This is a genomic window from Streptomyces sp. NPDC045287, assembly GCF_056432325.1.
In genome coordinates, this window is record NZ_JBWKJG010000004.1 from 341845 (window position 1) to 399024 (window position 57180).

Genomic DNA, 57180 nt, shown 5'->3' on the forward strand with positions numbered 1-57180 from the left:
CGATGTACGCGTACGCCTGGAAGCAGGGCCTGAAGACCACGTACTACCTGCGCTCCCGCCCGGCGACGCGGATCGCCCGCGCCGCGTCCGCGACCCCCGTGCCCGTCCAGCAGGCGTCCGAGCCCGACGCCGTCGCCTGCTCCCTTGAGAACCCCGAGTCCTGCGAGGCCTGTCAGTGATGAGCTCCACCCGCGACACCCACCCGTCACCCGGCCACCGCCCCTCATCGGCGGCGCTTCGCACCGGCACCCCCAGGCTGCTCGACCCGGGCTTCGAGCTGACGCTGCGTCCGATGCGCTACCCGGACTTCTACGAGCGCTACCGGGACGCCATCAAGAACACCTGGACCGTCGAGGAGGTCGACCTCCACTCGGACGTCGCGGACCTGGTGAAGCTGACCCCCGGCGAGCAGCACCTGATCGGCCGGCTCGTGGCGTTCTTCGCGACGGGCGACTCGATCGTCGCGAACAACCTGGTCCTGACGCTCTACAAGCACATCAACTCGCCCGAGGCCCGGCTCTACCTCTCCCGCCAGTTGTTCGAGGAGGCCGTGCACGTCCAGTTCTACCTGACGCTGCTCGACACGTACCTCCCCGACCCGGACGACCGCGCCGCCGCGTTCGACGCCGTCGAGAACATCCCGTCCATCCGCGAGAAGGCCGCGTTCTGCTTCCGGTGGATGGACTCGGTGGAGAAGCTGGACCGGCTGGAGACCAAGGCCGACCGGCGCCGCTTCCTGCTGAACCTGATCTGCTTCGCCGCGTGCATCGAGGGCCTGTTCTTCTACGGCGCCTTCGCGTACGTCTACTGGTTCCGCTCGCGCGGTCTGCTGCACGGCCTGGCGACCGGCACCAACTGGGTGTTCCGCGACGAGACGATGCACATGAGCTTCGCCTTCGACGTCGTGGACACGGTCCGCAAGGAGGATCCGGACCTGTTCGACGACCGGCTGGAGCAGCAGGTCGTAGACATGCTGAAGGAGGCCGTGGAGGCCGAGCTGCAGTTCGCCCGCGACCTGTGCGGCGACGGCCTGCCGGGCATGAACACCGAGTCGATGCGCGCCTACCTGGAGTGCGTCGCCGACCAGCGCCTGACCCGGCTGGGCTTCGCCCCGGTGTACGGCTCGGAGAACCCGTTCGCGTTCATGGAGCTGCAGGGCGTCCAGGAGCTGACGAACTTCTTCGAGCGGCGCCCCTCCGCGTACCAGGTCGCCGTCGAGGGTTCGGTGGACCTGGACGAGGACTTCTGACCGGTCCGCCCCCGGCGTACGGCGGCCCGCGCCCCTCCCCCGCGGGAAGGGGCGCGGGCCGCCGCGCCGTCGGTCAGATGCCGCAGCTGGGCGCCGACCAGTACCGGCTGGGCCGGTGGTCGAGGTGCGTGTGGTCGTTGTGGCCCGGGTAGCCGGGGCCGAGGATCCCGTTGAAGCCGTGGTTGCGGGCCTGCTGCGCCAGCTTGCACAGCGAGTGCGGGCCGGCGCCGAGGTCGGCGGCGTCACCGTACAGGTGGCGGCTGTCGGACGCCCCGCCGACCGCGTTGTTGCAGCTCACCGAGCGGAAGCCGCTGGTCACCGTGATCGGCTGGTCGCCCAGGGCGTGCCGCAGGGCCTCCAGCTTCCACATGGTGCGCAGCGCGTTGGCCTTGGCGGTGGCCGCGCTCACGGCGCCGCCGGACCAGGTGGAGTTGCAGCGGTTGAGTTCGGCGTAGCTGAAGTGGACCGGGGTGCAGTCGCTGTCCTGGAGGGCGTAGATCTTGCTGAAGGTCGCGGGGCCGGCGACCCCGTCGGCGGTGAGCCCGTAGGCGGCCTGGAAGCGCTTGACGGCGGCGGTGGTCGCCGGGCCGTACGAGCCGTCGACGGCGAGGACCGCGCCGTAGCCGGGGTATCCGGAGACCCGGATCTGGAGCTGGGTGACGTCGGATCCGGTCGCGCCCTGCGACAGGGTGCGGGACCAGGTGTAGCAGTCGTCGGCCTGGGCGGGACCGGCGGTGGCCACGACTCCGGCGAGGCCGGCGACGGCGACCATGACCAGGGACAACAGAAGGCGTGCCGTACGTCTCAGCATTGCGTCTCCCTGTTGTGAGGACGGTGTACGGGAGAGACTGGCGTGACGGTCAACGCGCGTCAACAGCCCCCGCGCCACCGCTGTCCGTCCGCCCGGTGACGGAACGGTGAAGCGCGGGGCGGCGGGGACGGCAGGGGCGGCGGGGACGGCAGGGGGCGACGGGACACGCCCGTGCCGGACGCGGCCGTTCGCCGGCACGGGCTTGTCGCGTCCCGGAGCAGGTGGGGGCCCGGGGCTCAGTCGTTGGGGACCACGGGGTAGCGCGGCGTGCCCTCGGCCATCTGGCGCAGGGCGTCCTTGCGGTCCCGCTTCGACAGGCGGTCGATGTACAGGTAGCCGTACAGGTGGTCCGTCTCGTGCTGGAGGCAGCGGGCGAAGTAGCCCGTGCCGCGGACCTTGATGGGGTTGCCCTTCACGTCCTGGCCGCGCACGACCGCGTAGTCGGGGCGGGCCAGCGAGGCGTACGCGGTGGGGACGGACAGGCAGCCCTCGTTGGAGTCGTCCAGGACGCGCCGCTCGGGCGGCAGTTCCTCCAGGACCGGGTTGCAGACGACGCCGACGTGGCGCACGCCCTCGTCGTCGGGGCAGTCGTAGACGAAGACCTTCAGGTCGACGCCGATCTGGTTGGCGGCGAGGCCCACGCCCTCGGCGGTGCGCTGGCTGGCGAACATGTCGTCGACCAGCCGGGCCAGTTCGTCGTCGAACGCGGTGACGTCCTTGCACTCCTTGTGCAGCACCGGGTTGCCGACGACCGTGATCGGACGCGACGTGCCGCGCGCGCGGTACGCCTGCTCGCGCTCCTCGCAGTTCTCCGTGTCGACGACGAAGCCCTCGTCGTCCACGGGGAGGGCTTCGAAGCCCTGCTGGTCCGTCTCCTGCTGCGCCATGACCGGTTTCGCGCCTTCCCTTAAATACCCGTTGCGATGTGCCCGTACAGCCTACGGGCCCGGGGGGACGGGCATCAGCAGACTTCCTCCAGATCCCGCCACTCCCGGCTGTCCGGGCTGTCCGCGACCCAGCCGTCCAGCAGCCCCCGCACCAGCCCGGCCGGCGCGGCGATGCCGCACTCCCGCTCCGGCACCCACAGGTCGCCGGCGGTGCGGTGGCCGAGGGGGCCCGGGTGGCCGGGCTCGCTGTGGTCGTGCGGGTCGAGGTGCTCGCCGTCGCCCTCGGCGCTCGGCATCCGCGACTCGGAGCAGGTGCGGCACAGCAGCCGCACGGACGACGACCAGTCCTCGGCGGCGAACCCGGCGTCGGCGGCGAGGCGCTCCAGGGCGTCCCTGTCGGCCTCGGTCGCGGCCTCCAGCAGCACCACCCAGGTCGGCACGGGCGACGGCGCCCACAGCTCGATCTCGTCGAACACGGGGAAGCTGTGCCCGGACGCGGTGGTCCGCTCGCCGTTGGGCACCCCGTCGTGGAGGACGACCTCGCCCCAGCGGCGCCCGGACGACGGCAGCGGGATCGACAGCACCTCGATCCGGGCCGGGTCGAGCCTGCGGCCCCACACCACCTCGGCCTCGCCCTCCGGCGACAGCCGTACGGCGGCGCTGCCCAGCTCCATGCCGGTCGGCTCCCCACCGGGCGCGTCCCCCGCGGGCACCTTCAGGCCGTACGCCTGCCAGGCCCGCCGGGCGAGCGGCCAGTCCTGGAGGGCCGTGGCGGCGATGCCGACGTTCCACCAGTCGGGCGCCCCGGTCTCCTTGTCGAGCAGGGCGACCGCCCGGAGCCCGGCGGCGCGGGCCTGTTCCCAGTCGTGGCGGAACTTGTGCAGCAGCGCCAGGTTGAACCAGGACTCGGAGAGCCAGGGCTCCAGATCGGCGGCGCGCGTCAGCAGCGCGCCCGCGTCCTCGTACCGCCCGTCCCCGATCAGCGTGAACGCGCGGTCGGTGGCCTGCCGCCACGAGGCGGAGGGCCGATGCCGTACCTTCCCGAAGATCCTCACGATTCCCGCCTGCCGGTCGCTGAAGGTCACTGCCCCCGGACACCCTCTCGTTGGCATCCAACCATGCCCGGTCGCACGCCCGCTCATTACCCATGGGTTACCCCGGTGCCGGCCCCTCGACGCCGCCGCGGGCGACGACCCTGACGAGGGATTCCACCACGGCGGGGTGGTAGTCCCGCGCGGTCCCCAGGCGGAGGTGCTCCAGCGCCCGGAGCGCCCCCTGGGCGGTTTCCCCGGACAGGTCGTCGTACGCGTTGACGGCGCGGACGATCCGCGCGGCGACGGGTTGCTCCCGGTACGGGTCGGCCTGCCGCTCCACGACGGCGGCGACGGCCGCGGGGACGCCGGTCTGGCGGACCACGGCGCCGCCGAGGAGGGCGATGCGGCGCTGCTCGGCGGGGGGCAGCAGGGCGGTGGCGCCCTCGGGGACCGGGTCGACGAGGGAGAGCTGGCCGATGTCGTGCATGAGCGCCGCGTACTCCAGGACGGTCAGGTCCTCCCCCGACAGGCCCAGTTCCCGCCCGACGGCCCGGCTGAGCGCGGCGACCCGGTGGGCGTGGCCGGTCGGCGTGTAGCCGGCGACCTCGGTGGCCCGGGCCAGGGAGGCGATGGTCTGCCGGTACGTGCGGCGGACGGCGGCGTAGCGGCGGAAGGCGAGCTGGGTGAGGAGCAGCGGCACGCACAGCACGGGGAGCGCCCACAGCCCGGCGACGGCCACCGCGAGGGCCATCACGGCGCCGGTCGCGCAGATGGCGGACCCGACGCCCGGCAGGGCCCGCAGCTCGTCGCGGAGGAGGGGCGCGTACGGGTAGCGGGTGCGGGCGTGCAGGAGGAGGGCCGCCAGTACGGCGTCGCACAACGCGGTCAGGACGAGGACGAGCACCAGGGCCGGCACGTGGCGCGGGTCCGGGGCGGTGTGCAGGGGCCCGGCGCAGACGGCGGCGAAGACGAGGGTGAGCACCCTGCGGGCCAGGTAGTCCGGGTGGGGGCCCCGCCCGCGCGCGATGTGCGGGAAGACCCCGGCCAGCGCGCCCACCACGGCGACGGCGACGGTCTGCGGTACGCCGTGCCCGGCGGGCACGAGGGCGTAGGCGAGCGCCCCGGCGGCGCCGAGCGGCGCGGGTTCCCGCTCGTCGGGCCCGGCGTACCACCGGGCGAGCCCCCCGACGGCGATCAGCACGCCGAAGGCGAGGGCGGCCCCGGGCTGGTGGACGCCGGCCCAGAGGGTCCACGCCACTCCCCCGGCCACCGTCCCGACGGCGCACCCGCGCACCCCCGCCACCACGCCCGGCACGCTCAAGGCTCCCCCCGTCGGGACGCCCCCCGCGCCGGCCCGTGCCCCACCGCCCCGCCCCCGGTGGCGCCGGGGTCCGTCGGCCCTTCGCGGACGGCCCGGAGGGCGGGGGGCCCCGCCGGGGGCGGCAGGGGTTCGTCGGAGGTCACCGTCGCCTCCCAGCCGTGCCGGGCGAGGGCCCTGGTCAGGGCGTCGACCATGGCCGGGTCGAACTGGGTGCCGGCGCAACGGGCCAGTTCGGCCAGGGCCGCGGGGACGGGGCGGGCGCGGCTGTAGGAGCGGGTGGAGGTCATCGCGTCGAACGCGTCGGCGACCGCGACCACCCGCGCCGGCTCCGGGATCTCGGCGCCCTGGAGCCCGTACGGGTAGCCCTTGCCGTCGAGGCGCTCGTGGTGGTGGAGGATCGCGGAGCGCGCCTCGCCGAGGAAGCCGATGCCGCGCACCACCTCGTGCCCGTACTCCGGGTGCAGCTCGATGATCCGCCGCTCCTCCCGGGTCAGCGGGCCGTCCTTGCGCAGCACGCGCGTGGGGACGCCGATCTTGCCCACGTCGTGGAGCGTGCCGGCGAAGCGGAGGACCTCCAGCCGGTCCTCGTCCATGCCGAGCTCGCGGCCGATCATGACGGAGGCGCGGCCGACGCGTTCGCTGTGCCCGCGCGTGTACGTGTCCTTGAGGTCGACGGCCTGGACGAGGGCCCGGATCGTCGCCTGGTGCGCGGCGCGTTCTCGGTGGTACTGGGTGTACGCCCAGCACGTGACGTACATCGGCAGCAGGGTGAACAGCGCGGCGGGCCAGCCGTACGGGCTGCGCCACAGCACGGCCGTCATCAGCCCGACCAGCCCGTGCGCGGCGTGCGCGGCGAGGGACCGGCCGAGGATGCCCCGCCAGGCGGCGCGCGGCGGCACGCGCTCGGCGGTGGCGAGGATGCCGCCGTCGAGGGCGGTCAGGACCGCGCAGAACACGAGGACGGCCGCGCCCGCCGGGAGGAGCGCGTACGGCAGGTCGGGAGTCCGGTCGACGGCGGCGGGCCCGCCGAGGAGGGCGGCGGTCCGGGCGGCGGCCCAGACGGCGAGGGCGAGCCGCGCGGCCCGCCAGACGCGTCGGGGCCGGGCGGGGCGCCGGTCCCCGACGGGGGAGAGCAGCGCCCCGGGCACGGCGGCGAGCGCGGCGGCGGCGGGCGGCAGCAGGAGCGCGGCGGCGAGGAGGACGGGGAAGTAGCACCCGGCGGGGGCGGGCGGGGCGCCGCCGGCGGCCCGGGCCCCGGCGGGGCGGCCGGTCACGCGGTTCGCCGTACCGGCCAGGAGCCGGGAGCGGGCCGGGGACTCGCAGAACGCGTACAGCCCCGCCAGGAGCGCCACGGAGCCCCACGGGGTCGCGGAGGCGGGGGCGAGCGCGGGGAGCGCGCACGCGGCGGCGGCCAGCGCCGCACCGGCGATGTACGCGCGCGCGGCTCCCGGAATGCCCGCCACGACCCCTCCGCTTCCGTTCGCCGCCCGGTCCGCTCGGACCGGGCGCCTGGCTGGCAGGCTAACGAGCGGGTGCGCCGGGGGCGGCGGGACGGAACCGATTAGCACCTTCGGGTGAAAAGCACACGGAACGGGGCGCCGCCGCGGTGTGTCCCGCGACGGCGCCCCGTCCTTCCGTGTCGTGCCGCTACTCCTGGGCGGCGGCGGAGACGTCCTGGTCGGGGACGGCCTCCCCGGCCCGGATCATCTCGATCCGCCCCATGACCTTCGCGCGCAGGTCGCTCGGTACGTCGTCGTGCCCGCAGCACCGCTTGACGAGCTTCTTCACGGCCTGTTCGAGCCCGTACTTCTCCAGGCACGGGGAGCACTCCTCGAAGTGCGTCTCGAACTTGGTGCAGTCGCTGTCGGGCATCTCGCGGTCGAGGAACTCGTAGAGGTGGTCCAGGACCTCCGAGCAGTCCGTCTCGTGCGGCTCTCCGCAGCTCATGAGCCCGAGCCTTTCCGGTCGTTCGTGGACTCTCCGGCGCCCGCGGGAACCAGCCCGCGTTCACGGGCGTAGTCCTCGAGCATGCCGCGCAGCTGGCGGCGCCCACGGTGGAGTCGGGACATCACCGTGCCGATGGGTGTACCCATGATGTCCGCGATCTCCTTGTAGGCAAACCCCTCGACATCGGCCAGGTACACGGCGATGCGGAACTCCTCCGGGATCGCCTGGAGGGCCGCCTTCACGTCGGAGTCCGGAAGGTGGTCCAGCGCCTGGGACTCGGCCGAGCGCAGGCCGGTCGACATGTGCGACTCGGCGCGGGCGAGCTGCCAGTCCTCGATCTCCTCGGCCGCGCTGCGCTGGGGCTCGCGCTGCTTCTTGCGGTACGAGTTGATGAAGGTGTTGGTGAGGATGCGGTACAGCCACGCCTTCAGGTTGGTGCCCTCGCGGAACTGGTGGAACGAGCCGTACGCCTTGGCGAACGTCTCCTGCACCAGGTCCTCGGCGTCCGCCGGGTTCCGCGTCATCCGCAGGGCGGCCGAGTACATCTGGTCGAGGTAGCCGAGGGCGTCCCGCTCGAAGCGCGCGTTGCGCTCGCCGTCCGTCTCCTCGGGGCCCTCGACGGACCCCCTGTCGGTCCCAGTGACCGGACCCACCTCCTCCAGCGCCGCGGCGAGACCGAGTGCGGACCCGCTCGAATCGGAGAATAGTCGACCGGCCGCCGACCTTCCCTGTCGATTCTTCTCGCCCGTCACCCGCACAGAGCCGGTCGTCGGCCCGGACAGCACCGTCCAGTCCAGCTCAGTGGCGCGCGACCGGTTCGGGCAGATGGTCGAACCCATGCGACGGACTCCCTCTCCTGGCCTGATGTCGTTCACCGACGGTCAGGACAACAGCGGGGGCCCACCCGCCATTCCCGACTGCCCCGAAAGGCCCGGAGCCACTGCGCGACCCCGTCCACGACCGTCCTGAGCGCGTCCTCCTGGGTGGTGGCGGCCCGCTTCGGCACGGCGAAGGAGTGGTCGGCCCACGGGACCTCCACGATCCGGTGGCCGCCGCGGGGGAACTCGGCGGGCTTCCCGAAGGAGTCGTTGCCGCCCTGGACGACGAGCGTGGGCAGGTCGCCCGGCAGCTCGTCGGCGCGGGACCGCTCGGGCCTGCCCGGCGGGTGCAGCGGGAACGCCAGGGCGAGGACGGCGTGGGCGCCCAGGTCGCGGGCGGTGCGGCAGGCGACGCGGGCCCCGGCGCTGCGCCCTCCGGCGACGACGGGCAGGCCGGGAGCGCGCAGGGCGGGCCACAGGTCGCGCCAGGCGGCGTCCAGGGTCTTCGGGGCGGGCGCGAGCTTCCTGCCGGCAACCCGCCAGGGCTGTTCGACGAGGGCGACGGTGGCCGCGGCGGCGCGCGGCAGGTGCGCGGCGAGGGCCTGGAGGTCGCGGGCCTCGATCCCGCCCCCGGCGCCGTGGCCGAGGGCGACGACGAACCGGGCGCCGGGCCCGGCCGCGTACCAGGTGATCCGGGCGTCGCCGGCGCCCGTGGGGATGGTCTCGGTCTGTGTCACGGGGCCATCCTCGCGCGGGGACCGGCGCCGGTCAGAAGAGGGTGCTCTCCTCGGGTGCGTCGAGTTCCGTCAGGAGCTCGGGCCCGTTGTTGCGGACGTTGCTGACGGCGGTGGTGACCGGGTACGCCCGCATCAGTCCCTCGGGCGGCGGGGCGAGGAGGGCTCGCAGCTCCTCGACGTCGGTGCGGGCCGGGTCGAGCCAGGCGTCCCAGCGGTCCTCGGTGAGCATGAGCGGCATCCGCGGGTGGATGTCGGCGAGGGAGCGGGGGCCTTCGGCGGGGGCGACGCCGAGGGGGCCCTTCTCGGCCTCGGTGGTGATCACCGAGCAGGTCGCCCGCCAGGCGCCCGGGTGGTCGGGGGGCAGCGTGGGGTCGCGCCAGAACTCGTACAGCCCGGCCATCGCGAAGACGGAGCCGTCGACGGGCGTGACGAAGTAGGGCTGCTTGCGGGGCCGCTTCTTCTTGCCCTCGACCTCCAGCCGCCGCTCGTCGGTGCCGGTGACCCACTCGTAGTAGCCGTCGGCGGGGAGGATGCAGCGGCGCGCGGCGAAGGCGCGGCGGTAGGCGGGCTTCTCGTGGACGGTCTCGGCCCGGGCGTTGATCATCCGGGCCGCGCCCTCGGGGGTCTTCGCCCAGGACGGCACGAGTCCCCACCGCAGGGGGCGGAGCTGGCGAACCGGACGGGGCGTGGCGGCGTCCTTCAGGGGGCGGTCGAGGACCGCGTACACCTCTTTGGTCGGGGCGACGTTCCAGTCCGGTGCCAGGGCCTCCTCGGGCTCCCACTTCTCCACTCCGAAGATCCCGGCGAGGTCCTCGGGCCTTCGGCTGGCCGCGTAACGTCCGCACATACCGCCAAGCCTGCCATGTCCCCGCGTCCCCCGAGGAGTCGTCCGCCCCATGCCCACCACGAAGATCCTCGACGTCGTCCTGGGCCCCCAGCCCGCCCCCGGCCTGTGGCTGGTGGTCGCGACCGCCGCGGCCGCGCTGCTGGTGACGACGGTCAGAGCGCCGTGGCGGCTGGCGCGGGGCGCGGTGACGATCGCCCACGAGGGCGGCCACGGCCTGGTGGCGCTGCTCACGGGGCGGCGGCTGGAGGCGGTCCGGCTGCACTCGGACACCAGCGGGCTGACCGTGAGCCGGGGCAGGCCGACCGGTCTCGGCATGATCCTGACGGCGGCCGCCGGGTACACGGCGCCGTCGCTGCTGGGGTTGGGCGGGGCGTGGCTGCTGGCGGCGCACCGGATCACGCTGCTGCTGTGGGTGGCGACGGCGCTGCTGATCGCGTTGCTGGTGATGGTCCGCAACGCGTACGGGGTGCTGTCCGTCGTGGTGACGGGCGGGACGTTCCTGCTCGTGTCGTGGCTGACGGAGCCGCGGGTGCAGGCGGCGTTCGCGTACGGCGTGGTGTGGTTCCTGCTGCTGGGCGGGGTGCGGCCGGTGTTCGAGCTCCAGGCGAAGCGGCGGCGGGGGGAGGCGCGGGACTCCGACGCCGACCAGCTCGCCCGGCTCACGCACGCCCCGGCGGCGGTGTGGATGTTCCTCTTCCACACCGTGTCGCTGTCCTCGCTGATCGGCGGGGGCCGCTGGCTGCTGGGTCTGTGATCTGCCCGGCCCACTAAAGTGAGGGGCATGACCGATGCCTCCGCGCCCCTTGACCTCTGGCCCGCCCCGCACGCGAGCGGCGCGGTCGACGCGACCGTCTCCGTGCCCGGCTCCAAGTCGGTCACGAACCGCGCCCTGGTGCTGGCCGCCCTCGCCTCCGAGCCGGGCTGGCTGCGCCGCCCGCTGCGGTCGCGGGACACGCTGCTGATGGCGGAGGCGCTTCGCGCGATGGGCGTCGGCATCGAGGAGACGGTGTCGTCCAGCTCGACCTCCGCGGGCGGCCCGGACGACCGCGGGGAGGCGTGGCGCGTCATCCCGGCGGGGCTGCACGGCCCGGCCGCGGTCGACGTGGGCAACGCGGGCACGGTCATGCGGTTCCTGCCCCCGGTGGCGGCGCTGGCGGACGGCCCGGTCCGCTTCGACGGCGACGCCCGTTCGTACGAGCGTCCGCTGCACGGCGTGATCGACGCCCTGCGCGCGCTGGGCGCCCGGATCGACGACGGCGGGCGGGGCGCGCTGCCGATGACGGTGCACGGCGGGGGCGCCCTGGACGGCGGGAAGGTCGACATCGACGCCTCGTCGTCGTCGCAGTTCGTCAGCGCGCTGCTGCTGTCGGGGCCCCGCTTCAACCAGGGCGTGGAGGTGCGGCACACGGGGCCGCGGCTGCCGTCGATGCCGCACATCCGGATGACCGTCGACATGCTGCGCGCGGTGGGCGCGCAGGTCGACGAGCCGGAGACGGGCGGCGAGCCGAACGTGTGGCGGGTCTCCCCGTCGGCGCTCCTCGGCCGCGACCTGGTGATCGAGCCGGACCTGTCGAACGCGCAGCCGTTCCTGGCGGCCGCGCTGGTGACGGGCGGCCGGGTCACGATCCCCGACTGGCCCGCGCGGACGACGCAGCCCGGCGACGCGCTGCGGGAGATCTTCACCGAGATGGGTGGTTCCTGCGAGCTGACGGACGCCGGCCTCACCTTCACCGGTTCGGGTCGGATCCACGGCATCGACGTGGACCTCGGCGAGGTGGGCGAGCTGACCCCCGGCATCGCGGCCGTCGCGGCGCTGGCGGACTCCCCGTCGACGCTGCGCGGCGTGGCGCACCTGCGGCTCCACGAGACGGACCGGCTGGCGGCGCTCACCCGGGAGATCAACGCGCTGGGCGGCGACGTCACGGAGACCGAGGACGGTCTGCGCATCCGGCCCCGCCCGCTGCGCGGCGGCGTGTTCCACACGTACGACGACCACCGGATGGCGACGGCCGGCGCGCTGATCGGCCTCGCGGTCGAGGGGGTACGCGTGGAGAACGTGGCGACGACCGCCAAGACCCTGCCCGACTTTCCCCGGATGTGGACCGAAATGCTCGCGATCGAGGCCTGAACGACATGCGCCGCTACGGCAAGAACGCCGACGAGGACGACGTCCGCGTCCGTCCCAACCGCAAGGGGAACCGCCCCCGCACCAGCATCCGCCCCAAGCACGAGGACGCCGCGGAGGGCATGGTCCTCACCGTGGACCGCGGCCGGATCACCTGCCTCGTGGAGGACCGCACGATCACGGCCATGAAGGCGCGGGAGCTGGGCCGCAAGGCGGCGGTGGTCGGCGACCGGGTCTCGATCGTCGGCGACCTGTCGGGGAACAAGGACACGCTGGCCCGGATCGTACGGATCGGGGAGCGCGCGTCGGTGCTGCGCCGCACGGCGGACGACGACGACCCGTACGAGCGGGTGGTGGTGGCCAACGCCGACCAGTTGGCCATCGTGACGGCCCTCGCGGACCCGGAGCCCCGGCCGCGGCTGATCGACCGGTGCCTGGTCGCGGCGTTCGACGGCGGCCTGGAGCCGCTGCTGGTGCTGACCAAGTCGGACCTGGCCCCGCCCGAGAAGCTGCTGGAGCTGTACGGCGCGCTGGACATCCCGTACGTCGTGACGAACCGCGAGGAGCTGTCCGACGGGGGCGCCGCCGACCGGGTGCGGGAGCAGCTGGCGGGCCGCACCACGGCGTTCGTGGGGCACTCGGGCGTGGGCAAGACGACGCTGGTGAACGCGCTGGTGCCGGAGGACCGGCGGCGGTCGACGGGCCACGTCAACGCGGTGACGGGGCGCGGCCGGCACACGACGACGTCGGCGCTGGCGCTGCCGCTGGCGGGCGCCGGGGGCTGGGTGATCGACACGCCGGGGGTGCGGTCGTTCGGGCTGAACCACGTCGACCCGTCGCGCGTGATCCACGCGTTCCCGGACCTGGAGCCGGGCACGGCGGGCTGCCCGCGCGCGTGCAGCCACGACGAGCCGGACTGCGCGCTGGACGCGTGGGTCGAGGAGGGGCACGCGGACAGGGCGCGGCTCTACTCGCTGCGGCGCCTGCTGTCGACGCGGGAGCGACGCGAGGGCGACTGATTCGCCCGTTTTCGCCAGCATTGAGGTGGACAAAGGCATAATCGTACCGAGCACGGCGCGAACGGGACGGCACCCTCACCTCCCGGCGGCGAGGGCGTGGGAGGCACGGACGATGGCGTGGCTGCTGGTGGTGGTCGCCGGCCTTCTGGAGACGGGCTTCGCGGTCTGCCTGAAACTGTCGCACGGCTTCACGCGGCTGTGGCCGACGGTCGCGTTCGCGGCGTTCGCGCTGGGCAGCTTCGGGCTGCTGACCCTGTCGCTGCGGAAGCTGGACATCGGGCCGGCGTACGCGGTGTGGACGGGGATCGGCGCGGCGGGCACGGCGGTCTACGGGATGGTGTTCCTCGGGGACCTCGTGTCGACGCTGAAGATCGTCTCGATCACGCTGGTGATCGTCGGCGTCATCGGACTCCAGTTGTCGGGGTCGTCGCACTGAGCCCGCCGTCGTCGCGCACCGCCCCCGGGGGCGCGGGATAGAGTCGGGCGCATGGCCGACTACCACGATGACCTGCGCCTCGCCCACGTACTGGCGGACGCCGCGGACGCCGCCACGATGGACCGGTTCAAGGCCCTGGACCTCAAGGTGGAGACGAAGCCGGACATGACGCCGGTCAGCGAGGCGGACCGGGCCGCCGAGGAGCTGATCCGCGGCCTCCTCCAGCGGGAGCGTCCGCACGACGCGATCCTCGGCGAGGAGTACGGCGTGGAGGGCACCGGTCCGCGCCGCTGGGTCGTCGACCCGATCGACGGCACCAAGAACTACGTGCGCGGAGTGCCCGTCTGGGCCACGCTGATCGCGCTGATGGAGGACGACGGCGACGGAGGCCACCGGCCGGTGGTCGGCGTCGTGTCGGCCCCGGCGCTGGGGCGCCGCTGGTGGGCGGCGAAGGGCCGGGGCGCGTACACGGGCCGCGACCTGGAGTCGGCGACGCGCATCCGGGTGTCGAGGGTGGCAAAGCTGGCGGACGCCTCGTTCGCGTACTCGTCGCTGACCGGCTGGGAGGAACTGGGCCGTCTGGAAGGCTTCCTGGACCTGTCGCGGGCGTGCTGGCGCACGCGCGCGTACGGCGACTTCTGGCCGTACATGATGGTCGCGGAGGGCGCGGTGGACCTCTGCGCCGAGCCGGAGCTGTCGCTGTGGGACATGGCGGCGAACGCGATCGTGGTCCAGGAGGCCGGCGGCACGTTCACCGGGCTGGACGGCCGGGAGGGCCCGTACAGCGGCAACGCGGCGGCCTCCAACGGCCTGCTCCACGGCGAGCTGCTGGGGTACTTGGGCCCACGGGGCTGAGCGGGCCCGGGCGGGGCGCCACCGGCTCCCGGCGAGCCCTTGTCGAGGTCTCGCCAGTGGCCTTGTCGTGCCCGTGCCGCGCTGCCACGCTGAGAGCCGCCCATCTTGTGCGCTTGTGAACCCCTTCTCGCGGAGGGGTTCCCCAAGGAGGTGGCTCCCCCATGCTCGTCCGCGACGCCATGAGCTCCCTGGTCCTCACCATCGGCCCCAACCACACCCTGCGCCAGGCGGCGACGTTGATGTCGTTGCGCCGCGTCGGCTCGGCCGTCGTCCTCGACCACGACACCCACCGCCCCGGCATCCTGACCGAGCGCGACATCCTCGACTCCCTGGGCGCCGGGCAGGACCCCGACCTGGAGACCGCCGGGGCGCACACCGCCGCCGACGTCGTGTTCGCGGCGCCGGGCTGGGCGCTGGAGGAGGCGGCCGAGGCGATGGCCCACGGCGGCTTCCGGCACCTGGTCGTCCTCGACGGGCACGGCCCGGTCGGGGTCGTCTCCGTCCGTGACGTCCTCCGCTGCTGGACCTCGGGGCGCCGGGGCGCGACGGTGCTGCCGGCGGCGGGCTGACCGCGGACCCGCACGCGGCCGGACACGCGGGAGGGCCGGCTCCCCCACGGGGAACCGGCCCTCCGCCCACGACAAGCGGTCCAGTGCTGTCAGCCGCGCAGGGCCTGGACCGCGGCCTCCAGCCGCTTGCCGAAGTCTCCGTCGGCCTGACGGAAGTTGTTGATGGCGCGGTCGACGATGTCCTCGCGCGACACCTGGGAGATCGAGCCGGCCAGGTTCTCGATCAGGCGGCTCTTCTCCTCCTCCGTCATCAGCCGGTAGAGGTTGCCGGCCTGGACGAAGTCGTTGTCCTCGGCGTGGACGGGCGCCGGGTGGTCGCCGGTCACGCCGGTCACCGGGACCGGCTGCCACAGCGGGCGGTCGATCTGGTGCGGGCCGCCGAAGCTGTTCGGCTCGTAGTTCTTGGCGCCCTTGTGGCGGCCGTCGTACAGGTAGCCGTCCCGGCTGTTGGTGCGCGCCTCGGTGGCGTGCGGGCGGTTCACCGGCAGGTGGTCGGCGTTGATGCCGACGCGGTAGCGGTGGGCGTCGCCGTACGCGAAGAGGCGGCCCTGGAGCATCTTGTCGGGCGACGGGCCGATGCCGGGCACGAAGTGCGCCGGGGAGAAGATCGACTGCTCGACCTCGGCGAAGATGTTCTCCGGGTTGCGGTTCAGCTCCAGCTTGCCGAACTCGATGACCGGGTAGTCGGCGTGCGGCCACACCTTGGTCAGGTCGAACGGGTTGAAGCGGTACGTCGCGGCGTCGGCGGCCGGCATGATCTGCACGCCCACGGTCCACGTCGGGTACTCGCCGCGCTCGATCGCCTGGCGCAGGTCGCGCTGGTGGGAGTCGGGGTCCTCACCGGCGAGCTTGTTGGCCTCGGCCTGCGTGAGGTTCTTGATGCCCTGGTCGGTCTTGAAGTGGTACTTGACCCAGAAGACCTCGCCGGCCTCGTTGTTCCACTGGTACGTGTGCGAGCCGAAGCCGTCCATGTGGCGGTAGCTGGCCGGGATGCCGCGGTCGCCGAACAGCCACGTCACCTGGTGCGTGGACTCGGGCGACAGGCTCCAGAAGTCCCAGACGTTGTCCGCCTCCTGCGAGCCCGTGTACGGGTCGCGCTTCTGGGTGTGGATGAAGTCGGGGAACTTGATGGCGTCCTTGATGAAGAACACCGGGGTGTTGTTGCCGACGAGGTCGTAGTTGCCCTCCTCGGTGTAGAACTTCAGCGCGAAGCCGCGCGGGTCGCGCACCGCGTCCGCCGCGCCGAGGTTGCCCGCGACGGTCGAGAAGCGCAGGAAGACCTCGGTCTCCTTGCCTATCTCGGAGAGGAACTTCGCCCGGGTGTAGGGCGTCACGTCGGCGGTCACGGTGAACGTGCCGTAGGCGCCCGCACCGCGCGCGTGGACCACGCGCTCCGGGATGCGCTCGCGGTTGAAGTGCGCGAGCTTCTCCAGCAGGAGCTGGTCCTGGACCAGAACCGGGCCGCCGATGCCCGCGGTCTCGCTGTTCTGGTTGTCGGCGACCGGCGCGCCGGCCTCCGTGGTGAGCGGTCCCTGCGTCACGTGCGCCTCCTGCGTGTCAGCAACAAATCCTGTCCCTTGGCCAAAGCCGTTCCCGATCCTACAATGGACATTGTCTAAGTCAAGCCCGCTTCCAAACCAACACCCGTTCGGGACTGAGTCCCCCGCCTGTTAGGCTGAACTGCATGAGTGACCTGTTGGAACGCCTGCGCGGCCGCGGCTGGCGGATGACCGCGCAGCGCCGCGTCGTGGCCGAGGTCCTCGACGGAGATCACGTCCACCTGACCGCCGACGAGGTCCACGCCCGCGCGGCCGAGCGACTGCCCGAGATCTCCCGCGCGACCGTGTACAACACGTTGGGCGAGCTGGTCAGCCTGGGCGAGATCCTCGAGGTGTCCACGGACCGCCGCGCCAAGCGGTACGACCCGAACGCGCACCGCCCCCACCACCACCTGGTCTGCGCGCGCTGCGGCGCCATCCGCGACGTCCACCCGACGGGCAACCCCCTGTCGGACCTCCCGGACTCGGAGCGCTTCGGCTTCACGATCTCCGACGTGGAGGTCACCTACCGCGGCCTGTGCCCGCCCTGCGCGGGCGCCTGACCAGCGAAGACGGCCCGAGGGCCCCCGGCGCGCGCCGCGCCGGGGGCCCTTTGCCGTCCCGGGACCCCACGGGCCCCTCTTCACGTACGGGAACGCGAAAACGCCGAAGGCCGGATCTGAGAGATCCGGCCTTCGGTTTCAGTAGCGGGGACAGGATTTGAACCTGCGACCTCTGGGTTATGAGCCCAGCGAGCTACCGAGCTGCTCCACCCCGCGTCGGTGAACACCACCTTACGGGACGCCGTGGACCAGCGCAAATCCATCACTACGCCGTCAGCTCCTGGTGCAGGGCCTCGCTCAGCCGGGCCGCCCGCTCGGCGACCTCGGCGGGTCCGAGGTCCACGGCGCGGGCGCACCACCGCCGCCCCTCGGCCAGCTCGCCGCGCCGGGCGGCGAGCAGCGCCAGGCGCAGCGCGGCCCGCCCGTGGCCGGCCCGGGCGGCGCGGCTCCACCACAGGGCGGCCTCCCGCTCGTTGCCGTCGCGGGCGAGCAGGAGCCCCAGGTTGAACGCGCCGTTGCGGCTGCCGGCCTCGGCGGCCTCCCGGTACCAGCGGGCCGCCTCCACCACGTCGCCGCGCGCGGCGGCGAGCATCCCGACCCGCACCTGGGCGCGGCGGTGGCCCTGCTCGGCGGCCCGCTCGTACCACTCCTCGCACTCGGTCTTCGGCGCCCGGGGCTGGCCGAGCGTGTGCGGCTCGGGCGGCGGCTGCCGCGCGTCGAGGACGGTGGCCAGCCGGAACGCCGCCTCGGCGCTGCCGCCGCCGGCGGCGCACCGCAGGTGCCGCTCGGCCTCCCGCTCGTCGCCGTCGCGGAGCCGGGCCATGCCGACCTGGAGGGCGGCCTCCGTGTGCCCGGCCGCCGCGGCCCGCTCGTACCAGCTCAGCGCCGTACGGTCGTCGTCGCGGCCGGCGTAGAGGATGCCGAGGTTGAACGCGGCGTCGACGCTGCCCGCCTCGGCGGCCTTGGAGAACCACGGCTCCGCCCCGTGCGGGTCGCCCGCCTGGAGCAGGAGGATCGCCAGGGCGTTCGCCGCCTCGCGGTGGCCGGCGTACGCGGCGCGCCGGTACCACTGCTCGGCCTGGGCCGTGCGGCCCTGGGCGGCGAACAGCAGCCCGAGGTTGTAGGCGCCGTTCACGTCTCCCGCGTCCGTGGCGGCGCGGTACCAGCGCTCGGCGGTCTGGTACTCGCCGCGGGCGGCGTGCAGGGCGCCCAGCGCGTTGGCGGCGTTGCCGTCGCCGTCCTGGGCGGCGCGCAGCCACCACACGGCGGCGCTCTCCTCGTCGCCCGCGTCGCGCAGCAGGAACCCGAGGGCGCAGGCGGCGCGCGGCTCGCCGTCCTTCGCGGCCGTCAGGTACCAGCGGCCGGCCTCCTTTACCTCGCCGCGCTTCTCCAGGATCGCGCCGAGGTGCAGCGCGGCCCTGCGGTGGCCGCGCGCGGCGGCCTGCCGGTACCACTGCTCGACGCTGTCGACGGTGTCGCCGGCCGCCCCGGCCTCACCCGTACGGGGGTCGGTCCCGCGCCGGTCGGCCTGCCGCTCCAGGGCGCGGGCGAGCCGGTACGCGGCCTCGCGGTGGCCCTGCTCGGCGGCGACGCGCAGCCAGCGCTCGGAGCCGGCGTCGCCGCGGTGCTCCATGAGGTCGGCCAGGGCGTACGCGCCGAGGGCGTGGCCCTGCTCGGCGGACTGGCGCAGCCAGTACTCGGCGGCGGGCTCGTCGCCGCGCTCCCGGTGGTGGCGGCCGAGGGCGTGGGCCGCGGCGGCGGAGCCGGCGACGGCGGCGACGCGCCACCAGCCGGCGGCCTCGTCGGGGTAGCCGCGCTGGTGGAGGAGGACACCCAGGTTGTTGGCGGCGGCGCGGTCGCCGGCCGCGGTGGCGGCGCGCAGGTAGGGCTCGGCGCCGTCCAGGTCGCCGCGGCGCAGCAGCATGGCGCCGAGGACGCTCATCGACGCGGTGTCCCCGCCGTCGGCGGCACGGCGGTGCCGCGCCTCGGACTCGACGGTGTCGGCGGTGGCCTCCGCGAAGTCCATCGCGGCGTCCATCGCGGCGGCGCTCCATCCCCCCGCGGCCTCCGGTGCGGCGTCGGCGTGGTCGATCGCCTCCCCGGTCCCTCCGGCGTGCCGTCGCTCGAACCGCCCAGTCTCCAATAGCGCCGCCCTGTCCCCCATACGTACCATCGTCGCACCACCCGCAACCCGCCTACACCTGGTATATCGCACCCAGTGAGGTCACTTCAGCGTTTTGTCGACATGCCCACAGAGAGATAAGTCAAACACGTCACACGCCAACTCCCCCGCCGGACACGACTTTCGGGCCGCACACATGACCAGGGCCCGGATCCTCGAAGGATCCGGGCCCTGGCTTTCAGTAGCGGGGACAGGATTTGAACCTGCGACCTCTGGGTTATGAGCCCAGCGAGCTACCGAGCTGCTCCACCCCGCGCCGTTGTGTGTTCCACCGTATCACGGCGCGGGAGGGGCGTTGCGCGGCCCCCTCGGCGGGGGCCGCGGCCGGTCAGCCGGTACTGCCGGTACTGCCGGTGGTGCCGCTCCGGGCGGCGCCCTGGGCGGTGCCGCCGCGGGCGGTCGAGCCCTGGGACGGCTTCTGGTCGGTGCCCTTGCGCTGGGCGTCGGCGTCGGCGGCGCGCCGAAGCGCCTCCGCGAGCTCCTGCTGGGCCTTGCCGTACGCCTCCCAGTCGCCCCTCTTGAGTGCCGCCTCGCCGTCCGTGAACGCCTTCTGGGCGTCCTCGATGGCCTGCTTGAGCGCGGCCTCGCCGGTGGCCGGCGGGCGCGGCTGCTGCGGGTTCGTCGACGGCGGCGGTGTGGTGGGCGTCTCGCCCTCCACGCCGAACACCGCGTTGAGCGCGGCCCCGAGGCTGTCCTCGAACCTCGTGGTGTCCTTCGTGGCGTCGCCCTCCGGCTTGCTCGCGTCGATGTACGACACCGCTACCTTCTTCAGCAGCGGGTAGAGCGCGCTGCGGCCCTGGGCGTAGACCGGCTCGACGTACAGGAACCCGCCGTCCAGCGGCACGGTGAGCAGGTTGCCGTACTCGATCTCCGAGTCGGCGCCCTTCATGTCGCGGACGAACGTCGCCACGTCGGGGAGGCTGTTGAGCTTGCTCTGCACCTGGGCGGGGCCCGGCACTTCGGACGTGACCCTCAGCAGCCTTATGCGGCCGTAGTCCTTGCTGTTCGCATCGGCGTCGACGGCCATGAACGCGCCCAGGTTGGGTCGCCCGTTCGGCGTGAACGTCGTCGTCAGCGAGAACCGCTGCTGCGTGTCCCCGGGCATCTTCAGGCTCAGGTAGTACGGCGGGACCGCGTTGCCGTCCTTCTTCGTCGGGTCGGCCGGCACCTGCCAGGCGTCGGAGCCGCTGTAGAACTGGGCGGCGTCGCGCACGTGGTACCGGGTCAGCAGTTCGCGCTGGACCTTGAACATGTCCTGCGGGTACCGCAGGTGGGACTTCAGGTCGTCCTTGATGGCGCTCTTGGGCAGCACCGTGCCGGGGAACGCCTTCATCCAGGTCTTCAGGACCGGGTCCTTGGTGTCCCACTGGTACAGCTTCACCGAGCCGTCGTACGCGTCGACGGTGGCCTTCACCGAGTTGCGGATGTAGTTGACCTGGTTCTGCTGGGCGACGACCGTGCGGGTCTGGTTCCCGGCGGTCAGCGAGTCCGCGGTGGTGTCACCGAGGGTCGTGCGCGACGCGTACGGGTAGCCGTTGGTCGTCGTGTAGGCGTCGACGATCCACTGGATGCGGCCGTCGACGACCGCCGGGTAGGCGTCGCCGTCGATGGTCAGCCACGGGGCGACCGCCTCCACGCGCTGCTTGGGCGTGCGGTTGTACAGGATGTGCGAGCCCTCGCCGATGGCGCCCGAGTACAGGATCTGCGGCTCGCTGAAGGCCACGGCGTACGCGGCGCGGTTGAAGGCGTTGGACAGGCTGACGCCGCTGTCGCCGCGGTAGCTGGTGGTCCGCTCGCCGTTCGCCTCGTAGTCGAGCTCCTTCTGCGGGCCGCCGACGATCGAGTACTGCTCGGTCTTCTCGCCGTAGTAGATCCGCTGCTCGTACTTGGGCATCTGGCCGGAGGTCGGCAGGCCGCTCTCGGTGAAGATCGGGGAGCCCGTGGTGTCCACCGACGTGCCCGTGGCCATGATCGCGCCGTAGCCGTGGGTGTAGGTGAAATGGTCGTTGATCCAGTTCCGCTTCGGGATGCCCTTGATGTTGAGCTCGCGCAGACCGACGACGGTGTCCTTGCCCTCGTACCGGTCGACGTCGAGCGTGACGGGGAACTGGTAGTACTTCCGCTTCTGCTCCAGTTGCTGGAACGTCGGCGAGACGATGTTCGGGTCGACGAGCCGATAGCTGGCCGCGGCGTCCGAGTCCTTGCGCAGTTGCTCCTTCGACTTGACGGTCGCCTTGCCCGTGTAGTTCTCGGGGACCGTCGTGTCGATCGCGTACGCCTTGCGCGTCGCCTCGATGTTCTTCTTGATGTACGGCGCTTCCTTGGCCTGCTCGTTCGGCTGGACCTGGAACTTCTGCACGATCGCCGGGTAGAGGCCGCCGATCAGGATCGCCGACAGGACCATCAGGCCGAAGCCGATGACCGGCAACTGCCACGTGCGGCGCCACAGCGTCGCGAAGAAGAGCAGGGCGCAGATGACCGCGATGCAGAAGAGGATCGTCTTCGCCGGCAGGTAGGCGTTGGCGTCGACGTACCGCAGGCCCGTCCAGTTGCCCGCCGCCTTGAAGTCGCTGGACTTCACCGCCAGGCCGTACCGGTCGAGCCAGTACGCGACGGCCTTCAGCGACACGAAGACGCCGAGCAGCACCGACAGGTGGCCCGTGGCCGCGGCCGTGGCGCGCGCGCCCGGGCTGGTGACGCGCAGCCCGCCGTACAGGTAGTGCGTGAGGGTGGCGGCGATCAGGGACAGCACCGTGGCCGCGAAGCCGAAGCCGAGCAGGAACCGGTACCAGGGCAGGTCGAACGCGTAGAACGCGACGTCCATGCCGAACTGCGGGTCCTTCTCGCCGAAGCGCACGCCGTTCACCCACATGAGCCAGGTGCGCCACTGGCCGGAGGCGGACGCGCCGGCGATCAGGCCGACGAGCGCCGTGATCCCGAGGAGCACCCACTTCTTGTAGGGGGCCACGCCCATGCGGTACCGGTCGAGGCTCTGCTGCTCCAGCGACATCGCGCTCAGCGGCGGCCGCAGCCGGTGCGCGAGCCAGACGTTCAGCCCGACGGCGAGGCCCATCAGCAGACCGAAGACGGCGAACATGCCGACCTTGGTCCACAGCGTGGTGGTGAAGACGGACGAGTACGCGACGGACCTGTACCAGAGCCAGTCCGTCCAGAACCCGGCGAACATGACGAAGAGCATGGCCAGGACGGCCAGCACCCCCAGCGTCATGAGCAGGGTGCGGGCCCGCCGGGACGGCCGGCCGACTCTGATCCGTGGCCCGGTCGGGCCTCCGCCGCGGTCCGGCATCTGGAAAGCCAACGTGCGCCCCTCGAGTTCGCGGTCGTGTGTTGCCTGTGTGGTGCTGTGGCCCCGGTTTTCCGCGGGCTCCACTGATGCAACTTACTGAAGCTTTACCTGGTTCCCGTCTTCGGGTCGAGAAGAGGCAGGATATTGACCATGTCCAATGTTTCTCCCTCCGGCCCTCCGATGGCCGCCGGTCCGCTCACACGCGCGGTCCTCGAAATCGACGAGTACGCCTCGGGGCTCGGCTGGGACCAGCCGGCCCGCCTGTTCGCCCTCGTCGACACGGCGCGGCTGCGCGCCGACGAGCCGGAGCTGGCCGCCCAGCTGGGGCTCGACGCCGACGAGGCCGCCGCGCCGCTCACCCCGATCGAGCAGGACGAGCTGCCGACCGGGGCCCCGCTCGACGAGTTCCTCGCGACGGTCGCCTGGCCCGATGCGGTCGCCGGGTGCGCGCTGACCGTGGAGCGGCTGATGCTCCCGCCGTCCGCCGAGGGGTCCGTGCCGGACGGGCTCGACGAGGCGGCGCTGGCGAAGTGGGTCGCGGCCCACCCGGACCGGCAGGAGGTGCGGATGACCGTGGCCGTCCTGCGCAGCGGCGCGCGCGAGTCGGCGATCCGGCTCCGCGAGAAGGACTCCCCCACGGAGGTCCTGACCGGCTCGGACCTGGTGCCGGGACTGGCGGAGGCGCTGTCCGCCACGTTCGAGGGCTGACCGCCCGGCCCGGCCCGCTTCCGGTGCGGACCGCTCCCGGCCCGCTTCCGGCGTGGGCAGCTCCCGGCGTGGGCCGGTCAGGCCCGCTTCCGGCGCGGGCCGGGAGCGGTGGCCGGGGTACGGCCGCGGGCCGGGGAAGGGGGCCGTGGGGAGGGCTTCGCCCGGTCGGTCAGCTCCGTGAGCAGCCGGGGAGGCCCGCGGTGTCGCCCTCGCGCACCTTCTCCAGCGACTTCACCGCGTCCGCGATCGTGTCGACCTTGATCAGCGTCAGCCCGTCCGGGACGTCCGACGCGGCGGCCGGGCAGTTGGCGGCGGGGGTCAGGAAGTACGTCGCCCCGGCGTCGCGCGCGCCCACCAGCTTCATCTGGATGCCGCCGATCGGGCCGACCTTGCCGGTCTCGTCGATGGTTCCCGTCCCGGCGACGAAGCGGCCGCCCGTCAGGGCGCCGGGGGTCAGCTTGTCGACGATGCCGAGGGCGAACATCAGGCCGGCGCTCGGCCCGCCCACGTCCTCGAGCTTGATGTCGATCTGGAACGGGAACGTGTGGTCCGTGCCGGCCTGGATGCCGACGACGGCCCGGTCCGCGTCGTCCGCCCGCCTGGTGGTGACGGTGATCTCCTCGGTGGTGGTCGGCTCGCGGCGGGCCTTCTCCGCCGCGGCGGCGTCCTTGGCCGGGACGATGGTGAAGTCGACCGGCTTGCCGGGCCGCCGCTTGGTGACGATCGCCGCCACGTCCTTGGGCTCCCGTACGGGCGTGCCGTCGACCTCCTTGATCACGTCGCCGGCGTGCAGCCTGCCCTCGGCGGGGCTGTCCTTCTGGACGGACGAGACGACCACGCGGGACGCCACGGGGAGGCCCAGTTGCCGGAGCGCGGCGACACGGGCGCTCTCCTGGGACTGGCTGAACTCCTCGGCGTTCTCCTGCGTCGACTGCTCCTCGGTCTTGCCGTCCGGGTAGAGCGTGTCGTGCGGGACGACGACGCTGTCGTGGGCGAGCCACCCGGCGACGGCCTCCACGAGGTTCATCCGGTACTCCGCTCCGGTGACCCTGACGGTCGTCATGTTGAGGTGGCCGGAAGTGGGGTACGTCTCGTGGCCGGAGACCTGGAGCACCGGTTCGCCGCCGGAGTCGCCCAGGGTGTTGACCGTCGGCCCCGGGCTCATTTCGGAGTAGGGCACCGGGATGAGCACTCCCGCGCAGAGCAGCGCGATGAGGGCGAGGGTGGCGGCGAGCATCGTCACGGTGCGGCGTGGCATGGAACGACAGTACGGGACCCGTCCGCCCGTGCACCCTCGGGGCCGCCGTCCGGGGTGATCGTCGGATGGATCAGCCGCGGGAGCGGGCCCTGTCCATCGCGTCGCGGAAACGCGCGTAGCCGTCCAGCTCGGCTATGTCCTCGGTGGTACGGCTCCGCGCGGCCCAGCCTCCCCATATCGCGGCGCCGACGGCAGCCGACAGCGGAATCAGCAACCAGGCGAGTGCTGCCATCGCGACCTCCCCAAAGTGAAAGCGACTGGATGATCAGCAGATTAACCAGCTTTCCTTTCAACGCTGCTGCCGGGGAGGGGGTTACGCAAATCGGGCGGTGGGGCGGCGTCGGGGGGCCGGTCAGCAGGAGCCGACCCACTCCTCGGTGCCGTCGGAGAAGCGCTGGTGCTTCCAGATCGGGACCTCGTGCTTGAGGTCGTCGATCAGCTTCCGGCACGCCGCGAACGCCTCCGCGCGGTGCGGGCACGCCACGGCGACGACCACCGCGAGGTCGCCGACCACCAGGTCACCCACCCGGTGGACGGCGGCGAGGGCGCGTACGGGGAAGTCCGCGACCACCTTCTCCGCCACCCGCCGCAGCTCGGCCTCGGCCGTGGGGTGGCTGGAGTAGCCGAGCGCGTCCACGTCGGCGCCGCCGTCGTGGTCGCGCACGGTCCCGACGAAGAGGGCGGTGCCGCCGGCGGCGTCGTCGCCGACGGCCCGGAACACCTCGTCGAGGGAGAGCGGCGTGTCACGGATCGCCAGCAGCCGGATCGGTTCTTCGGCGGCGCGCTCACCGGGGTGGTCGTGGAGGGAAGCCATGCCCCCATCGTGCCGCACGCCCCCGCTCCGCGGAATTGCCCGTTCGCCCGGCGGACACCCCCGCCGCTTTGGAGCCTCCTACAGGCCCCTGCCCGGGGTCGCGGGCCCCGGCGGCGGGCCCGGGGTCACAGGCCCCGGCGGCGGCGGGCCCGGCGGACGAGGGCGGCCGTGCCGAGGAGGGCCACCGTGGCGCCCGCCGCACCCGCGGCCGTGGCGTCCTTGCGGCCGAGGCGGCGGCCGGCGACGGTGCGGCGACCGGCGACCTCCTCCAGGAGCGCGGCCAGCACCTCCTCGTTGGTCCAGGCGGGCCGCCAGCCGGCGTCGTGGAGCCGGCCGACGCTCACCACCCACGGGTGCATCGTGTACGCCAGGTCGCCGGCCGGTGACGGGGTGAGGCCGATGCGGTGCAGCCGGGCCGCCGCGCCCAGCGCGACGGCGGACGGCAGCTCCATCCGCCGGATGCCGCTGAGCTCCTCGACCTCCTCCTGCTCCAGCCACCCGTCGCAGCCGACCGCGAACTCCCCGTCGGCCTTCTCCAGCGCCGCGTACTCCAGCGCGCTCACCAGGTCCTCGACGTGGCAGAACTGCCAGGCCGGCCGCGACCCGGCGACGACCAGCAGCCGCGGCGACTCGAAGTAGCGCGTCAGGGCGGTGTCGGTGCCCCCGACGAGGGTGGCGGGGCGTACGACGGTGACGTTGAGCCCCGGGTGGGCGCGGGGCGCCCGGCGCGCGAGGCGCTCGATCTCCAGCAGGTCGCCCACCCCGGTCGCCTCCGCGGTGGCCCGCAGCTCGGCGTCCTCGGAGAGCGGGATGTCGTTGTCGGGCAGGGCGCCGTACACCATGGCGGAAGTGCACAGGACGACGCGGCGGACCCCCGCCGCCGCGGCGGCCGTGAGCACCGTCTGCGTACCGCGTACGTTGTACGCCGTTCGGGCGGCGGGGTCGGTCTCCAGGTCGAGGTCGAGCGCCAGGTGCACCACGACGTCCGCGCCGCGCAGCTTCTCGGCGATGGCCGGGTCCCGTACGTCCAGGACGTGCCACAGCGCCTCGGACACCTCGCCGCGGCGCTCGTCGATCGCGACGACCTGCTTGATCTCCTCGGACGCGGCGAGGCGCCGGGTCAGCAGGGCCCCGACACCGGACGCGGCGCCGGTGACCGCGACGACGGGGCCCCGGGCGGCGGAGGGGGTTGAACGGTTTCGCGCTGCGCGAACCTGCGGATCTGGGGAACTCACCAGGCGTCTCCAGCGGTTGTCTTCAGTACGTACGCGGACAAGGCGTGCGCACCAGGTGGCGTCCATCCTGCCGCAGCCGGTGCGCGGGCGGAGCACCGAGCCCCGTACCCGGCCGGGATGTCTACGCTGGGTGTGATGTCGGGCAACCGCCGTCGGCGCGAGGCCGGCGGCCCAACGAGCCGAGGAAACCCGTGAGCGACACCCCATTCGGATTCGGCCTTCCGCCGGAGGAGCCGGACGACGGCGACGAGGGCAAGAAGAAGCCCGAGGGTGGTGCCAACCCGTTCGGGTTCGGCGGGCTGCCCGGCGGCCAGGGCGGCGCGGACAACCCGTTCGCCGCGATGTTCGGGTCCTTCAACCCGGCCGACCTGGGCGCGGCCTTCCAGCAGCTCGGCCAGATGCTGAGCTACGAGGGCGGTCCCGTGAACTGGGACATGGCCAAGCAGATCGCCCGCCAGACCGTCTCCCAGGGCACCCCGGACGGCACGAAGGACGCCAGCGTGGGCCCCGCCGAGCGGAAGGCCGTCGAGGACGCCGTGCGCCTCGCCGACCTGTGGCTGGACGACGTGACGTCCCTGCCGTCCGGGTCGACCACCGCGGTCGCCTGGTCGCGCGCGGAGTGGGTCGAGGCGACGCTGCCCGCGTGGCAGCAGCTCGTCGACCCGGTCGCGGAGCGCGTCGGCACGGCCATGGGCGACGTGCTGCCGCAGGAGATGCAGGCCATGGCGGGCCCGCTGATCGGCATGATGCGCTCCATGGGCGGCGCCATGTTCGGCCAGCAGATCGGCCACGCCGTGGGCACGCTGGCCGGAGAGGTGGTCGGCTCGACGGACATCGGGCTGCCGCTCGGTCCTTCGGGGAAGGCCGCGCTGCTGCCGCTGAACGTGACGGCGTTCGGCCGTGACCTGAGCGTCCCGCTGGACGAGGTGCGGCTGTACCTGGCGCTGCGCGAGGCGGCCCACCAGCGTCTCTTCGCCCACGTGCCGTGGCTGCGCTCGCACCTGTTCGGCGCGGTCGAGGGCTACGCGCGCGGGATCAAGGTCGACACGTCCAAGCTGGAGGACGCGGTCGCGCAGCTCGACCCGGCCAACCCCGAGCAGCTCCAGGAGGCGCTGCAGCAGGGCATGTTCCAGCCGGAGGAGACGGCCGAGCAGAAGGCGGCCCTGGCCCGGCTGGAGACGGCGCTCGCGCTGGTCGAGGGCTGGGTGGACGCGGTGGTGCACGCGGCGGCCGGCTCCCGGCTGACCTCGGCCGGCGCGCTGCGGGAGACGCTGCGCCGGCGCCGCGCCTCGGGCGGCCCCGCCGAGCAGACCTTCGCGACGCTGATCGGTCTGCAGCTGCGGCCCCGCCGCCTGCGGGACGCCTCGCGGCTGTGGGCCTCGCTCACCGACGCGCGCGGCGTCGACGGCCGGGACGCCCTGTGGGCGCACCCGGACATGCTGCCCACGGCCACGGACCTGGACGATCCGGACGGTTTCGTCCACCGCGAGCAGATGGACTTCTCCGACTGGGACAAGATGCTCGGTGAGGCCGCCGACCGTTCCGACGAGGACGGCAAGGACGACACCGACAAGTGAGCCTGCACGCTGACGCCGTCCTCGTACTGAAGGAGTACGGGGACCAGGAAGAACTGCGCCGCACGTATCTGGACCACCTCTCGGCGTACGAGGACGCGATGTGGAGGTCCTGCGCGGCCGGGCACCTCACGGCCAGCGCGCTGGTGGTGGACCCGGAGCGCGGCCGGGTGCTGCTGACCCTGCACAGGAAGCTGCGCATGTGGCTCCAGATGGGCGGCCACTGCGAGCCCGGCGACCGCACGATGGCCGAGGCCGCGCTCCGCGAGGCGACCGAGGAGTCCGGCATCCCGGGCCTGACGCTGCTGCCGGGCGGCCCGGTGCGGCTGGACCGGCACTCCACGCCCTGTGCCTGGCACCTGGACGTGCAGTACGCGGCGGTGGCGCCGCCGGGCGCGATGGAGGCGATCAGCGACGAGTCGCTGGACCTGCGCTGGTTCGCGTACGACGACGTGGCGGGCGTGGCCGACGGGTCGGTGGCCGGGCTGGTGGAGCAGACCCTGGCGCGCCTGTAGCCGGAGGCGGCCCGCCGTCGCGGGAGGAGGTGTGGGGGCGGCCCGTCGCGGCGGGCCGCCCCCACGCGTTCAGTTCCAGGCGTTGTTCTGGTTCTGCCCGTGCGCGCCGTGCTGACCGACGCCGAACTGGGCGGCGACGCCCTGTCCGATCCGGGCGCCCTGCGGCGGCATGACCTCGCTGGGCTGGACGAGGGCGAAGCCCTGGCCGAGGAAGTTCAGCTCCCAGCCCTCCCCCGTGTCGCCGCGGCGCCGGCGGATGTTCGACGAGTGGGTCTGCGCCTGCATCTGCACGCGCAGCGACGACGACCAGGCGACGATCGCGTCCGCGTCGACGTTGACGTACGTGTCCGGGGTGACCCGGAGCATCAGCGGCTGGCCGGAGGTCATGAGGGCGACCTGGCCGCGACCGGAGACGTTCAGCTGGTACTTGCCGGAGCCGGAGATGCCGTACTGGCTGTCCACGGCGATGACCTCGGTGTGCAGCGACGAGTCGAGGGCCAGCACGTAGGCGCTGTCCACCGTCAGCCCGTCCTGGTCGACCTCCACGACGTGGATGTGCTGCGCCAGGTTGGCGAGGTAGACGGTGCCCTGGCCGGAACAGCGCATCAGGTCGAGCCCCTCGCCGGTGTTGGCGCGGGCCGTGCGCTGGTTCTGGTTCTGGTACTCCCCGTCGAAGTCCATCAGCCCCTGGTACGCCACCATGGCGCCCTTGCGGGCGAGGACGTCGTCGTGACCGGTGAGGGCGACCCGCAGGAGCTGCGGGTTCTGCACGGTGTACCGGTCCTGGCTCTGCTGTTCCGCGTAGCTGAAAAGCGGGCTCTGCATGATCTGTTTCGCTCCCCCGGCTCAGTTCCGGATCCGCAGGCGGTCGGTACTGTCCTCGCTCGGCTGTACGACGACGATGCCCTGGCCCGAGAAGGCCATCTGGTACGCCTCGCCGCTGCCCCGCCCGATCAGGGAGGACGCCTTGAAGCTGCGCTTCCCCTTCACCTTCAGGGCCGGCGACCAGGCGACGAGCGCGTCCGGGTCGACGTACGTCTCGTCGTCGCCGCGACCGCAGTCGACGACGACCGGCGTGCCGCGCGAGGTGAGCGCGACCCAGCCGGTGCCGGCGATCCGCACGTTCCACAGGCCCTGGCCGGCGAACTTCGCCATGCCCTTGACCCGCTCGACGCCCCACTGGAGGTGCGCGTCGAAGGCCAGCACGTTGGTGCCGTTGACGGACAGGGCGTCGTTGTCGAGGTGGACGACGACCACGTCGGCGCCGTAGTCGGCCAAGTACAGCAGGCCGTCGCCGGAGCACTTCATCAGGGGCGCGCCCTCGCCGGTGACCCAGGAGGAGGCGATCTGACGCACGGCGGGCGGGTTCGGCTCGTACTGGATGAAGCCCTCGTACGCGACGACGGATCCGGTGCGGGCGAACAGGTCCTGGCCGGTGGCCATGGCGACCTTCAGCATGGCGTTGCCGTGGTTCTCCATGCGGGCCGCGGTCGCGGTCGGGGCGTAGCCCGCGAGCTGCTGGTTCATTCTTCGGGCTCCCTCAGACCTCGTAGGGCTGGACGACGACGAAGTTGCCGGGGGCGCCCCGGAACTGGAGGTTCACGGTCTCGCCGCTGTGTCCCGGGTAGGCGTTGCGGCGCAGTCGGACCTGGCTGGAGAGGACCACCTGGGAGGCGGCCGACCAGGCCACGACGGCGTTGCAGTCGGCGAACGTGGTCGGCGTGACCGGCAGGACGACCGGGATGCCCCGCGTCTTCACGACGACCGTGCCGGTGCCGTGGAACAGCATCGTGAACAGCGCGCCGCCGGGGATGCCGTGGCCCTCGATGCGGCGGACCTCGTGGTGCAGCGACTCGTCGAACGCGAGGACGTGCTCGGCGGAGACGCAGATCCCGTCGCCCTGGAGCTCGATGGGGTGCAGCTGGGCGCTGTTCTCGGCGAGGAAGACCTGGCCGCGGCCGGTGCAGCGCATCAGCTGCATCTCCTGACCGGTGGCGTTGCCGACGATGCGGCCGGCGAAACCGGCGCCCTTGTAGCTGAAGTCGACCTTGCCCTGGTACATGACCATGCTGCCCTGGCGGGCGAGCACCGGGGTCTGGTCCATGGCCAGGTCGACCCGTATGAGCTGCGCGTTCTGCGAAGCCCAGCGCTGTCCCGTGGGCGTCTCGCGGTACTTCTGGAGCGCGGCGGCGAGTCCGGCGCCCTGCGGGATGCCGGGCGGGGGACCCTGCGGGACGCCGGGCGGCATGCCCGTGGGGGGCATGCCCGTGGGTGGCTGCTGGCCGTACGGGGCGGGCGCGGGCTGGCTGTACGGGGCGGGTGCGCCGTGCGGCGGGGTCTGGCCCGGTACGTGGCCGTAGGGCGCCGGGGGCTGCGGGTGCTGCGGGTGCTGCGGGTGGCCGTGCGGGGCGGGCGCGCCGTGCGGCGGGGTCTGGCCCGGTACGTGGCCGTAGGGCGCCGGGGGCTGCGGGTGGCCGTACGGGGTCGGGGGCGACGTGGGTGCTTGCGGGGCGGGCTCGTGCGGGGTCGGGACCTGCGGTGCCTGCGGGGCGGGCTCGTGCGGGACTGGAGCCTGCGGGGCGGGGGCGGCCGGCGGGGCCAGGGGAGCCGCCATGGTGGGCGCGGCGTGCAGCGGCTGCTGTGGCTGCTGCTGCGTGGAGGCGGGTGCCGGGGCCGGCGGGGTCGGAGCCGGGGTCGGCGGGGCGGCGAAGGCGGGCGCGGGCCGGGCCGGGGCAGGGCCGCCGGCCGGGGGCGCGAAGCCCGGGACCGCCTGCTGCTGGGGCTGGGGCGCCTGCTGCGGCTGCTCCTCCTCCAACACCTCACCGCCGAAGTTCCTCAGCAGCGCTTCCAGGCCCCCGTCGAAGCCCTGGCCGACCGCGGCGAAGCGCCAGCCGTCCTTGCGGTAGAAGTCCCCCAGCATGACCGCGCGCTCGGTGCTGAACTCGGCGCCGCCGAACGCGTAGCGCGCGACCTCCTCGCCGCCCGCGACGATCCGGATGTACCCGGGACCGATCTGCGACATCTGGCCCGCGCCGTCGATCGTCGCCGTGAAGGACAGCTTGTGGATCGCTTCGGGGACGCGGTCGAGCGTGACGCGGAAGGACTCGGTGTCACCGGCCTGCGCGCCGAGCAGCTGGATGGACTCCTCGGGGGACTTCGGCTGGTTGAAGAAGACGAAGTACCGGTCGTCGGAGAGCCGCTCGTCGGCGTCGAGGCCGAAGCAACTGATGTCGAAGGTCAGTCCGGGGCCCGCGATCTGCACGCCGACGTACAGATCGGTCCCGGCGGTCAGATCGCTGATCCGGGCCTTGTGGCCCCGTTGGAATTCCCTGGCCATGCGTGACGACCGTCCCCCATCCCGGATTGGTGTGCGTCGCGCCAGGCTAACGGCTGGGTACGACAGGGGACCACGACGGCGACCGGCTCGGTACGGACTCGGTACAGGATCGGTGAACGTCAGTCGCCGGACGGGCGGGGCGGGTGGGGCAACCGGCCGGCGGCGACCACGCCCTCCAGGTACCCGCGCGCGCGTTCCGTGCGGGGGTACGGCTCCAGGAGTCGCCAGAACCGGGGCCCGTGCCCGGGGACGAGCAGATGCGCCAGCTCGTGCAGGAGGACGTAGTCGACGACGTACTCGGGCATGCCCTGGAGCCGGTGCGACAGGCGGATGCTGCCCTCGGCGGGGGTGCAGGAGCCCCAGCGGGTGTTCTGGTTGGTGACCCAGCGCACGGACGCCGGCCGCGCACGGCCTGCGAGGTACTGGGCGGACAGCCGCTCGGCGCGCTCGGCCAGCTCGGAGTCGCCGGGGCGGCGCCGGCTCTCCTGGGCGGCGAGCTTGTCCAGCATCGTGTCGACCCAGCGCCGCTCCTCCGCCTGCGACATCCGGGCGGGGATCAGCACGACGACCCGGTCGCCCTCCCGGTGGGCGGAGACGGTTCGGCGGCGCCGGGAGCTCCTGCGCACCTCGACGGCGGGCGCCCGCTCGGCGCGGAGCGGTTCGCTGGTCGGACTGGGCTGCGGGTCGGCGGGCACGCCCCGACCGTACCCGCCCGCCCGGGGGAAGTCTGCACCGGAAGGCTTCGTGTGCCTCCCGTCCCTCCCGTCCCTCCACAGGCCGCGCTATTTGTATGACGAGATACCCGACCCTGTGGACGGCGCTCCGCAGAGCGGCGGCGTCGGCGGGATGCTGTCCCCGTGACCGGTGATGGGGGGCGGACGTGTATCCGATGGTGAGGCCGGCGCTGCGGCGCGCCTGGCGTGATCTTCAGTACGTGCAGTTCGGGGTGGCGCCCGCGCACGCGGTCGTGGTGGGCCCGGTGGACACGACGACCGGGAGCCTGCTGGAGCTGCTGGACGGGACGCGCGGTGTCGCGCGGCTGCGGGAGGAGGCCCGCGGGCTCGGGGTGCCGGACGGCTGGCTGGAGGCGCTGCTGAACCGGCTGGCGCGGGCCGGGTTGCTGGAGGACACGGCGGCGGGCGGCCGGGCGGCGGACGCGGTGCGACGGGAGGCGGAGGTGCTGGACCGGCTGCGCGCCGATCTCGGGTCGCTGTCGGTGGTGCACCGGGGACCGGGCGAGCCCTTGCGGCGGCTGGCGGCGCGCAGCGGTACGCGGGTGCAGGTCCGGGGCGCGGGCCGGGTCGGGGCGGCGGTCGCGGCGCTGCTGTCGGCGGCGGGCGTGGGCCGGGTGGACGTGCTGGACGGGGGGCGGGTGGAGCCGTGGGACGTGGCGCCGGGCGGGCTGCCGCCCGAGTCGGTCGGGGAGCGGCGGGACGTGGCGGCCCGGCGGCTGGTGGCGCGGTCGGCACCGGGCGGCCGTCCGGCCCGTGCGGTCGGCGCGGCCGGTGCAGTCGGTGGGGGCGGTGCGGCCGGTGGCGTTGCCGGGACCGGTGGGGGTGGCGGGCCGGAGCCCGCGTTGTCTCTGGTGGTCGTCGCGCCGCGGGACGGTCTCGCGGCGTACGCCCCGGATCCGGTGACGGCCGACGCGTGGGTGGGCACGGGGACGCCGCACCTGTTCGCGGGGGTGCTGGAGGCCACGGGTGTGGTGGGCCCGCTGGTGCTGCCCGGGGAGTCGGCGTGCGCGCGGTGCGTGGAACTGGGCCGGGTGGACGCCGATCCCGCGTGGCCCCGGTTGATGGCGCAGTGGCGGTCGGGCCGCCAGAGCGGCGCCGTGCCGACCGGTGACGTGGGGCTGGCGGCTGCGGTGGCCGGGCTGACCGCGGCGCACGCGCTGGCGTTCCTCGACGGGGGCGTGCCGGCGAGCGCGGGCGTCCGGTGGGAGGTGTCGTCACCGCTGCTGGAGTGGCGTGCGCTGCGGGTGCGGCCGCACGGGGAGTGCCCGTGCGGGGCGGAGGAGCGGACCGGGTGGGAGGAGGATCAGGCCGGGTGGGAGGAGGATCGGGCGGATCGGGAGCGGGCCTCGGGAGTCCGGGCCGGGCAGGACACAATGGCGGGGTAACCGCCGTCGGCGGCGCGTGTCAGGCAACGCGGCACGACAATCTGGGTTTTGGAGGGGCGTATGTCTGATCTTCCCCGGAAGGCGGTCACCCGTACCGCCAAGTTGGCCGCGCTGCCACTGGGCTTCGCGGGACGGGCCACGTGGGGGCTCGGCAAGCGGATCGGGGGAAAGTCCGCCGAGATCGTGGCACGCGAGCTGCAACAGCGCACGGCGGACCAGCTTTTCAAGGTGCTGGGCGAGCTGAAGGGCGGTGCCATGAAGCTCGGCCAGGCGCTGTCCGTCTTCGAGTCGGCGCTGCCGGAAGAGGTCGCCGGGCCGTACCGAGCGGCGTTGACGAAGCTTCAGGAGGCGGCGCCGCCGATGCCGACGCGCACGGTGCACGGGGTGCTCGCCGAGCGCCTGGGGGCCGAGTGGCGAGAGCTGTTCCTGGAGTTCGACGACAAGCCGGCCGCGGCGGCGTCGATCGGGCAGGTGCACCGGGCGGTGTGGCACGACGGACGCCGGGTCGCGGTGAAGGTGCAGTACCCGGGGGCGGGTGAGGCGCTGCTGTCGGACCTGACACAGCTGAGCCGGTTCGCCCGGCTGCTGGGGCCGCTGGTGCCGGGGATGGACATCAAGCCGCTGATCGCCGAGATGCGCGACCGGGTGTCGGAGGAGCTGGACTACGAGCTGGAGGCGCGGGCGCAGCAGGAGCACGCCGCCGAGTTCGCCGACGACCCCGACGTGGTGGTCCCCGACGTGGTGCACCAGTCCGACCAGGTGCTGGTGACGGAGTGGATCGACGGGGTGCCGCTGTCGGAGGTCATAGCGGACGGCACGCCGGAGGAGCGGGACCGGGCGGGCCAGTTGCTGGCGCGGTTCCTGTTCTCGGGGCCGGCGCGGACGGGGCTGCTGCACGCCGATCCGCACCCGGGCAACTTCCGTCTGCTGCCGGGTGAGGACGGCGGTGAGCCTCGGCTCGGCGTGCTGGACTTCGGCACGGTGGACCGGCTGCCCGGCGGGCTGCCGGAGACGATCGGCCTCTGTCTGCGGATGGCCCTGGAGGGTGAAGCGGAGACGGTCTACGAGCTGCTGTGCGACGCGGGGTTCGTGAAGGAGTCGATCGAGCTCGACCCGGACGCGGTGCTGGACTACCTGCTGCCGATCATCGAGCCCGCCGACGCCGACGAGTTCCTGTTCACGCGGGAGTGGATCCGTACGCAGGCGGCGCGAATAGCCGATCCCCGGTCCCCCGCCCACCAGTTGGGGAAGCAGCTGAACCTCCCGCCCGCGTATCTGTTGATCCACCGGGTGACGCTGAGCACGATCGGGGTGCTGTGCCAGCTGAACGCGTCGGTGCGGCTGCGGGACGAGCTGGAGGAGTGGCTGCCGGGGTTCCTGCCGGAAGAGCCGCTGGAGGAGCCGGCCTGACGGGCGGGCGGGCGGGCGGGCGGCCCGACGGGACCTGGCCGGGCAGGACCTGTCCGGGCAGGGCCTGGCCGATGGGGCCCGACTGACGGGGCGGGGTGTCGCCACCGGACGGAAGCGGGTCCGCTCTCGACGGTCCGGAGGTGACCGCGGGCACGGGGCACACGGAACAGGGGAGCTTGGCGCAGTTCCCGACGCACCCGATGCGCCTGGCGTATCCGTCTTGTCCGATGTGTCAGATGTTCTCGACGGGGCAGATCCGGGCTGGGGAGGCTGTCGGCGGTCGCGCCGCAGCGTGAGCACACCGCGCTTCGCGCGCGACCCGCGAGCGCTGGGAACGCGCCGGGGTGCCGCGGGACGACCGCTTCCCCGTGGGGCGGATGCCGGGCAGCGCGCCGCGGGGGCCGGTCCGGGTGGACCGGCCCCCGCGGGGAGAGCATGGGATCGCCGTGCGTCGCGGCTGGTTACTGCATGACCGCCATGGCCAGCGCGCGGCGGGCACGCAGCGAGGCGCGTTCGGCGCGACGCTGCATCCGGCGGGCGGCGATCAGACGCGCGCCCGTGCGTTGCTCGTCGGCTTGCCTGAGGCGCTCGTGCATATGGGCACGGGCCAGGGCTTCTGGGATGAGTTGCATTTCTCGGGTCCTGTTCTGGCGCGAGGCGTGCGCGCCGAGGGTGGTGACGTCAGGGGTCGCGGAGCCCATGGGCTCGCTCGCGGAAGAGGTCATCGGGGCCTGCTTCTGGGGGTCGTGCGTGAGGGGGCGGTCGATGGTTCCGGCGATGGTGTTCATGCCGTGACCGGGTTCTTGCGCGGGCGGCCACGCGGCCGCTTGCGGGCGACGACCACGCCCTGGACGAAGAGCTCACCGCCCCAGACGCCCCACGGCTCACGCCGCTCCTTGGCACCGGCCAGGCAGGCGGCCATGAGGGGACAGGTGCGGCAGAGGGACTTGGCGTACTCGACGTCCGCCGGCGACTCGGCGAAGAAGACCTCCGGGTCGTAGGAGCGGCAGGGGACGGGTACGCCGAGGTTCTCGATGGCGTCGTCGAGCGCGGTGAGCGCAGTGAGGGCGGTCACGTCGTGGTCCTCCGTGAGACCGGGCGGGGGGAGCGTCTGGGAAGGCGGTACGGACGGGGCGTGCGCTTCGAGATGCACGGTGGTGTTTTCCTCGTCTGGTCGGTCCGGCTGGTCGGCCGGTGGGCTGGTACCGGGTTCTGCTGGTCCCGGGGCCCCTTCGCTCTGCTCCGCCCGTTCGGGCAAAACAGAAGGGCCGCGGATCCCGGGTGGGGTTCCGCGGCCCTGAAGGCGCCGGCCTGATCCTGGATCAGGCTGGATCGCTCCAGGGTTCGAGCCCACGGAAGGCCCACATCGTGTGGTGCTGCTGCGTCTGCTTCGTGTGGTCGGCACCGGTCGCCGCAAAGGCATAGGCCGGAGCCTGCGCCGCTGCTACTCCTGCTTCCAGTGCCTCGGTCGGTCGCTCGTTGGCCTCGAAGCCCTCGACGACGGGGAGGGCCGACAGGGAGGACGACGGACGGACGGCCCGGAAGCCGAACAGACCGCTGCCAAGGAACGCCGAACCGGAGAGGCCGAGCGTGCAGGCGGAGACGACCGAGCGATCGGTCATTTTGGCGGTGCTGACGAAGCTGGTGTTGATGCTGATCACTGGAATCGCCTCCTCTCGGCGTCTCGGGAGGACCGGCCGGGGCTGGTCCTGCGGTATTCGGATAAGTACAGCACGACGGCAGGGCTTCGAGGAAGCCGCTGTTCGCGTGGTTAAGAACCTATGGCGCTTCGTAGGGCGGGCGCAAACTATTTTTTCGACGAGTTGGGATCAGTCTTCGCCGCCGCCGTCCCCGCGTTCCTCACCTGCGCAGATGGCGAGGACGTCGGCTCCGAAGCGGTTGAGCTTGCGGATGCCGACCCCGGGGATCGCGGCCAGCTCGGCGTCGGTCGACGGGACGGTCTCCGCGATGGCGATGAGGGTCTTCTCGGTGAAGACGCAGTAGTCGGGCTGGCCCAGCCGGCGGGCCTGGCCGGCGCGCCATTCGAGGAGCCGCTCGTACAGCCCCTCGTCCATCTCCGAGGGGCAGTCCTCACAGCGCATCAGCTTCATCTCGCCGGCGACCGTGAGCGTCGTGCCGCACACCCGGCAGCGCACCGGGCCCCGGGCGCGCCGGGAACGGGCCGCCCCCGCGCCGCGCTCGACACCGCCGGTCGTGCGGACGGCGCGGACGGCGGGGCTCCCGCTGCCGGGGCGCAGACCGCTCAGGAAGCGGGACGGCTCGCGGTGGGCGCGACCGCCGGGCGAGCGGGACAGCGCCCACGACAGGTTCAGGTGCCGGCGGGCGCGGGTGACGCCGACGTAGAGCAGCCGCCGCTCCTCCTCGATCTGCTCGTCGGTCCTGGCGTACGTGATGGGCAGGGTGCCCTCGGTGAGGCCGACGAGGAACACGGCGTCCCATTCGAGGCCCTTCGCCGCGTGGAGGGAGGCCAGCGTCACGCCCTGGACCGTGGGGGCGTGCTGGGCGGCGGCCCGCTCGTCCAGCTCCGCGACCAGGTCCGCGAGGACGGCCTCCGGGCGGGCGCGGGCGAGGTCCTCGGCGAGGCGGACCAGCGCGGCCAGGGACTCCCAGCGGTCCCGCACGGCGCCGGAGCCGGCGGGGGGCTCGGTCGTCCAGCCCTTGGTGGACAGCACGGCGCGGACCTGCGACGGCAGGTCGACGACGTCGTCGAGCAGCGGGTCGTTCGCGCCGAAGCGGGCGGCACTGCGCAGGGCGGCGCCCGCCTCGCGCACCTCCTGGCGCTCGAAGAACCGCTCGGCGCCGCGCAGCTGGTACGGGACGCCGGCGTCCGCGAGGGCCTGTTCGTAGATCTCGGACTGGGCGTTGACGCGGTACAGCACGGCGATCTCGCCGGCCGGGACGCCGGAGGCGATCAGGTCGCGGATGCGGCGGGCCGTCCCCTCGGCCTCGGTCGGCTCGTCGCCGTACTCGGTGTAGACGGGTTCGGGGCCGGGGTCGCGCTGGGAGACCAGCTCCAGCCGGTGGTCGGCGGCGCGGCCCCGGGCCTGGGCGAGGAGGCCGTTGGCCAGGTGGACGACCTGCGGCGTGGAGCGGTAGTCGCGGACCAGTCTGACGACGGTCGCGTGCGGGTGGCGCGTGCGGAAGTCCAGCAGGTAGTCGGGGGTGGCTCCGGTGAAGGAGTAGATCGTCTGGCTGGCGTCCCCGACGACGCACAGGCTGTCGCGGTCGCCGAGCCACAGGTCGAGGAGGCGCTGCTGGAGCGGGGACACGTCCTGGTACTCGTCCACCACGAAGTGCTGGTACTGGCGGCGGACCTGTTCCGCGATGTCGTGCCGGTCCTGGAGGATGCCGACCGTGAGCAGCAGCACGTCCTCGAAGTCGAGGACGTCGCGCTCCCGCTTCAGCTGCTCGTACATGGCATAGATCTGGCCAGTTTCGGCCGGGGCGCGCGGGGCGTCGCGCTGGGCCTTGGTGACGGCGGCCGGGTAGTCGGCGGGGACGGTCTGCGTGACCTTCGCCCACTCGATCTCCGACGTGACGTCCCGCAGCTCGGTGCGGTCGAGCCGGATCCGGCAGCGGGCGGCGGCGTCGGCGACGAGCTGGGCCTTGCGGTCGATCAACCGGGGCAGGTCGCCACCGACGGCTTTCGGCCAGAAGTACTGGAGCTGCCGGAGCGCCGCGGAGTGGAACGTACGGGCCTGGACGCCACCCGCGCCGAGCTGCCGCAGCCGGCCGCGCATCTCGCCGGCGGCGCGGTGGGTGAACGTGACGGCCAGCACGCTCGCGGGCTGGAGGATCCCGGCGCGCACTCCGTAGGCGATGCGGTGGGTGATCGCCCTGGTCTTGCCCGTGCCCGCGCCCGCCAGGACGCACACCGGGCCGTGCAGGGCAGTCGCCACCTCGCGCTGCTCCGGGTCGAGCCCGTCGAGCACCGCGTCCGCCGACTCGGGGACCTGCGGGAAGAGGGTGGAGTGCGTCGCTGGTGTCACCCTGCCATGCTGCCAGGTCCCCGGAGCGGGCCGGGCCGGTCGTCCACAGGGGCGGGAGACCGGTCGTACCGCCGCCGGGAATGTGGGGACGGGGCGCGTACGTTCTCCCGGGTGCGATCAGGCACTCCAGTCATCCGAGGAGCGGAAGAGACGATGCAGGGAACTGTGACGATGTACAGCACGACCTGGTGCGGGTACTGCCGGCGGCTCAAGAGCCAGCTGGACCGCGAGGGCATCGCGTACACCGAGATCAACATCGAGCAGGACCCGGAGTCCGCCGCTTTCGTGGAGAAGGTCAACAACGGCAACCAGACCGTTCCGACCGTGCTCGTCACGCCGCGCGGCGGCGGCGAGGACGTCGTGATGACCAACCCGAGCCTGATGCAGGTCCAGCAGGCCCTGGCCGGCTGACACCCGGGCCGGCCCCGGGCCGGCGCCTCGCGGGGGACGCCCCCGCCGGTGGATCACCGGCGGGGGCGTCCCCGTGTTTCCGCGCGGGCGGGGTCAGGCGGCGGTGCCCGGCCTGGGGAGCGGCCTGCCGTACCACGTCTCGATCAGGTGCGTCGCGATCGAGATGCCGTACGGCGGGAGCACCTCGCCGGACTCGAAGGCGGCTGCCAGCTCCTCGCGGGAGAACCAGCGGGCCTCCTCGATCTCGTCCCCGTCGACGTCGATCTCGGACGACGTGGCGCGGGCCATGAAGCCCAGCATCAGGCTGGACGGGAACGGCCACGGCTGGCTGGCGACGTACCGCACCTCGCCGATCGTGATCCCGGCCTCCTCGTACACCTCGCGGACCACGGACTGCTCGATGGACTCGCCCGGCTCGACGAACCCGGCGAGGGTCGAGAAGCGGCCCTCCGGCCAGTGCACCTGCCGGCCGAGCAGCACCCGGTCGCGCTCGTCCGTCACCAGCATGATCACCGCCGGGTCGGTGCGCGGGTAGTGCTCCGCGCCGCAGGCCGGGCAGCGGCGGATGTGGCCCGCCGCCGCGATGACCGTGCGCTCCCCGCAGCGGGAGCAGAAGCGGTGGAGGCGCTGCCAGTTCTCCAGGGCGACCGCGTGGACCATCAGGGCGGCGTCGCGGGCGTCCAGCAGCAGACCGGCCTCGCGCAGCCCGGCGGGGCGCGCCGACTGGTCCATCCGGCCGGGCAGCGCGTCCTTCTGGAGCGCGAAGTAGCTGACGCCGTCCGCGTCCGTGCCGAGGAAGTAGCGGTGCGTCTCGGTCACGGGCGCCTCGAAGGTCGGCGTCATGACCAGCTCGGTGCGCCCGTCCGGGGTGTCGTCGACCAGCACCTGGCCACCGGACACGACGAAGACGCGCGTGGTGGGGTGGCTCCACGCCGCCGCGAGCCACGCCTCGTCGAGACGGTGGTGGGCGGCGCGGTCGATGCCGCTCGGGGCGGTGAAGCCGATCGGGCGGGGACCGGCCTCGTTGCTGATGGTGCTCACTGGTGCTTCCAACTCCCCCGGGTGTCTGGGTGTCTGTTCAGCGTCGTGTTCAGCGGAGCGCGTCGGCCAGTTCGCCCCACAGGTGGGCGGTCGCCTCCACGCCTTTCAGCAGCAGGTCGAGCTCGACCTTCTCGTTCGGCGCGTGCCAGCCGTCGGACGGTACGGAGATGCCGAGGAACAGCACCGGAGCGGCCAGGACGTCCTGGAGGTCGGCGGCGGGTCCGGAGCCGCCCTCGCGCGTGTAGCGGATCTTCGCGCCGTCGAAGGCGCGGCTCATGGACCGGGCGACGGCCCGCAGCGCCGGGTGGTCGAGCGGCGTCAGGCAGGGCCGGGTGGCCGCCCCGAACGTGATCTCGTGACGGATGCCGTCGGGGACGCGGGCGGCGACCCAGTCGCGTACGGACTGCTCGATCCGGTCCGGGTCCTGGCCCGCGACGAGCCGGAAGGAGAGCTTCAGCCGCGCGGACGACGGGACGATCGTCTTGCCGCCGGGGCCCTGGTAGCCGCCGCCGATGCCGTTGACCTCGGCGGTCGGCCGGGCCCAGACGCGCTCCAGGGTGGAGTACCCGGCCTCGCCGAGCGTGGCGTGCGACCGGGCCGCGGCGAGCCAGGCGGCCTCGTCGAACGGCAGCTCCGCGATGAGCGCCCGCTCCGCGTCCGTGAGCTCCGCGACGCCGTCGTAGAAGCCGGGGACGGTGACGCGCTCGTCCTCGTCGTGGAGCGCGGCGACCAGGCGGGCGGCGACCGTGGCCGGGTTGGGGACGGCGCCGCCGAAGGATCCGGAGTGGATGTCCTGGTCGGGGCCGTACAGCTCGATCTCGCAGTCCGCGAGGCCGCGCATGCCGGTGCAGACCGTGGGGGTCGTCTCGGACCACATGCCGGTGTCGGAGACGATCACGGCGTCGGCGGCGAGGCGGTCCGCGCGCTCCTCGACCAGCGCGCGGAAGTGGGCGGAGCCGGACTCCTCCTCGCCCTCCACGAGCAGCTTCAGGTTGACGGCCGGGGTGTCGCGGCCGGTGAGGTCCAGGTGGGCGCGGACGCCGAGGGTGTGGAAGAACACCTGGCCCTTGTCGTCGGCCGCCCCGCGCGCGTAGAGCCGGTTGCCGCGGACGACGGGCTCGAACGGGTCGGTGTGCCAGCCGTCCTCGCGGGCGGCGGGCTGCACGTCGTGGTGGCCGTAGACGAGGACGGTGGGGGCGCCGGGGTCGGCGGAGGGCCACTCCGCGTACACGGCGGGGGCGCCGTCCGTCTCCCAGACCTCCGCGACCGGGAAGCCGGTCCGCGCGAGCTTCGCGGCGAGCCACTCGGCGCTGCGCCGCACGTCGGGGGCGTGCTCGGGCCGGGCCGAGACGGAGGGGATGCGCAGCCACTCGACGAGGTCGTCGAGGAAGGCCGCGCGGTGCTGCTCCACGTACTTCCGTACGGTCTGGACGGCGCTGTCCGGGGTGTCGCTCATGCTCCTGAGCCTATCCGGCGTCGGCGGGTGTCCCGTCGGCCGTCCCACCGAGCAGGATCCGCTCCAGTTCCGCCCGGCCGGGCAGCCCGTCCGGGCGGGCGACCTCGCCGGTGCGCACGTAGACGAACGCGGCGGTGACCGCGTCGAGGGGCAGACCGTGCGACTCCGCCCAGGCGAGCCGGTAGACCGCCAGCTGGAGAGGGTCGCCGGTGCGGTGGCGGCTGGTCTTCCAGTCGACGATCTCGTACGTGCCGGAGCCGGGGTCGTGGTAGACGGCGTCGATCCGGCCGCGCACGACCCTGCCGGCGAGCACGAGCTGGAAGGGGGCCTCCACCCGGTACGGGGTGCGGTGGGCGTACGGGGTGTGCTCGAACGCCTCCTTGAGGACGGCCAGGTCCCGCTCGTCGGCGATCTCCGGCTCGTCGGCGTACACCTCGCCGCCGGGCAGCTCGTCGGGGCCGAGCAGGGGAAGCGGCAGCTCCTCGAAGCGGGACTCCACCCACGCGTGGAACCGCGTGCCCCGCCGGGCGGCGGGCTGCGAGGGGCGCGGCATGGGGCGGGCCAGCTCCGCCGCGAAGGCGTCCGGGTCGGCGGCGAGGCGCAGCAGCTGCGACGCGGAGAGGGAGGCGGGCAGGGGCACCTCGCGCGTGGTGGCGCGGGCGCGCAGCAGCTCGCCGGTGAGCGCGTCGAGGTCGCGGTCCCAGGAGGCGACGGTACGGGCCTCCTCGGGCGCGAGCGGGCCGGCGGGGGCCGTGCCGTCGCCGTCGTCGCCGTCGTCGGCGGCGGCGCGCTGGCGGGGGATGGCGCGCGGGGGCGGGGCGTGCGGGTCCCCCGGGGCCGGGGCCGGGTCGGTGCCGTCGCCGTCGCCGGGGACAGTGGCGGTGGCGGTGGCGGGGGGCTCGTGCGGGCCGTGGTCGGGGGCCTCGTCGGGCGGGGGCGCGTCGTGGTCGTCGAAGGCGTCCTCGGGCGGGGCGTCGTCCGGCCAGGGGGCGTCCAGGTCGTCCGGCCACAGGAGGTCGCCGGGGGCTTCCGGGACCTCGGCGGCCTCCGGCACCCCGGCGGCTTCGGGGGCTTCGGGGGCTTCCGGGGCGGCCTCGGGCTCGGCGGACGGGCTCTCCAGGTACGCCAGGACCGTGTCGGCGGCGGCGCGGCGGCGGGCCAGGGAGTCGGGGTCCAGGGGCAGCGGCCACGCCCGCTCCTCGGCGGACGCCCGGAGCGCCGGGTTCTCGGCGTCCTCCTCCGGCTCGTCCGCCCACGCCTCGATCTCCCCGTACCCGGCCGCGCAGTGGTCGTACAGGGCGTGCAGGAAGTCGGAGGGGCCGCGGCGGCGCTTCTGGGAGGGCCCCCACCAGTGGCCGGAGCCGAGCAGCACCGAGCGGGGGCGGGTGAACGTCACGTACCCCAGGCGCAGCTCCTCGGTGTGCTGGTGGTCCCGCAGGGCGTCCTTGAACGCCTTCAGCGACTTCGCGTCCCACGCGTCGATCCCGGGCAGGGTCTCGGCGTCGCCGCGCAGGGCGTGCGGCAGGACCTGCGGCTGGGCCGTCCACGCCTCGCGGGACCTGCTGCTGGGGAACTGTCCGGTCACGAGCCCGGGGACGGCGACCACGTCCCACTCCAGGCCCTTCGACTTGTGCGCCGTGAGGACCTTCACGGTGTTCTCCCCGCCGGGGAGGGCGTTGTCGAGGCCCTTCTCGTACTGGGCGGCCGTGCGCAGGAACCCGAGGAACGCCAGGAGCGTCGCCTCGCCGTCGAGGGACGCGAACCGGGCGGCGATGTCCAGGAAGTTCGACAGGGTCTCGCGGCGGCGGGCGGCCAGGGCGTGCGGGGACGCGGAGAGCTCGACCTCCAGGCCGGTGGTGGCCAGGATCCGGTGCAGGACGTCCATCAGCGGGTCGGCCAGCGAGCGCCGCAGGTCGCGCAGCTCGGCGGCGAGGCGCGCGAACCGGACGCGGGCCTCCGCCGAGAAGGGCAGCCCGTCGTCGTGCCCGCCCGTCTCCAGGAACGTGTCCAACGCGTCCGCCAGGGAGATCACCTCGGCGGGGTCCACCCCCTCCACGGCGGCCGCCAGGCGCTCGTCCGCGTCGGCGGCCCCGTCGCCGGCGCGGTGCACCAGCAGGCGGGCGCGGCGGCCCAGCAGGGCGAGGTCGCGGGCGCCGATCCGCCAGCGCGGCCCGGTGAGGAGCCTTACCAGCGACGCGTTGGCGCCGGGGTCCTGGAGGACCTCGCACACGGCGACCAGGTCGGCGACCTCCGGGAGGTGCAGCAGGCCGGACAGGCCGACGACCTCGACGGGCACGTCGCGCGCGACGAGGGCCGCCTGGATCTCCGGGAAGTCGGTCGCCGTGCGGCACAGGACGGCGATCCGGCCGGGCTCCACGCCCGTGCGGACCAGGTGGGCGACGGAGTCCGCGAGCCAGGCGATCTCCTCGGCCTGCGTCGGCAGCAGCGCGATCCGTACGACGCCGTCGCGCTCGGCGCCGGGAGCGGGGCGCAGCGCCTCCACGCCCGCGTGCATGGCGCGCAGGGGCTCCGCGAGGCCGTTGGCGAGCTGGAGGAGCCGCCCGCCGCTGCGGCGGTTCTCGCTGAGCGCGTACCGGGAGGCGGGGCGGCCGTCCGCGTACGGGAAGTGCTCGGGGAAGTCGTCGAGGTTGGCGACGGACGCGCCGCGCCAGCCGTAGATGGCCTGGCAGGGGTCGCCCACGGCGGTGACCGGGTGGCCCGTGCCCCCGCCGAAGAGGCCGGCCAGGAGCCGCCGCTGCGCGACGGACGTGTCCTGGTACTCGTCGAGGAGGACGACCCGGAACTCGTCGCGCAGCTGCGCGCCGACCTCGGGGCGGGTGAGGGCCAGTTCGGCGGAGAGGGCGATCTGGTCCCCGAAGTCGAGCAGGTCCCGCTCGCGCTTGGCGGCGCGGTAGCGGACGACCAGGTCCAGCAGTTCGCGGCGGGCGGCGGCGGCTTCGGGGACCTTGCGGAGGTCGGCGTTGCCGAGGCGGACCGGGGCGAGGGCGGTGAGCAGCGCGGAGTCGTACGCCCGGAGGTCCTCGGGGCGGACGAGGTGCTCGGCCAGCTCGGCGTCGAGGGCGAGGAGGTCGCTGACGAGCGTGGGGAACGACCGGGTGAGCGCCGGGTACGGGCCGGGGGCCTCGCGCAGGACGCGGGCGGCGAGCTGGTAGCGCGTGGCGTCCGCGAGGAGGCGGGCCGTGGGCTCCAGGCCGATGCGCAGGCCGTGGTCGGTGAGGAGGCGGCCGGCGAACGCGTGGTACGTGGAGATGCGGGGCTCGCCCGGCGGGTTGTCGGGGTCGATCACGTCGGGATCGGTGACGCCGGCGCGGACCAGGGCGGCGCGGACCCGCTCGGCCAGCTCGCCGGCGGCCTTGTTGGTGAAGGTCAGGCCGAGGACCTGTTCGGGGGCGACCTGCCCCGTGCCGACCAGCCACACCACGCGGGCGGCCATCACCGTCGTCTTCCCGGAACCGGCTCCGGCCACGATGGCCTGCGGGGCGGGCGGCGCGGTGATGCAGGCCGTCTGCTCCGGGGTGAAGGGGATGCCGAGCAGCTCCTTGAGCTGCTCGGGGTCGGTGATGCGTGCGGTCACCGGAGAAGGCTAGCCGGGGGTGCCGACAGCCCCGCCGGGCGGTGGGGCGTCTCCCGCCAGGCGTGGGGGGGTCCCGCCGGGCGGTGGGGGGGTCCCGCCGGGCGATGGGGGGCCCGCCCCCGTCTCACTCCACGATGTGGCGGCCCTCGGGGCGGGCGCTGCAGGAGGCGCGGAAGGCGCAGGTGGCGCAGTGCTGCCCGGTGGTGGGCGTGAAGCGCTCGTCGAGGACGCGGCCCGCGGCGGTGGCGAGCAGGCCGGTGACCCACTCCCGCGGGGGCGGCTCCTGGGACTGGACGCGCGGCAGGGCGTCGCCGCCCTCCTTGCGGGGGGCCGGCTGGCGGAGGTGGACCAGTTCGGCGCCGCCCGGTTCGGGGCGGCGGCCGTCGAAGACCTCGTCGAGGGCGCCCTCGCGGACGGCGAGCTGGTAGACGGCGAGCTGGGCGTGGCGGGCGACCTCGTCCTTCGTGGGGGCCTGTTTGCCGGTCTTGAAATCGACGACGTAGGCGCGGCCCTGCTCGTCCCGCTCGACCCGGTCCATGGAGCCCCGGATCCGCACCTGGTACTCCCCCGCCTCCAGCGTCACGTCGAAGCCGTGCTCGGTGGCGGCGGGGGTCCGGCCGCCCCGGTCCATCACGTGCCAGCGCAGGAAGCGCTCCAGCGCCACGCGCGCGTGCTCCTTCTCCTGGGCCGACTTCCACGGCGCGTCGAACGCCAGCGCGTCCCACACCGAGTCGAGGCGTTCCATGAGGACCGCCAGGTCGGCGGGGGTGCGGCCGGAGGCGACCTCGTCGGCGAGGACGTGGACGACGTTGCCGAAGCCCTGCGCGGCGGTCGCGGGGGCGTCCGCCTTCACCTCGCGGCCCAGGAACCACTGGAGGGCGCACGTGTCGACCAGTTGCTCCAGGGCGCTGCCGGAGAGCGTGACGGGCCGGTCGCGGTCCCGGAGCGGGGCGGGCGCGTGCGTCGGGTCGTACAGGCCCCACCAGCGGTACGGGTGGGCGGCGGGGACCAGGGGCTGGCCCTCGTCGTCGGTGAGCGCGGCGAGCCGGGCCAGCCGGCGGGCGGCGGCGTCGCGCAGGGCGGGTGAGGCGTCCGGGTCGACGGTGGTGGCGCGGAGCTCCGCGACGAGCGCGGCGACGGCGAGGGGGCGGCGCGGGCGGGCGGTGACGTCCCTCGGTTCGACGCCGAGCTCGGCGAGGAACCGGGAGGGCTGGTCACCGTCCTCGGCGGGCGCCTTGACGGCGGTGACGACCAGCCGGTCGCGCGCGCGCGTGGCGGCCACGTAGAAGAGGCGGCGCTCCTCCGCGAGGAGGGCGCCGGGGGTGAGCGGTTCGGCGAGGCCGTCGCGGCCGATCCGGTCGGCCTCCAGGAGGGAGCCGCGCCGCCGCAGGTCGGGCCAGAGCCCCTCCTGTACGCCGGCGACGACGACCAGGCTCCATTCGAGCCCCTTGGAGCGGTGCGCCGTCATCAGGCGTACGGCGTCGGGGCGCGCCTGCCGCTTGGAGAGGGTGTCGGCGGCGATGTCCTGCGCTTCGAGCTCGGCGAGGAAGTTCAGGGCGCCGCGCCCGCCGGTGCGCTCCTCGGCGCGGGCGGCGGTGTCGAACAGGGCGCACACGGCGTCGAGGTCCCGGTCGGCGTTGCGGCCGGCGGGCCCGCCGCGCAGGGCGGACCGGTGGAGGCGGTGGGGCCAGCCGGTGCCGTTCCACAGGTGCCAGAGGGCCTCTTCGGCGGTTCCGCCGGCGGCGAGGAGCTGGCGCGTCTCGCGGAGCAGCCTGCCCAGGTGCTGCGCTCCGCGCGCGTAGGCGGGGTCGTGGGCGACGAGCCGTTCGGGTTCGGCGAGGGCGCGGGCGAGCAGCGCGTCGGAGGGCGGGGGGACCTTGTTGCCCGCCGCGCGCTCCTCGTCGCGCAGGGCGCGTCCGAGGCGGCGGAGGTCGGCGGCGTCCATGCCGCCGAGCGGCGAGGTGAGCAGGGTGAGCGCGGTCTCCGTGTCCAGCCAGGGGACGGAGTCCTCCGCACTGGGGTCCTCCGCGCCGGGGGCCTCCACGCCGGAGTCCTCCGCACCGGGGGCCTCCACGCCGGAGTCCTCCGCACCGGGGGTGCCGTCGCCCGAGGCGCCGTCGCCCGAGGCGCCGTCGTCCGGGGCCCCGCCGGTGGCCGGTTCGTCGGCGGGGGCTCCGCCGGTGGCTCCCGCGTCGGTGGCTCCCGCGTCGGTGGCGCCCTCCTCGGCGGGTCGCTCCACCGCGCCCACCACGTCCGTCGCGCCCCGCAGGGCCGCCGTCGCCGTGGCGCGCAGGGCCGTGAGGAGGGGGGCCACCGCCGGTTCGTGGCGCAACGCGACGTCCGCGCCGTCCATCTCCAGCGGCACGCCCGCCGAGGTCAGGGCGCGGCGCAGCGACGGCAGGGAGCGTGCGCCGGCGCGCACCAGGACGGCCATGTCGCTCCACGGCACCCCGTCCTCCAGGTGCGCGCGGCGCAGGATGTCCGCGATGTTGTCCAGCTCCGTGGACGCGGTCGGGAAGGTGTACGTCTCGACCCGCCCGCCCTCGCGGACCGGCGTCAGGTCGCGGTGGGCCCGCACCGTGTCGGCGGGCAGGCGCGGCAGCGGCATCCGCGCGGTGAGCAGCCGGGTCGCGGCCAGGATCGCCGGGGCGGAGCGGCGCGCCGTCCGGAGCACGGCGACCGGCGCGGGGGCGCCGTCCGCGCGCCGGAACACGTGCGGGAAGTCGAGGACGCCGTTGACGTCCGCGCCCCGGAACGCGTAGATCGACTGGTCGGGGTCCCCGAACGCGTACAGGGTCCTCCCCCGCCCCGCGAGCGCCTGGAGCAGCCGTACCTGCGCCGGGTCGGTGTCCTGGTACTCGTCGACGAACACCGCGTCGTACGCGGGGAGCGCCACGCGCTCGGCGAGGAGCACCGCGCGGTGGACCAGCTCGGCGTAGTCGAGGACGCCCTGCATGTCGAGGACGTCCAGGTACTCGGCGAGGAACTCGGCCGCCGCCGACCAGTCGCGCCGCCCCGTGCGCGCGGCGAACGAGGCGAGGGCGCGCGGGCCGAGGCCCAGCTCGCGGGAGCGGGCCAGCACGGCGCGCACCTCGTCGGCGAAGCCGCGCGTGGTGAGGCAGGCGCGCAGCTCGTCGGGCCAGTGGACGCGGGCGAGGCCGTCGCGCTCCAGGTCGAGCTGGCCGGCGAGCAGCTCGCGTACGGCGACGTCCTGCTCGGGGCCGGACAGCAGGCGCAGCGGCTCGGCGAACAGGTCGGCGTCCTGGTGGGCGCGGACGAGGGCGTAGCAGTACGAGTGGAACGTCGTCGCCTGCGGAGCGCGCGCGCCGGGCAGCCGGGCGGCCATGCGGTCGCGCAGCTCGACGGCGGCCTTGCGGCTGAAGGTGAGGACGAGGATCCTCTCGGGGTCGGCACCCCGCTCGACGCGCGCCGCCACCGCCTCGACCAACGTCGTCGTCTTGCCGGTACCGGGTCCGGCGAGGACGAGGAGCGGCCCGTCCGCGTGGTCAACCACCGCCCGCTGCGCTGCGTCCAGGAGAGGAGGGGCCACCGGGTCCGGCGGGGTGCGCACCAGCCGGTACGCGCCGGGGCTCCCCGGCCGTACCGGGTCCTGGTGCGGCGCGCGCCGGGTGGTGGAGGAGGAACTCACGTGGATCGCCGGTCCTGGGAGGTGTGCTGAGGGTGAGGGTGCGGTGGAGAAGGGGCGCGGCCCCGCCGTATGGCGGAAGCTGTCAATTGTGAGCCATCGCACGCCCGGTGTCGTCCGCGCCAGCGCTGCCGGCACCGCCGATCCCGTCCCAGCGGGCCCGCCTCATGTCGAGGCGCGGCAGGGGGGTCGCGGCGCCGTGCGCCGGCGCGGCCTCCCGCAGCGGGGTGGCCTCCTCACGGTAGTGCCCCAGGGCGCGCCGCTCGTGCCCGGGCAGCAGCCGGCCGTCGGCGCGCACCACGCGCCACCACGGCACGGCACCGCCGTACAGCGCCATGACCCTGCCGACCTGGCGGGGGCCTCCCTCGCCGAGCCATTCGGCGACGTCCCCGTAGGTCAGCACCCGGCCGGGCGGGATGAGCTCGACGACCTCCAGCACGCGCTCCGCGTACTCCGGAAGCCGGTCGGGGTGCTCCTCAACAGTCATCCGCACCATCCTGCACCACGGGTACGACAACGCGGGCACCACACCCTGATGCCCTCCCCCGCCTCCCGGTCGTGCCACCATCTTCCGGGCGGTGACTGGTGATACGAGATCAAGAAGACACAGAGAAGGCGAAGGAACAGGACGTGCGGCCTCCCGACGCGGCGAGCGCTCCTGGCGCCGAGCCGCGCCCGAACACCGCCTCGCGGAGCGGCGGGCCGGACCCCGAAGCGGCGGACGGGCCCGCGCCGGCCGACGCCCCCGCCGAGCAGCACAGCGACCTCTCCGGTGACGAACCGCTGCTCGCCGCGCGCGTGCACCGCCCTTCCGACCTGTTGCGCCTGCTCGTCGGCGTTCTCGCGATCGTCGTCGTCATCGGCATCGCGGCCTTCGCCAGCGGCACCACCTCGGGGCTCGAACAGGACATCAGCAAGGGCACCGGCCAGGCCCCGGACGTGTTCGTCAAGGTGGCCGGGCTCGTCTCCAGCATCGCCGTGCTGCTCGTGCCCGTCGCGTTCGCGATCGAGCGGCTGATCAAGCGGGACGGCCTGCGCATCGCGGACGGGGTCCTCGCCGCCGTGCTCGCGCACGGGGTGACCCTCGCGACGGACCTGTGGGTGGCGCGGGCGGCGCCCACGACGATCCAGGACGCGCTCACGCAGCCGCAGAGCGGCGGCGGGCTCACGGACCCGGTCCACGGCTACCTGGCGCCGGTCATCGCGTACATGTCGGCGGTCGGCATGGCCCGGCGGCCCCGCTGGCGGGTCGTGCTGTGGGTGGTGCTGCTGCTCGACGCGTTCACCATGCTGGTCGCGGGCTACACGACACCGCTGTCGATCATGCTGACGATCCTGATCGGCTGGACCGTCGCGTACGGGACCCTCTACACGGTCGGCTCCCCGAACGTCCGCCCCACGGGCCAGACGCTCCTGGCGGGCCTGCGCCACGTCGGGTTCCGCCCGGTGTCGGCCATGCGCGCGGAGGGCCTGCCGGAGACCGCCGAGCAGGGCGACCGGGGCCGCCGCTACCTGGTCACCCTGGAGGAGGGCCCGCCCCTCGACGTGACGGTGGTCGACCGGGAACAGCAGGCGCAGGGGTTCTTCTACCGGGTGTGGCGCCGACTGACGCTGCGCGGGATCACCACGCGCCGCTCCATCCAGTCGCTGCGGCAGGCCCTGGAGCAGGAGGCGCTCCTCGCGTACGCGGCCATCGCCGCCGGGGCGAACGCACCGAAGCTGATCGCCACCTCCGAGCTCGGCCCGGACGCCGTGATGCTCGTGTACGAGCACCGGGGCGGGCGCTCCCTCGACTCGCTGGCCGACGAGGAGATCACCGACGACGTGGTGCGCGGCTGCTGGGAGCAGGTGCGGGCGCTGCAGTCGCGGCGCATCGCGCACCGCCGGCTGACGGGCGACGCCCTGCTGGTGGATCGTTCCGGCAATGTGGTGATCACGGACCTGCGCGGCGGTGAGATCGCCGCGGGCGACCTGGTGCTGCGGATGGACATCGCGCAGCTTCTCACCACGCTCGGCCTGCGGGTCGGCGCGGAGCGGGCGGTCGCGGCGGCCGTGGCGGTCCTCGGACCCGACAAGGTCGCGGGCTGCCTGCCGCTGCTCCAGCCGATCGCGCTGAGCCGGTCCAGCCGGGCGACGCTGCGCAAGCTGGCCCGCGAGCGGTCGCAGCGGGAGCGGGAGGCGGTGCTGAAGGCGTCGGAGGCCGCGAAGCAGGCCCGGCTGGAGGCGTCCAGGGAGGCCGGCGAAGCGGGCTCGAAGACGGAGCGCAGGACGGTCCGGGCGGAGAAGCAGGCCGAGAAGCGGGCCCTGGAGGACGCGCTGCACGGGGCGCGCGAGGAGGACCTGCTGGCGCAGATCCGCCGCCAGGTGCTGCGGATCAGGCCGCAGGCGCCGGTGGAGCCGGTGCGGCTGGAGCGGATCAGGCCGCGCACGCTGATCAGCCTCATCGCGGGCGCCATCGCCGCGTACTTCCTGCTGTCGCAGATCGCCAGCATCCCGCTGTCGACGATCAGCGAGGCGGCCTGGGGCTGGGTCACGGTGGCCGTCGCGTGCTCGGCGCTGAGCTACGTGGCGGCGGCGATGAGCCTGCTCGGCTTCGTACCGGAGCGGGTGTCGTTCCTGCGGACCGTGGTGGCGCAGGTCGCCGGGTCCTTCGTCAAGATCGTCGCGCCCGCTGCGGTCGGCGGGGTCGCGCTGAACACGCGGTTCCTCCAGCGGTCCGGGGTGCGTCCCGGCCTGGCGGTGGCGAGCGTCGGGGCGTCGCAGCTGTTCGGGCTGGGGGCGCACATCCTGCTGCTGCTGGCGTTCGGCTACCTGACCGGTACGGAGCGGTCGCAGGACGACTTCACCCCGTCCAGGACGGTCATCGCGGGACTGCTGACGATCGCGGTGCTGCTGCTGGTGGTGACGGCGGTCCCGGCGCTGCGGAAGTTCGTCTCGACACGGCTGCGGTCGCTGTTCGCGGGGGTGGTGCCGCGCATGCTGGACGTGCTCCAGCGGCCCGGGAAGCTGCTGACCGGGATCGGCGGCATGCTGCTGCTGACGGCGACGTTCGTGCTGTGCCTCGACGCGTCGATCCGGGCGTTCAACGGCGGCCACCAGCCGCTGACGTACGCGAGTCTCGCCGTGGTGTTCCTGGCGGGCAACGCGCTCGGTTCGGCGGCGCCCACACCGGGCGGTGTCGGCGCGGTCGAGGGCGCCCTGCTGGCCGGTCTGGTGCTGGCCGGGGTGCCGAAGGAGGTCGCGGCGCCGGCGGTGCTGCTGTACCGGCTGCTGACGCTGTGGCTGCCGGTGCTGCCCGGCTGGGTCTCGTTCAACCACCTGACGCGGAAGGGCGCCCTGTAGGGGACTACGCGCGCGTAACGCTCTGTAGAGGACTACGCGCGCGTAGCGGGTTCGTACGAAAGGTCCCGCAACTGCTGGGAGGATCCACCGATCCTGCTTGCAGCTGCGAGTCCTCCGTGCCTACATTGCCGCACATGCGGTCCTACACCTCGCAGCAGGCGGCGCGTCTCCTCGGCGTGAGCGCCGACACCGTACGCCGCTGGGCCGACGCCGGCCGGCTCCCCACGCGCCGGGACGGGACGGGCCGGCGGCTGATCGACGGCCCCGACCTGGCGGCGTTCGCCGTCGAGCTGGCCGCGCAGTCCGACGAGGGCGGCGACGTGCCGTACACCAGCGCGCGCAACGCGTTCCCGGGCATCGTCACGGCCGTGAAGCTCGGGGACGTGGCCGCCCAGGTGGAGATCCAGGCCGGGCCGCACCGGCTCGTGTCGCTGCTGACCCGCGAGGCCGTGGAGGAGCTGGGCCTGGAGGTGGGCGTCGAGGCGGTGGCGCGGGTGAAGTCGACCAACGTCCACATCGACCGCGTCTGACCGTCCGCACACGACCCGCGTGACCCGCACGACCCGCACACCCAAACGCCCGTACGCCCGACCGTCCGGAGGTTCCCGTGCGCCGTACCGCGCGCCACGCCGTCGCGTCCCTGCTGACCGCGGCCCTGCTGCTGCCGCTGGCGGCCTGCGGGGGCTCCGGCGGCTCCGGTGCCCCGGCGGACGGGTCGGCGGGGCCGGGCGGCGGCAAGCTGACCGTGCTGGCCGCCGCGTCCCTCACGGACGTCTTCGAGGACGTCGGCGCCGCCTACGAGGGGGAGCACCCCGGCACCGACGTCGTGTTCTCCTTCGCCGGGTCGCAGGAGCTGGCCTCCCAGGTGCGCCAGGGCGCGCCGGCCGACGTCCTCGTCACCGCCGACGCCCCGACCATGGACCGCCTGGGCGAGGCGACCGGCGAGCCCGTCGTCATCGCCCGCAACCGGCTCGCCGTCGTCACCGCCGCGGGGAACCCGCAGCGGATCACCGGCCTGGAGGACCTGTCCCGGCCGGGCCTGAAGGTGGTGCTGGCCGCACCCGAGGTGCCGGCCGGGCGCTACAGCCGGCAGGTCCTCGACAGGGCCGGGGTGGACGTGCGGGCCGTCTCCCAGGAGCCGAACGTCCGCGCCGTCCTCAGCAAGGTGCGGCTGGGCGAGGCGGACGCCGGGCTCGTGTACGCCACCGACGCGACCGCCGCCCGCGGGGAGGTCGACACGGTGGCCGTGCCGGACGCGCAGAACGCCGTGGCCTCCTATCCGGCCGCCGCCCTCGACTCCGCGCGCGACCCCGGGGCGGCGCGCGACTTCGTGGCGTGGCTGCGGTCGCCGCGCGCGCGTGCGCTGCTGTCGGCGGCCGGGTTCGAGACGCCGTGATCCGCGCCCGGCGGGTCCCCGTCCCGCTCGCCGTGCCCGCGCTGGCCGCGGTCGTCTTCCTGCTGCTGCCGCTCGCCGGGGTGCTGGCGCACGCCCCGTGGGGGACGCTCGGGGAGCGGCTGACCGCGCCCGCCGTGCGGGAGGCGCTCGGGCTGTCGCTGGCGGTGTCCGCATGGTCGCTCGCCCTGTCGCTGCTGCTCGGTGTGCCGCTGGCCTGGACGCTGGCCCGGGTCGACTTCCGCGGCAAGGCGCTGGTGCGGGTGCTGGTGATGCTGCCGATGGTGCTGCCGCCCACGGTGGCGGGTGTAGCCCTGCTGCAGGGGTTCGGGCGGCGGGGGTTGCTGGGCGGGGTCCTCGCCGACCGGTTCGGGGTGTCGTTGCCGTTCTCGACGGCGGGTGCGGTGGTGGCGGCGGCGTTCGTGTCCATGCCGTTCCTGGTGATCAGCCTGGAGGGCGCGCTGGCGGGCCTGCACCCGCGCTACGAGGAGACGGCGGCGTCGCTGGGGGCCGCACCGCTGCGGACGTTCTTCACGGTGACCGTGCCGATGGTCGGGCCGGGGTTCGTCGCGGGGGCGGCGCTGTGCTGGGCGCGGGCGCTGGGCGAGTTCGGTGCGACGATCACCTTCGCGGGGAACCTGCCGGGCACGACGCAGACGCTGCCGCTCCAGGTGTATCTGCTGCTCCAGAACGACCCGGACGGCGCCGTCGCCGTCTCGCTGCTGCTCCTCGTCACGGCCGCGGCGGTCCTGGTCGCCCTGCGCGGTCGCTGGCTGGGGCACGCGGCGGTACGGGAGGCACCGCGACCGGCGGCCGACGCGGAGGAGACGGAGGGGGCGCAGGAGGGGCGGGACGGCACCGGACCGCTCGCGGACGAGCCGGCCGGCGGGTACGCCGCGGGGGCGGCGTGGCCGCTCGCGGCCGAGGTGCGCGGGGCCACCGCCCTCACCCTGGACGTGCCCGCCGGGACGACGGTCGCCGTCGTCGGGCCGAACGGGGCCGGCAAGAGCACGCTGCTGCGCGCCCTGCTGGGCCTCACCCCGCGCGCGACGGCCGCGTCCCTGCGCCTCGACGGGCGGGAGCTGGCCGGGCTGCCGCCGCACCGGCGCGGCATCGCGTGGGTGCCGCAGGACGGGGCGCTGTTCCCGCACCTGTCGGCGCTGGCCAACACCGCGTACGGACTGCGCGCGCAGGGCGTGCCGCGCTCCCGCGCGCGCGTGGAGGCCCGGAAGCGGCTGGAAGGGCTCGGGGTGGGCCATCTGGCGGACCGCAGGCCGGGAGAGCTGTCCGGCGGGCAGGCCCAGCGGGTGGCGCTCGCCCGGGCCCTGGCCGCGCGGCCCCGGCTCCTGCTGCTCGACGAGCCGCTGGCCGCCCTGGACCAGACGACCCGCGCGCGCGTGCGGCACGCGCTGCGGCAGCACCTGGCCGGGTTCCCCGGCGTGTGCCTGATCGTCACGCATGACCCGGTGGAGGCCGTGTCGCTGGCCGACCGCGTCCTCGTCCTGGAGGAGGGCCGCCCGGTGCAGTACGCGGAGCCCGCCGAGGTGGCCCGGCACCCGCGCTCCCCGTGGGTCGCGCGCATGCTGGGCCGCAACGCCTGGCCGGGCACCGTACGGGACGGCGGCCTGGACACGGCGGGCGGCGCCCGGCTGGTCACGGCCGCCGACCCGGCGCCCGCCGACGGCGCGGCTGCCCTCGCGGTGGTGGCGCCCGAGGCGGTGTCGCTGCACGGCGCCCGCCCCTCGGGCAGCCCCCGCAATGTGTGGCGGGGCACCGTACGGGAGCTGACCGCGCACGGGGCGCGGCTGCGGGTCCTCGTGTCGGGTGCCCCGGGCGCCCCGCCCGACGTGGTCGCGGAGGTGACCCCGGCGGCAGCGGCGGACCTGGGGCTCGCGGAGGGCTCCGCGGTGTGGGTGAGCGTGAAGGCGACCGAGATCACCGTCGTACCGCTGTAGGCGCGGCGGCCACCCCGTACGCCCCGGAGCACCGGCCGGTCGGCCGGCCGCCCCCGCCCCCGCACGCCCCGGGGCGCCGATCCCCCAGGCTCCGGTGCCGTCCCCGTACGCGGCGGGGCGGCCGGCCACCCGCATGGGCGCGCGTCACGGGCGGGGGGAGGGAGGCGCGCCGACGATGGACGCATGCCGATCACTCGCCCCTCCCGGCGGCCGGCCGCCCGCCGGCGCACCGCCGTCCTCGCCGCCGCCGTCCTGCTCACCGGCGCCACCGCGGGGTGCGGCGGCGACGGGGAGAAGGGCGAGGGGACCGGCCGGGACGCGATGAGCGAACTGGCCGCGCAGAAGCCGTCGTGGAAGCCGTGCGCGCCCTCCACCGCGGCGGAGGCCGGCGCGACGCCGAGCCCGCTCCCGGACGGCACCCGCTGGGAGTGCGCGTTCATGGACGCCCCGCTCGACTATGCCGACCCCGGCGGCGACACGATCGAGCTGGCCCTGATCCGCGCCAAGGCCCGCGACCGGTCGAAGCGGATCGGCTCCCTGGTCTTCAACTTCGGCGGCCCGGGCGGCTCCGGGATCACCGCCCTGCCGTCCTTCGCCCCCGACTACGAGACCCTGCGCGGCCGCTACGACCTGGTCGGCTTCGACCCGCGCGGCGTGGGGCTGAGCGACGGCGTGGAGTGCCTGGGCCGCCGCGAACTGGACGCGCTCTTCGCGCGCGATGCGACACCCGACGACGCCGCCGAGGAGAAGGCGTACCAGAGGGAGCTGAAGAAGTACGCGGAGGCGTGCGAGGAGAACTCGGGCAAGGTGCTGCCGCACGTCGGCACGGAGAACGCGGCCCGCGACATGGACCTGATGCGGCAGGTCCTCGGTGACGACAAGCTGCACTACTTCGGCATCTCGTACGGCACGGAGCTCGGCGGGGTGTACGCGCACCTGTTCCCCCGCCGAGTGGGCCGGGCCGTCTTCGACGCCGTCGTCGACCCGGGCGGGACCGCGGAGCAGGGGGCGCTCGGCCAGGCCAGGGGGTTCCAACTGGCCCTGCGGAACTTCGCCGCCGACTGCGTGCGGCGGGGCGACGGGTGCGCGCTGCCCGGCAACACCCCGGAGGAGATC

The 57180-nt window shown here is 74.2% G+C and carries 49 protein-coding genes and 2 tRNA genes (2 of these 51 cut by a window edge); 20 read left to right on the plus strand and 31 right to left on the minus strand.

The features are described from left to right. Both AC07D6_RS09820 and AC07D6_RS09825 read left to right on the plus strand, forming a co-directional pair. A protein-coding gene (locus AC07D6_RS09820; RefSeq protein ID WP_315875759.1) for a ribonucleoside-diphosphate reductase subunit alpha crosses the window boundary here: on the plus strand, positions 1 to 179 show its 3' end. It extends 2170 nt beyond the left edge of the window; 179 of the gene's 2349 nt are visible here — the last part of the coding sequence; its start codon lies off the left edge, out of view; the stop codon is at positions 177 to 179. Between the two features lie 113 nt (positions 180 to 292). Next, complete coding sequence (locus AC07D6_RS09825; RefSeq protein ID WP_479043288.1) at positions 293 to 1249, plus strand: ribonucleotide-diphosphate reductase subunit beta; 957 nt, start codon at positions 293 to 295, stop codon at positions 1247 to 1249. Positions 1250 to 1322: 73 nt separating this feature from the next. On the opposite strand, the gene AC07D6_RS09830 is transcribed toward AC07D6_RS09825, so the two are convergent. From AC07D6_RS09830 to AC07D6_RS09870, 9 genes are all read right to left on the minus strand, one after another. Then, positions 1323 to 2060, minus strand: coding sequence for a D-Ala-D-Ala carboxypeptidase family metallohydrolase (locus AC07D6_RS09830; RefSeq protein WP_479043188.1), 738 nt, complete (start codon positions 2058 to 2060; stop codon positions 1323 to 1325). 236 nt (positions 2061 to 2296) lie between these two features. Further along, positions 2297 to 2947 (minus strand): peptide deformylase, encoded by a 651-nt coding sequence (gene def, locus AC07D6_RS09835; RefSeq protein WP_315875762.1) that lies wholly within the window; start codon positions 2945 to 2947, stop codon positions 2297 to 2299. A gap of 74 nt (positions 2948 to 3021) precedes the next feature. Further along, positions 3022 to 4002: a tetratricopeptide repeat protein gene (locus tag AC07D6_RS09840; protein ID WP_315875881.1), complete on the minus strand. Its 981-nt coding sequence runs from the start codon at positions 4000 to 4002 to the stop codon at positions 3022 to 3024. 97 nt (positions 4003 to 4099) lie between these two features. Next, complete coding sequence (locus AC07D6_RS09845; RefSeq protein ID WP_479043190.1) at positions 4100 to 5302, minus strand: HD-GYP domain-containing protein; 1203 nt, start codon at positions 5300 to 5302, stop codon at positions 4100 to 4102. Then, positions 5299 to 6765: an HD-GYP domain-containing protein gene (locus AC07D6_RS09850; protein ID WP_479043192.1), complete on the minus strand. Its 1467-nt coding sequence runs from the start codon at positions 6763 to 6765 to the stop codon at positions 5299 to 5301. Before AC07D6_RS09850 ends, AC07D6_RS09845 begins: the two co-directional genes overlap by 4 nt. A 184-nt stretch (positions 6766 to 6949) precedes the next feature. Continuing rightward, positions 6950 to 7249, minus strand: coding sequence for a mycothiol system anti-sigma-R factor (rsrA, locus tag AC07D6_RS09855; protein ID WP_479043194.1), 300 nt, complete (start codon positions 7247 to 7249; stop codon positions 6950 to 6952). Further along, positions 7246 to 7902, minus strand: a complete 657-nt coding sequence (locus tag AC07D6_RS09860) for a sigma-70 family RNA polymerase sigma factor (RefSeq protein WP_189529910.1) — start codon at positions 7900 to 7902, stop codon at positions 7246 to 7248. The genes rsrA and AC07D6_RS09860 overlap by 4 nt, the downstream gene beginning before the upstream one ends. Positions 7903 to 8120: 218 nt before the next feature. Then, the gene (locus tag AC07D6_RS09865; protein ID WP_479043195.1) at positions 8121 to 8804 is read right to left on the minus strand and encodes an alpha/beta hydrolase family protein; all 684 of its coding nucleotides are present in this window, start codon (positions 8802 to 8804) and stop codon (positions 8121 to 8123) included. Positions 8805 to 8835: 31 nt separating this feature from the next. Continuing rightward, a complete protein-coding gene (locus tag AC07D6_RS09870; RefSeq protein ID WP_315875767.1) occupies positions 8836 to 9651 on the minus strand; it encodes an SOS response-associated peptidase in 816 nt (271 codons plus the stop codon). 49 nt (positions 9652 to 9700) lie between these two features. Here AC07D6_RS09870 and AC07D6_RS09875 point away from each other — a divergent pair, with 49 nt between their 5' ends. The 6 genes from AC07D6_RS09875 (at position 9701) to AC07D6_RS09900 (ending at position 14655) form a co-directional block, all read left to right on the plus strand. Beyond that, positions 9701 to 10405 (plus strand): M50 family metallopeptidase, encoded by a 705-nt coding sequence (locus AC07D6_RS09875; RefSeq protein ID WP_315875768.1) that lies wholly within the window; start codon positions 9701 to 9703, stop codon positions 10403 to 10405. Between the two features lie 27 nt (positions 10406 to 10432). After that, positions 10433 to 11779 (plus strand): 3-phosphoshikimate 1-carboxyvinyltransferase, encoded by a 1347-nt coding sequence (aroA, locus tag AC07D6_RS09880; RefSeq protein WP_479043196.1) that lies wholly within the window; start codon positions 10433 to 10435, stop codon positions 11777 to 11779. A gap of 5 nt (positions 11780 to 11784) precedes the next feature. Then, on the plus strand, positions 11785 to 12795 hold the full coding sequence (rsgA, locus tag AC07D6_RS09885) for a ribosome small subunit-dependent GTPase A (protein WP_479043197.1): 1011 nt from the start codon (positions 11785 to 11787) through the stop codon (positions 12793 to 12795). Positions 12796 to 12907: 112 nt separating this feature from the next. After that, positions 12908 to 13231, plus strand: coding sequence for a DMT family transporter (locus AC07D6_RS09890; protein WP_315875771.1), 324 nt, complete (start codon positions 12908 to 12910; stop codon positions 13229 to 13231). 51 nt (positions 13232 to 13282) lie between these two features. Continuing rightward, complete coding sequence (gene hisN / locus AC07D6_RS09895) at positions 13283 to 14086, plus strand: histidinol-phosphatase (protein ID WP_479043198.1); 804 nt, start codon at positions 13283 to 13285, stop codon at positions 14084 to 14086. Between the two features lie 161 nt (positions 14087 to 14247). Further along, positions 14248 to 14655 (plus strand): CBS domain-containing protein, encoded by a 408-nt coding sequence (locus tag AC07D6_RS09900; RefSeq protein ID WP_315875773.1) that lies wholly within the window; start codon positions 14248 to 14250, stop codon positions 14653 to 14655. A gap of 89 nt (positions 14656 to 14744) precedes the next feature. On the opposite strand, the gene AC07D6_RS09905 is transcribed toward AC07D6_RS09900, so the two are convergent. Continuing rightward, positions 14745 to 16196, minus strand: coding sequence for a catalase (locus AC07D6_RS09905; protein ID WP_315875774.1), 1452 nt, complete (start codon positions 16194 to 16196; stop codon positions 14745 to 14747). A 143-nt stretch (positions 16197 to 16339) separates the two neighbouring features. Between AC07D6_RS09905 and AC07D6_RS09910 the strand changes: the two genes are divergently transcribed. Beyond that, positions 16340 to 16756: a Fur family transcriptional regulator gene (locus AC07D6_RS09910; protein WP_315875775.1), complete on the plus strand. Its 417-nt coding sequence runs from the start codon at positions 16340 to 16342 to the stop codon at positions 16754 to 16756. Between the two features lie 142 nt (positions 16757 to 16898). Here AC07D6_RS09910 and AC07D6_RS09915 read toward each other — a convergent pair. From AC07D6_RS09915 to AC07D6_RS09930, 4 genes are all read right to left on the minus strand, one after another. Then, positions 16899 to 16972 (minus strand) — tRNA-Met (locus AC07D6_RS09915). A gap of 49 nt (positions 16973 to 17021) precedes the next feature. Next, positions 17022 to 18929, minus strand: coding sequence for a tetratricopeptide repeat protein (locus AC07D6_RS09920; protein WP_479043201.1), 1908 nt, complete (start codon positions 18927 to 18929; stop codon positions 17022 to 17024). 191 nt (positions 18930 to 19120) lie between these two features. Continuing rightward, positions 19121 to 19194: transfer RNA gene (locus AC07D6_RS09925), tRNA-Met, on the minus strand. Between the two features lie 72 nt (positions 19195 to 19266). Beyond that, positions 19267 to 22245, minus strand: a complete 2979-nt coding sequence (locus AC07D6_RS09930) for a UPF0182 family membrane protein (protein WP_479043289.1) — start codon at positions 22243 to 22245, stop codon at positions 19267 to 19269. Positions 22246 to 22395: 150 nt separating this feature from the next. On the opposite strand from AC07D6_RS09930, the gene AC07D6_RS09935 reads away from it, so the two are divergent. Continuing rightward, positions 22396 to 22953 carry a PPA1309 family protein gene (locus tag AC07D6_RS09935; RefSeq protein WP_315875777.1) on the plus strand — a complete coding sequence of 186 codons (558 nt, stop codon included), beginning with the start codon at positions 22396 to 22398 and terminating at the stop codon, positions 22951 to 22953. Positions 22954 to 23122: 169 nt separating this feature from the next. On the opposite strand, the gene AC07D6_RS09940 is transcribed toward AC07D6_RS09935, so the two are convergent. From AC07D6_RS09940 to AC07D6_RS09955, 4 genes are all read right to left on the minus strand, one after another. Then, complete coding sequence (locus AC07D6_RS09940) at positions 23123 to 24211, minus strand: YlbL family protein (protein ID WP_315875778.1); 1089 nt, start codon at positions 24209 to 24211, stop codon at positions 23123 to 23125. A 70-nt stretch (positions 24212 to 24281) separates the two neighbouring features. Further along, positions 24282 to 24443 carry a hypothetical protein gene (locus tag AC07D6_RS09945; RefSeq protein ID WP_315875779.1) on the minus strand — a complete coding sequence of 54 codons (162 nt, stop codon included), beginning with the start codon at positions 24441 to 24443 and terminating at the stop codon, positions 24282 to 24284. Between the two features lie 120 nt (positions 24444 to 24563). After that, positions 24564 to 25025, minus strand: coding sequence for a molybdenum cofactor biosynthesis protein MoaE (locus tag AC07D6_RS09950; protein ID WP_315875780.1), 462 nt, complete (start codon positions 25023 to 25025; stop codon positions 24564 to 24566). Between the two features lie 125 nt (positions 25026 to 25150). Further along, a complete protein-coding gene (locus AC07D6_RS09955) occupies positions 25151 to 26260 on the minus strand; it encodes an SDR family oxidoreductase (RefSeq protein ID WP_315875781.1) in 1110 nt (369 codons plus the stop codon). Positions 26261 to 26451: 191 nt separating this feature from the next. Between AC07D6_RS09955 and AC07D6_RS09960 the strand changes: the two genes are divergently transcribed. Together AC07D6_RS09960 and AC07D6_RS09965 are read left to right on the plus strand one after the other, a co-directional pair. Next, a complete protein-coding gene (locus tag AC07D6_RS09960; RefSeq protein WP_315875783.1) occupies positions 26452 to 27837 on the plus strand; it encodes a zinc-dependent metalloprotease in 1386 nt (461 codons plus the stop codon). Beyond that, positions 27834 to 28349 (plus strand): NUDIX hydrolase, encoded by a 516-nt coding sequence (locus AC07D6_RS09965; RefSeq protein WP_479043202.1) that lies wholly within the window; start codon positions 27834 to 27836, stop codon positions 28347 to 28349. The genes AC07D6_RS09960 and AC07D6_RS09965 overlap by 4 nt, the downstream gene beginning before the upstream one ends. 69 nt (positions 28350 to 28418) lie before the next feature. On the opposite strand, the gene AC07D6_RS09970 is transcribed toward AC07D6_RS09965, so the two are convergent. The 4 genes from AC07D6_RS09970 to AC07D6_RS09985 all read right to left on the minus strand — a co-directional run bounded on the left by AC07D6_RS09970 (position 28419) and on the right by AC07D6_RS09985 (position 32381). After that, on the minus strand, positions 28419 to 29174 hold the full coding sequence (locus tag AC07D6_RS09970; protein WP_479043204.1) for an AIM24 family protein: 756 nt from the start codon (positions 29172 to 29174) through the stop codon (positions 28419 to 28421). Positions 29175 to 29195: 21 nt separating this feature from the next. Continuing rightward, positions 29196 to 29876 carry an AIM24 family protein gene (locus AC07D6_RS09975; RefSeq protein WP_315875786.1) on the minus strand — a complete coding sequence of 227 codons (681 nt, stop codon included), beginning with the start codon at positions 29874 to 29876 and terminating at the stop codon, positions 29196 to 29198. A 13-nt stretch (positions 29877 to 29889) separates the two neighbouring features. Continuing rightward, on the minus strand, positions 29890 to 31686 hold the full coding sequence (locus AC07D6_RS09980) for a TerD family protein (protein WP_479043206.1): 1797 nt from the start codon (positions 31684 to 31686) through the stop codon (positions 29890 to 29892). 119 nt (positions 31687 to 31805) lie between these two features. Further along, entirely contained in the window at positions 31806 to 32381 is a 576-nt protein-coding gene (locus AC07D6_RS09985; protein ID WP_479043208.1) for a M48 metallopeptidase family protein, read from the minus strand. Positions 32382 to 32566: 185 nt separating this feature from the next. Between AC07D6_RS09985 and AC07D6_RS09990 the strand changes: the two genes are divergently transcribed. Both AC07D6_RS09990 and AC07D6_RS09995 read left to right on the plus strand, forming a co-directional pair. After that, a complete protein-coding gene (locus AC07D6_RS09990) occupies positions 32567 to 33805 on the plus strand; it encodes a ThiF family adenylyltransferase (RefSeq protein WP_479043210.1) in 1239 nt (412 codons plus the stop codon). A 60-nt stretch (positions 33806 to 33865) separates the two neighbouring features. Then, complete coding sequence (locus AC07D6_RS09995) at positions 33866 to 35215, plus strand: ABC1 kinase family protein (RefSeq protein WP_315875790.1); 1350 nt, start codon at positions 33866 to 33868, stop codon at positions 35213 to 35215. A 461-nt stretch (positions 35216 to 35676) separates the two neighbouring features. Here the strand turns inward: AC07D6_RS09995 and AC07D6_RS10000 are convergent, their stop codons facing one another. The 4 genes from AC07D6_RS10000 to AC07D6_RS10015 all read right to left on the minus strand — a co-directional run bounded on the left by AC07D6_RS10000 (position 35677) and on the right by AC07D6_RS10015 (position 39225). Then, positions 35677 to 36003 (minus strand): hypothetical protein, encoded by a 327-nt coding sequence (locus AC07D6_RS10000; protein WP_315875791.1) that lies wholly within the window; start codon positions 36001 to 36003, stop codon positions 35677 to 35679. Further along, positions 36000 to 36368 carry a WhiB family transcriptional regulator gene (locus tag AC07D6_RS10005; protein WP_168439505.1) on the minus strand — a complete coding sequence of 123 codons (369 nt, stop codon included), beginning with the start codon at positions 36366 to 36368 and terminating at the stop codon, positions 36000 to 36002. The genes AC07D6_RS10000 and AC07D6_RS10005 overlap by 4 nt, the downstream gene beginning before the upstream one ends. Positions 36369 to 36537: 169 nt before the next feature. After that, positions 36538 to 36876 carry a hypothetical protein gene (locus tag AC07D6_RS10010; RefSeq protein ID WP_315875792.1) on the minus strand — a complete coding sequence of 113 codons (339 nt, stop codon included), beginning with the start codon at positions 36874 to 36876 and terminating at the stop codon, positions 36538 to 36540. Positions 36877 to 37044: 168 nt separating this feature from the next. Continuing rightward, positions 37045 to 39225, minus strand: coding sequence for an ATP-dependent DNA helicase UvrD2 (locus AC07D6_RS10015; protein WP_479043212.1), 2181 nt, complete (start codon positions 39223 to 39225; stop codon positions 37045 to 37047). 153 nt (positions 39226 to 39378) lie between these two features. On the opposite strand from AC07D6_RS10015, the gene AC07D6_RS10020 reads away from it, so the two are divergent. Beyond that, the gene (locus tag AC07D6_RS10020) at positions 39379 to 39636 is read left to right on the plus strand and encodes a mycoredoxin (protein ID WP_315875794.1); all 258 of its coding nucleotides are present in this window, start codon (positions 39379 to 39381) and stop codon (positions 39634 to 39636) included. Positions 39637 to 39729: 93 nt separating this feature from the next. On the opposite strand, the gene nudC is transcribed toward AC07D6_RS10020, so the two are convergent. From nudC to AC07D6_RS10045, 5 genes are all read right to left on the minus strand, one after another. Next, positions 39730 to 40677, minus strand: a complete 948-nt coding sequence (gene nudC, locus AC07D6_RS10025; protein ID WP_315875795.1) for an NAD(+) diphosphatase — start codon at positions 40675 to 40677, stop codon at positions 39730 to 39732. Between the two features lie 49 nt (positions 40678 to 40726). After that, entirely contained in the window at positions 40727 to 42133 is a 1407-nt protein-coding gene (locus tag AC07D6_RS10030) for a dipeptidase (protein ID WP_315875796.1), read from the minus strand. A gap of 10 nt (positions 42134 to 42143) precedes the next feature. Continuing rightward, positions 42144 to 45728 (minus strand): UvrD-helicase domain-containing protein, encoded by a 3585-nt coding sequence (locus AC07D6_RS10035; RefSeq protein WP_479043213.1) that lies wholly within the window; start codon positions 45726 to 45728, stop codon positions 42144 to 42146. A 124-nt stretch (positions 45729 to 45852) separates the two neighbouring features. Beyond that, positions 45853 to 49377 (minus strand): ATP-dependent helicase, encoded by a 3525-nt coding sequence (locus tag AC07D6_RS10040; RefSeq protein WP_479043215.1) that lies wholly within the window; start codon positions 49375 to 49377, stop codon positions 45853 to 45855. Positions 49378 to 49459: 82 nt separating this feature from the next. Beyond that, positions 49460 to 49861 carry an MGMT family protein gene (locus tag AC07D6_RS10045; RefSeq protein WP_315875799.1) on the minus strand — a complete coding sequence of 134 codons (402 nt, stop codon included), beginning with the start codon at positions 49859 to 49861 and terminating at the stop codon, positions 49460 to 49462. Positions 49862 to 50004: 143 nt separating this feature from the next. On the opposite strand from AC07D6_RS10045, the gene AC07D6_RS10050 reads away from it, so the two are divergent. The 5 genes from AC07D6_RS10050 to AC07D6_RS10070 all read left to right on the plus strand — a co-directional run. After that, on the plus strand, positions 50005 to 52716 hold the full coding sequence (locus AC07D6_RS10050) for a lysylphosphatidylglycerol synthase domain-containing protein (RefSeq protein WP_479043217.1): 2712 nt from the start codon (positions 50005 to 50007) through the stop codon (positions 52714 to 52716). A 134-nt stretch (positions 52717 to 52850) separates the two neighbouring features. After that, entirely contained in the window at positions 52851 to 53246 is a 396-nt protein-coding gene (locus AC07D6_RS10055; RefSeq protein ID WP_315875801.1) for a TOBE domain-containing protein, read from the plus strand. Positions 53247 to 53323: 77 nt separating this feature from the next. Next, positions 53324 to 54112 (plus strand): molybdate ABC transporter substrate-binding protein, encoded by a 789-nt coding sequence (gene modA / locus AC07D6_RS10060; RefSeq protein WP_479043218.1) that lies wholly within the window; start codon positions 53324 to 53326, stop codon positions 54110 to 54112. Next, a complete protein-coding gene (locus AC07D6_RS10065) occupies positions 54109 to 56064 on the plus strand; it encodes an ABC transporter permease (protein WP_479043220.1) in 1956 nt (651 codons plus the stop codon). Before modA ends, AC07D6_RS10065 begins: the two co-directional genes overlap by 4 nt. Positions 56065 to 56247: 183 nt before the next feature. Then, positions 56248 to 57180 carry the 5' portion of an alpha/beta hydrolase gene (locus AC07D6_RS10070; protein WP_479043222.1) on the plus strand. 654 nt of this gene lie beyond the right edge of the window, so the window shows 933 of its 1587 coding nt (coding positions 1-933); the start codon lies at positions 56248 to 56250; its stop codon lies beyond the right edge, outside the window.

Bases quoted from the DNA above. Each gene is read 5' to 3' on its own strand.
- AC07D6_RS09945 (WP_315875779.1), bottom strand. From the start codon at position 24,443: ATGGCAGCACTCGCCTGGTTGCTGATTCCGCTGTCGGCTGCCGTCGGC.
- rsrA (WP_479043194.1), bottom strand. From the start codon at position 7,249: ATGAGCTGCGGAGAGCCGCACGAGACGGACTGCTCGGAGGTCCTGGAC.
- AC07D6_RS09830 (WP_479043188.1), bottom strand. From the start codon at position 2,060: ATGCTGAGACGTACGGCACGCCTTCTGTTGTCCCTGGTCATGGTCGCC.
- aroA (WP_479043196.1), top strand. From the start codon at position 10,433: ATGACCGATGCCTCCGCGCCCCTTGACCTCTGGCCCGCCCCGCACGCG.
- AC07D6_RS09910 (WP_315875775.1), top strand. From the start codon at position 16,340: ATGAGTGACCTGTTGGAACGCCTGCGCGGCCGCGGCTGGCGGATGACC.
- AC07D6_RS10045 (WP_315875799.1), bottom strand. From the start codon at position 49,861: ATGACTGTTGAGGAGCACCCCGACCGGCTTCCGGAGTACGCGGAGCGC.
- AC07D6_RS10055 (WP_315875801.1), top strand. From the start codon at position 52,851: ATGCGGTCCTACACCTCGCAGCAGGCGGCGCGTCTCCTCGGCGTGAGC.
- AC07D6_RS09825 (WP_479043288.1), top strand. From the start codon at position 293: ATGCGCTACCCGGACTTCTACGAGCGCTACCGGGACGCCATCAAGAAC.
- AC07D6_RS09975 (WP_315875786.1), bottom strand. From the start codon at position 29,876: ATGAACCAGCAGCTCGCGGGCTACGCCCCGACCGCGACCGCGGCCCGC.
- AC07D6_RS09950 (WP_315875780.1), bottom strand. From the start codon at position 25,025: ATGGCTTCCCTCCACGACCACCCCGGTGAGCGCGCCGCCGAAGAACCG.
- hisN (WP_479043198.1), top strand. From the start codon at position 13,283: ATGGCCGACTACCACGATGACCTGCGCCTCGCCCACGTACTGGCGGAC.
- AC07D6_RS09890 (WP_315875771.1), top strand. From the start codon at position 12,908: ATGGCGTGGCTGCTGGTGGTGGTCGCCGGCCTTCTGGAGACGGGCTTC.
- AC07D6_RS09935 (WP_315875777.1), top strand. From the start codon at position 22,396: ATGTCCAATGTTTCTCCCTCCGGCCCTCCGATGGCCGCCGGTCCGCTC.
- AC07D6_RS09900 (WP_315875773.1), top strand. From the start codon at position 14,248: ATGCTCGTCCGCGACGCCATGAGCTCCCTGGTCCTCACCATCGGCCCC.
- AC07D6_RS09940 (WP_315875778.1), bottom strand. From the start codon at position 24,211: ATGCCACGCCGCACCGTGACGATGCTCGCCGCCACCCTCGCCCTCATC.
- AC07D6_RS09875 (WP_315875768.1), top strand. From the start codon at position 9,701: ATGCCCACCACGAAGATCCTCGACGTCGTCCTGGGCCCCCAGCCCGCC.
- AC07D6_RS09920 (WP_479043201.1), bottom strand. From the start codon at position 18,929: ATGGTACGTATGGGGGACAGGGCGGCGCTATTGGAGACTGGGCGGTTC.
- AC07D6_RS09930 (WP_479043289.1), bottom strand. From the start codon at position 22,245: ATGCCGGACCGCGGCGGAGGCCCGACCGGGCCACGGATCAGAGTCGGC.
- AC07D6_RS10030 (WP_315875796.1), bottom strand. From the start codon at position 42,133: ATGAGCGACACCCCGGACAGCGCCGTCCAGACCGTACGGAAGTACGTG.
- AC07D6_RS09980 (WP_479043206.1), bottom strand. From the start codon at position 31,686: ATGGCCAGGGAATTCCAACGGGGCCACAAGGCCCGGATCAGCGATCTG.
- AC07D6_RS09870 (WP_315875767.1), bottom strand. From the start codon at position 9,651: ATGTGCGGACGTTACGCGGCCAGCCGAAGGCCCGAGGACCTCGCCGGG.
- def (WP_315875762.1), bottom strand. From the start codon at position 2,947: ATGGCGCAGCAGGAGACGGACCAGCAGGGCTTCGAAGCCCTCCCCGTG.
- AC07D6_RS09970 (WP_479043204.1), bottom strand. From the start codon at position 29,174: ATGCAGAGCCCGCTTTTCAGCTACGCGGAACAGCAGAGCCAGGACCGG.
- AC07D6_RS09995 (WP_315875790.1), top strand. From the start codon at position 33,866: ATGTCTGATCTTCCCCGGAAGGCGGTCACCCGTACCGCCAAGTTGGCC.
- AC07D6_RS10020 (WP_315875794.1), top strand. From the start codon at position 39,379: ATGCAGGGAACTGTGACGATGTACAGCACGACCTGGTGCGGGTACTGC.
- AC07D6_RS10000 (WP_315875791.1), bottom strand. From the start codon at position 36,003: ATGAACACCATCGCCGGAACCATCGACCGCCCCCTCACGCACGACCCC.
- rsgA (WP_479043197.1), top strand. From the start codon at position 11,785: ATGCGCCGCTACGGCAAGAACGCCGACGAGGACGACGTCCGCGTCCGT.